55 protein-coding genes and 3 tRNA genes (2 of these 58 cut by a window edge) are annotated in these 57,671 nt (G+C 32.5%); 30 read left to right on the top strand and 28 right to left on the bottom strand.

Annotation, left to right across the window (positions count from 1 at the left end):
• Positions 1-556, top strand: partial view of a YqgE/AlgH family protein gene (locus tag BUB82_RS02090; protein WP_073191353.1) — the 3' portion only. Its footprint begins 8 nt before the window's first position; 556 of the gene's 564 nt are visible here — the last part of the coding sequence; the start codon falls outside the window, past its left edge; the stop codon is at positions 554-556.
• Between the two features lie 3 nt (positions 557-559).
• On the opposite strand, the gene BUB82_RS02095 is transcribed toward BUB82_RS02090, so the two are convergent.
• Positions 560-1,402: an aminotransferase class IV gene (locus BUB82_RS02095; protein WP_073191356.1), complete on the bottom strand. Its 843-nt coding sequence runs from the start codon at positions 1,400-1,402 to the stop codon at positions 560-562.
• A 9-nt stretch (positions 1,403-1,411) separates the two neighbouring features.
• The gene (locus tag BUB82_RS02100) at positions 1,412-1,804 is read right to left on the bottom strand and encodes an START-like domain-containing protein (RefSeq protein WP_073191359.1); all 393 of its coding nucleotides are present in this window, start codon (positions 1,802-1,804) and stop codon (positions 1,412-1,414) included.
• A 176-nt stretch (positions 1,805-1,980) separates the two neighbouring features.
• On the opposite strand from BUB82_RS02100, the gene BUB82_RS02105 reads away from it, so the two are divergent.
• Together BUB82_RS02105 and BUB82_RS02110 are read left to right on the top strand one after the other, a co-directional pair.
• Positions 1,981-2,054, top strand: a tRNA-Met gene (locus tag BUB82_RS02105).
• Between the two features lie 219 nt (positions 2,055-2,273).
• Entirely contained in the window at positions 2,274-4,127 is a 1,854-nt protein-coding gene (locus BUB82_RS02110; protein WP_073191362.1) for a PLP-dependent aminotransferase family protein, read from the top strand.
• Positions 4,128-4,219: 92 nt separating this feature from the next.
• On the opposite strand, the gene BUB82_RS11825 is transcribed toward BUB82_RS02110, so the two are convergent.
• The 8 genes from BUB82_RS11825 to BUB82_RS02145 all read right to left on the bottom strand — a co-directional run bounded on the left by BUB82_RS11825 (position 4,220) and on the right by BUB82_RS02145 (position 9,411).
• Positions 4,220-4,366 carry a hypothetical protein gene (locus BUB82_RS11825; RefSeq protein ID WP_200796285.1) on the bottom strand — a complete coding sequence of 49 codons (147 nt, stop codon included), beginning with the start codon at positions 4,364-4,366 and terminating at the stop codon, positions 4,220-4,222.
• 77 nt (positions 4,367-4,443) lie between these two features.
• Positions 4,444-5,169: a T9SS type A sorting domain-containing protein gene (locus BUB82_RS02115; protein WP_073191365.1), complete on the bottom strand. Its 726-nt coding sequence runs from the start codon at positions 5,167-5,169 to the stop codon at positions 4,444-4,446.
• Positions 5,170-5,171: 2 nt separating this feature from the next.
• Positions 5,172-6,545 carry a histidine--tRNA ligase gene (gene hisS / locus BUB82_RS02120; RefSeq protein WP_073191368.1) on the bottom strand — a complete coding sequence of 458 codons (1,374 nt, stop codon included), beginning with the start codon at positions 6,543-6,545 and terminating at the stop codon, positions 5,172-5,174.
• 3 nt (positions 6,546-6,548) lie between these two features.
• On the bottom strand, positions 6,549-7,025 hold the full coding sequence (locus BUB82_RS02125; RefSeq protein ID WP_073191371.1) for a DUF6495 family protein: 477 nt from the start codon (positions 7,023-7,025) through the stop codon (positions 6,549-6,551).
• 65 nt (positions 7,026-7,090) lie between these two features.
• Positions 7,091-7,540, bottom strand: a complete 450-nt coding sequence (gene rplI, locus BUB82_RS02130) for a 50S ribosomal protein L9 (RefSeq protein WP_073191374.1) — start codon at positions 7,538-7,540, stop codon at positions 7,091-7,093.
• 12 nt (positions 7,541-7,552) lie between these two features.
• Positions 7,553-7,849 carry a 30S ribosomal protein S18 gene (gene rpsR / locus BUB82_RS02135; protein ID WP_073191376.1) on the bottom strand — a complete coding sequence of 99 codons (297 nt, stop codon included), beginning with the start codon at positions 7,847-7,849 and terminating at the stop codon, positions 7,553-7,555.
• 4 nt (positions 7,850-7,853) lie between these two features.
• Positions 7,854-8,192, bottom strand: coding sequence for a 30S ribosomal protein S6 (rpsF, locus tag BUB82_RS02140; protein WP_073191379.1), 339 nt, complete (start codon positions 8,190-8,192; stop codon positions 7,854-7,856).
• Between the two features lie 49 nt (positions 8,193-8,241).
• Positions 8,242-9,411 (bottom strand): hypothetical protein, encoded by a 1,170-nt coding sequence (locus tag BUB82_RS02145; RefSeq protein ID WP_073191383.1) that lies wholly within the window; start codon positions 9,409-9,411, stop codon positions 8,242-8,244.
• Positions 9,412-9,550: 139 nt separating this feature from the next.
• On the opposite strand from BUB82_RS02145, the gene BUB82_RS02150 reads away from it, so the two are divergent.
• Positions 9,551-11,782, top strand: a complete 2,232-nt coding sequence (locus BUB82_RS02150) for a TonB-dependent receptor family protein (protein ID WP_073191386.1) — start codon at positions 9,551-9,553, stop codon at positions 11,780-11,782.
• Between the two features lie 76 nt (positions 11,783-11,858).
• Here the strand turns inward: BUB82_RS02150 and pyrF are convergent, their stop codons facing one another.
• From pyrF to BUB82_RS02175, 5 genes are all read right to left on the bottom strand, one after another.
• Positions 11,859-12,671 carry an orotidine-5'-phosphate decarboxylase gene (gene pyrF, locus BUB82_RS02155; protein WP_073191389.1) on the bottom strand — a complete coding sequence of 271 codons (813 nt, stop codon included), beginning with the start codon at positions 12,669-12,671 and terminating at the stop codon, positions 11,859-11,861.
• A 13-nt stretch (positions 12,672-12,684) separates the two neighbouring features.
• Positions 12,685-13,761: a peptide chain release factor 1 gene (gene prfA, locus BUB82_RS02160; RefSeq protein WP_073191392.1), complete on the bottom strand. Its 1,077-nt coding sequence runs from the start codon at positions 13,759-13,761 to the stop codon at positions 12,685-12,687.
• Positions 13,762-13,831: 70 nt separating this feature from the next.
• Complete coding sequence (locus BUB82_RS02165; protein ID WP_073191395.1) at positions 13,832-14,884, bottom strand: DUF3078 domain-containing protein; 1,053 nt, start codon at positions 14,882-14,884, stop codon at positions 13,832-13,834.
• A gap of 2 nt (positions 14,885-14,886) precedes the next feature.
• Complete coding sequence (locus tag BUB82_RS02170) at positions 14,887-16,062, bottom strand: AIR synthase related protein (RefSeq protein WP_073191398.1); 1,176 nt, start codon at positions 16,060-16,062, stop codon at positions 14,887-14,889.
• A gap of 93 nt (positions 16,063-16,155) precedes the next feature.
• A complete protein-coding gene (locus tag BUB82_RS02175; RefSeq protein WP_073191401.1) occupies positions 16,156-18,342 on the bottom strand; it encodes a glutamine synthetase III family protein in 2,187 nt (728 codons plus the stop codon).
• A gap of 585 nt (positions 18,343-18,927) precedes the next feature.
• Here BUB82_RS02175 and BUB82_RS02180 point away from each other — a divergent pair.
• Positions 18,928-19,665 (top strand): hypothetical protein, encoded by a 738-nt coding sequence (locus BUB82_RS02180; protein WP_073191404.1) that lies wholly within the window; start codon positions 18,928-18,930, stop codon positions 19,663-19,665.
• Between the two features lie 133 nt (positions 19,666-19,798).
• On the top strand, positions 19,799-20,026 hold the full coding sequence (locus BUB82_RS11935) for a PLDc N-terminal domain-containing protein (protein WP_073191407.1): 228 nt from the start codon (positions 19,799-19,801) through the stop codon (positions 20,024-20,026).
• 35 nt (positions 20,027-20,061) lie between these two features.
• Here the strand turns inward: BUB82_RS11935 and BUB82_RS02190 are convergent, their stop codons facing one another.
• Positions 20,062-20,349, bottom strand: a complete 288-nt coding sequence (locus BUB82_RS02190) for a putative sulfate exporter family transporter (RefSeq protein ID WP_083574446.1) — start codon at positions 20,347-20,349, stop codon at positions 20,062-20,064.
• A 308-nt stretch (positions 20,350-20,657) separates the two neighbouring features.
• Between BUB82_RS02190 and BUB82_RS02195 the strand changes: the two genes are divergently transcribed.
• The 4 genes from BUB82_RS02195 to BUB82_RS02210 all read left to right on the top strand — a co-directional run bounded on the left by BUB82_RS02195 (position 20,658) and on the right by BUB82_RS02210 (position 25,247).
• Positions 20,658-20,873 carry a hypothetical protein gene (locus BUB82_RS02195; RefSeq protein WP_073191413.1) on the top strand — a complete coding sequence of 72 codons (216 nt, stop codon included), beginning with the start codon at positions 20,658-20,660 and terminating at the stop codon, positions 20,871-20,873.
• A gap of 58 nt (positions 20,874-20,931) precedes the next feature.
• Positions 20,932-21,639, top strand: coding sequence for a GLPGLI family protein (locus tag BUB82_RS02200; RefSeq protein ID WP_073191416.1), 708 nt, complete (start codon positions 20,932-20,934; stop codon positions 21,637-21,639).
• Between the two features lie 91 nt (positions 21,640-21,730).
• Complete coding sequence (locus BUB82_RS02205; RefSeq protein WP_073191420.1) at positions 21,731-22,477, top strand: GLPGLI family protein; 747 nt, start codon at positions 21,731-21,733, stop codon at positions 22,475-22,477.
• A gap of 91 nt (positions 22,478-22,568) precedes the next feature.
• Positions 22,569-25,247, top strand: a complete 2,679-nt coding sequence (locus tag BUB82_RS02210) for a TonB-dependent receptor (protein WP_073191423.1) — start codon at positions 22,569-22,571, stop codon at positions 25,245-25,247.
• Between the two features lie 8 nt (positions 25,248-25,255).
• Here BUB82_RS02210 and BUB82_RS02215 read toward each other — a convergent pair whose 3' ends face one another.
• Positions 25,256-26,203: a calcium/sodium antiporter gene (locus BUB82_RS02215; protein ID WP_073191426.1), complete on the bottom strand. Its 948-nt coding sequence runs from the start codon at positions 26,201-26,203 to the stop codon at positions 25,256-25,258.
• 284 nt (positions 26,204-26,487) lie between these two features.
• Between BUB82_RS02215 and BUB82_RS02220 the strand changes: the two genes are divergently transcribed.
• Complete coding sequence (locus BUB82_RS02220; protein WP_073191428.1) at positions 26,488-26,850, top strand: BlaI/MecI/CopY family transcriptional regulator; 363 nt, start codon at positions 26,488-26,490, stop codon at positions 26,848-26,850.
• 1 nt (position 26,851) lies between these two features.
• Positions 26,852-28,963, top strand: a complete 2,112-nt coding sequence (locus tag BUB82_RS02225; protein WP_073191431.1) for a M56 family metallopeptidase — start codon at positions 26,852-26,854, stop codon at positions 28,961-28,963.
• Between the two features lie 76 nt (positions 28,964-29,039).
• On the opposite strand, the gene BUB82_RS02230 is transcribed toward BUB82_RS02225, so the two are convergent.
• From BUB82_RS02230 to BUB82_RS02240, 3 genes are all read right to left on the bottom strand, one after another.
• The gene (locus BUB82_RS02230) at positions 29,040-29,990 is read right to left on the bottom strand and encodes an aldo/keto reductase (RefSeq protein ID WP_073191433.1); all 951 of its coding nucleotides are present in this window, start codon (positions 29,988-29,990) and stop codon (positions 29,040-29,042) included.
• 74 nt (positions 29,991-30,064) lie between these two features.
• Complete coding sequence (locus BUB82_RS02235; protein WP_073191435.1) at positions 30,065-31,561, bottom strand: OmpP1/FadL family transporter; 1,497 nt, start codon at positions 31,559-31,561, stop codon at positions 30,065-30,067.
• A gap of 18 nt (positions 31,562-31,579) precedes the next feature.
• Positions 31,580-32,746 carry a hypothetical protein gene (locus tag BUB82_RS02240; RefSeq protein WP_073191438.1) on the bottom strand — a complete coding sequence of 389 codons (1,167 nt, stop codon included), beginning with the start codon at positions 32,744-32,746 and terminating at the stop codon, positions 31,580-31,582.
• A gap of 100 nt (positions 32,747-32,846) precedes the next feature.
• Here BUB82_RS02240 and proS point away from each other — a divergent pair, with 100 nt between their 5' ends.
• The 4 genes from proS to rpsT all read left to right on the top strand — a co-directional run bounded on the left by proS (position 32,847) and on the right by rpsT (position 34,826).
• Positions 32,847-34,325: a proline--tRNA ligase gene (gene proS, locus BUB82_RS02245; RefSeq protein ID WP_073191440.1), complete on the top strand. Its 1,479-nt coding sequence runs from the start codon at positions 32,847-32,849 to the stop codon at positions 34,323-34,325.
• Between the two features lie 65 nt (positions 34,326-34,390).
• Positions 34,391-34,462: transfer RNA gene (locus BUB82_RS02250), tRNA-Glu, on the top strand.
• Between the two features lie 26 nt (positions 34,463-34,488).
• Positions 34,489-34,560 (top strand) — tRNA-Glu (locus BUB82_RS02255).
• Between the two features lie 14 nt (positions 34,561-34,574).
• The gene (gene rpsT, locus BUB82_RS02260) at positions 34,575-34,826 is read left to right on the top strand and encodes a 30S ribosomal protein S20 (RefSeq protein ID WP_073191443.1); all 252 of its coding nucleotides are present in this window, start codon (positions 34,575-34,577) and stop codon (positions 34,824-34,826) included.
• 71 nt (positions 34,827-34,897) lie between these two features.
• Here rpsT and ettA read toward each other — a convergent pair whose 3' ends face one another.
• Positions 34,898-36,586 carry an energy-dependent translational throttle protein EttA gene (gene ettA / locus BUB82_RS02265; protein ID WP_073191446.1) on the bottom strand — a complete coding sequence of 563 codons (1,689 nt, stop codon included), beginning with the start codon at positions 36,584-36,586 and terminating at the stop codon, positions 34,898-34,900.
• A gap of 12 nt (positions 36,587-36,598) precedes the next feature.
• Complete coding sequence (locus tag BUB82_RS11830; protein ID WP_200796286.1) at positions 36,599-36,775, bottom strand: CAL67264 family membrane protein; 177 nt, start codon at positions 36,773-36,775, stop codon at positions 36,599-36,601.
• Between the two features lie 148 nt (positions 36,776-36,923).
• Between BUB82_RS11830 and BUB82_RS02270 the strand changes: the two genes are divergently transcribed.
• The 4 genes from BUB82_RS02270 to coaD all read left to right on the top strand — a co-directional run bounded on the left by BUB82_RS02270 (position 36,924) and on the right by coaD (position 40,880).
• Complete coding sequence (locus BUB82_RS02270; protein ID WP_073191448.1) at positions 36,924-38,567, top strand: acyl-CoA carboxylase subunit beta; 1,644 nt, start codon at positions 36,924-36,926, stop codon at positions 38,565-38,567.
• Positions 38,568-38,625: 58 nt separating this feature from the next.
• Positions 38,626-39,312 (top strand): RluA family pseudouridine synthase, encoded by a 687-nt coding sequence (locus tag BUB82_RS02275; protein WP_073191451.1) that lies wholly within the window; start codon positions 38,626-38,628, stop codon positions 39,310-39,312.
• A gap of 37 nt (positions 39,313-39,349) precedes the next feature.
• Positions 39,350-40,327: a D-alanine--D-alanine ligase gene (locus tag BUB82_RS02280; protein WP_073191454.1), complete on the top strand. Its 978-nt coding sequence runs from the start codon at positions 39,350-39,352 to the stop codon at positions 40,325-40,327.
• Between the two features lie 91 nt (positions 40,328-40,418).
• Positions 40,419-40,880 carry a pantetheine-phosphate adenylyltransferase gene (gene coaD / locus BUB82_RS02285; RefSeq protein WP_073191457.1) on the top strand — a complete coding sequence of 154 codons (462 nt, stop codon included), beginning with the start codon at positions 40,419-40,421 and terminating at the stop codon, positions 40,878-40,880.
• Here coaD and BUB82_RS02290 read toward each other — a convergent pair.
• Entirely contained in the window at positions 40,877-42,919 is a 2,043-nt protein-coding gene (locus BUB82_RS02290; RefSeq protein ID WP_159432017.1) for a TonB-dependent receptor domain-containing protein, read from the bottom strand. The genes coaD and BUB82_RS02290 overlap by 4 nt on opposite strands.
• A gap of 59 nt (positions 42,920-42,978) precedes the next feature.
• On the opposite strand from BUB82_RS02290, the gene BUB82_RS02295 reads away from it, so the two are divergent.
• On the top strand, positions 42,979-44,712 hold the full coding sequence (locus BUB82_RS02295) for a M14 family metallopeptidase (protein ID WP_073191460.1): 1,734 nt from the start codon (positions 42,979-42,981) through the stop codon (positions 44,710-44,712).
• On the opposite strand, the gene BUB82_RS02300 is transcribed toward BUB82_RS02295, so the two are convergent.
• Positions 44,690-45,304 carry an NUDIX hydrolase gene (locus BUB82_RS02300; RefSeq protein WP_073191462.1) on the bottom strand — a complete coding sequence of 205 codons (615 nt, stop codon included), beginning with the start codon at positions 45,302-45,304 and terminating at the stop codon, positions 44,690-44,692. The two genes, BUB82_RS02295 and BUB82_RS02300, sit on opposite strands and share 23 nt — an antisense overlap.
• 7 nt (positions 45,305-45,311) lie before the next feature.
• On the opposite strand from BUB82_RS02300, the gene pyrE reads away from it, so the two are divergent.
• On the top strand, positions 45,312-45,956 hold the full coding sequence (gene pyrE, locus BUB82_RS02305) for an orotate phosphoribosyltransferase (RefSeq protein WP_073191464.1): 645 nt from the start codon (positions 45,312-45,314) through the stop codon (positions 45,954-45,956).
• A gap of 3 nt (positions 45,957-45,959) precedes the next feature.
• Positions 45,960-46,352 carry an orotate phosphoribosyltransferase gene (locus tag BUB82_RS02310; RefSeq protein ID WP_073191467.1) on the top strand — a complete coding sequence of 131 codons (393 nt, stop codon included), beginning with the start codon at positions 45,960-45,962 and terminating at the stop codon, positions 46,350-46,352.
• A 22-nt stretch (positions 46,353-46,374) separates the two neighbouring features.
• On the opposite strand, the gene BUB82_RS02315 is transcribed toward BUB82_RS02310, so the two are convergent.
• From BUB82_RS02315 to BUB82_RS02325, 3 genes are all read right to left on the bottom strand, one after another.
• Positions 46,375-47,667 (bottom strand): anthranilate synthase component I family protein, encoded by a 1,293-nt coding sequence (locus BUB82_RS02315; RefSeq protein ID WP_073191469.1) that lies wholly within the window; start codon positions 47,665-47,667, stop codon positions 46,375-46,377.
• A gap of 54 nt (positions 47,668-47,721) precedes the next feature.
• Entirely contained in the window at positions 47,722-47,916 is a 195-nt protein-coding gene (locus tag BUB82_RS02320; RefSeq protein WP_073191472.1) for a hypothetical protein, read from the bottom strand.
• Between the two features lie 100 nt (positions 47,917-48,016).
• A complete protein-coding gene (locus BUB82_RS02325; RefSeq protein WP_073191475.1) occupies positions 48,017-48,472 on the bottom strand; it encodes a DUF4442 domain-containing protein in 456 nt (151 codons plus the stop codon).
• 169 nt (positions 48,473-48,641) lie between these two features.
• Between BUB82_RS02325 and BUB82_RS02330 the strand changes: the two genes are divergently transcribed.
• From BUB82_RS02330 to BUB82_RS02355, 6 genes are all read left to right on the top strand, one after another.
• Positions 48,642-48,989: a PadR family transcriptional regulator gene (locus BUB82_RS02330; RefSeq protein WP_073191478.1), complete on the top strand. Its 348-nt coding sequence runs from the start codon at positions 48,642-48,644 to the stop codon at positions 48,987-48,989.
• The gene (locus tag BUB82_RS02335) at positions 48,982-50,562 is read left to right on the top strand and encodes a PspC domain-containing protein (RefSeq protein WP_073191481.1); all 1,581 of its coding nucleotides are present in this window, start codon (positions 48,982-48,984) and stop codon (positions 50,560-50,562) included. Before BUB82_RS02330 ends, BUB82_RS02335 begins: the two co-directional genes overlap by 8 nt.
• A gap of 24 nt (positions 50,563-50,586) precedes the next feature.
• Positions 50,587-51,429: a head GIN domain-containing protein gene (locus BUB82_RS02340; protein ID WP_083574448.1), complete on the top strand. Its 843-nt coding sequence runs from the start codon at positions 50,587-50,589 to the stop codon at positions 51,427-51,429.
• 150 nt (positions 51,430-51,579) lie between these two features.
• The gene (locus tag BUB82_RS02345) at positions 51,580-52,611 is read left to right on the top strand and encodes a sensor histidine kinase (protein ID WP_073191484.1); all 1,032 of its coding nucleotides are present in this window, start codon (positions 51,580-51,582) and stop codon (positions 52,609-52,611) included.
• A 4-nt stretch (positions 52,612-52,615) separates the two neighbouring features.
• Positions 52,616-53,368 (top strand): LytR/AlgR family response regulator transcription factor, encoded by a 753-nt coding sequence (locus BUB82_RS02350; RefSeq protein WP_317041044.1) that lies wholly within the window; start codon positions 52,616-52,618, stop codon positions 53,366-53,368.
• 107 nt (positions 53,369-53,475) lie between these two features.
• Entirely contained in the window at positions 53,476-54,756 is a 1,281-nt protein-coding gene (locus BUB82_RS02355) for an aspartyl protease family protein (protein WP_143185626.1), read from the top strand.
• A gap of 3 nt (positions 54,757-54,759) precedes the next feature.
• Here the strand turns inward: BUB82_RS02355 and BUB82_RS02360 are convergent, their stop codons facing one another.
• On the bottom strand, positions 54,760-55,137 hold the full coding sequence (locus BUB82_RS02360) for a DUF1573 domain-containing protein (RefSeq protein ID WP_073191490.1): 378 nt from the start codon (positions 55,135-55,137) through the stop codon (positions 54,760-54,762).
• A 130-nt stretch (positions 55,138-55,267) separates the two neighbouring features.
• On the opposite strand from BUB82_RS02360, the gene BUB82_RS02365 reads away from it, so the two are divergent.
• Positions 55,268-57,671, top strand: partial view of a valine--tRNA ligase gene (locus BUB82_RS02365; RefSeq protein WP_073191493.1) — the 5' portion only. Its footprint extends 215 nt past the window's final position; 2,404 of the gene's 2,619 nt are visible here — the first part of the coding sequence; its start codon is at positions 55,268-55,270; its stop codon lies off the right edge, out of view.

Consider the following 57,671-nt stretch of genomic DNA (forward strand, 5'->3'; position numbering starts at 1 on the left):
TGATTTTCCAAAACAAGGTGAAATCTTGATTTCAGACCCATCATTGTTAGGTGATGATATATTCACACGATCAGTCATTTTAATCAATTATATTGACGAAGTTGATGTTGTTGGCTTTATTTTAAATAAAGCAGCCGATATGAAACTTAAAGAAATTTTGCCGTCTATTAAAAATGATTATGACATTTACATAGGTGGCCCAGTAGAACAAGATAGTTTATATTTCATACATACTGTTCCAGAGTTAATTCCTAATAGTGTAGAAGTAAATCATGGCATTTATTGGGGCGGTCAGTTTGAAGCAATAGAAGATTTACTTAACAATAATACAATTACGCCTCAACAGATTAAGTTTTTTGTAGGCTATACCGGTTGGAAAAAAAACCAACTTAAACAAGAACTAAGTGTAAAAAGTTGGATCATTAACAGGCCATTAAATTTAGGAGAAATCTTTTCAACTGATAAATTGCGTGAATTCTGGAAAGAAAAAATGCGATTAATTGGTGGTGAATATTTAATTTGGTCTAATGCACCTGATAACCCAAATTACAATTAGCTTCTACTCTGCTAATCTCGCCTGAGCATTTAACTTACCTATAAATTGCTTCGCTAGAGTTGTACTATATGTTTTTTTCCGGTATTGATTAATACTCTTAATACCAACAATTGAATTGGTCAAAAACAACTCATCTGCTTTTTGAAGTTCAAACGGAGAAATTGAAGTTTCTTCTAATGTATAATCGTCTAGTTTTTTAAGCATCTTTATCAATTCACCACGAATAATTCCTTTTAAACAACCATCACTTAATGGTGGCGTTTTAATAATATTTCCTTTAACTAAGAATAGATTTCCATTAGTAAATTCAACGACTGACTTTTTTTCATTTAAAAGAATGCAATTATCAAAGCTATTTTCTTCAGCAAAGATTGATGCTAAAACTTGAGTAACCTTATTTGTTGTCTTTAATGTTGATAACATTCCAGCTAAGACAAAATGATCCTTAAATAAATCTACCACGTAGTTCTCTGTGTTGTGAACGAAAAAGGCATTTTCAATAGCTTCAACGCTTATTACGACATCAACCTCACGAGATTTTGGTAGATATAGACCACCATCTTTTCTATAAACTAACAGCTTCACTTTTACAGGACTACTAGTTAAATTATTTGCTTTTATGGTATCCTTTATTTGATTTTCTAATTTTTCAGGAGAAAAACTCATCGGGATTTCCATGCGAAGCATTCTCATAGAAGACATTAATCTGAAGTAATGTGCTTCCCAAAACATAATAGAATTATTGATTACCCGAATGGTTTCAAATAAAGCATCACCATAATTAAGACCTCTATTTTTGGTTGTAATCGGGACATTTTCAACCAGATTCCCATTAAAATTTATCATAAAAAAAACTTATGCAGACCCTAGAACATGTTTTAATTCAGCTACCATATTATCCCAAAGCATTTTGCTTTCATCAAGTTCATCTTCTTCAGCAAAATCTGTAATCATTAAAGAAACATCTTTTGTGATTTCATCAACTTGAATTCTTAATTCAAAATAGTAACTCTCATCTTCATCTTCATCTGCTAACCAGCGTAGTTTAATTTTATCATCAGATTTTTTGGTAAGAAGTCTCGCTTGCTCTTCACTACCTTCCCAAATAAAGGTAAAAATCTCACCTCTAGAATTCACATTATCTGCATACCATTCGCTTAAACCTGAAGGTGTAGAAATATATTGATATAGCAAATTAGGAGAAACTTGAATTGGAAATTCTAACTCGTATTTTATTTTTTCACTCATGTTGAATGTTTCAAATTAAAAAAAGCAATATATGTAATTATAACTTAAGAATGAAAAAAACTTCTAGAAATTCAATGAAAAGTTATTTGTTTCAGAACAATTATATTTTATCTTTGCAAACTCAAAAATGACGAGGTAGCTTCCCAAAACATCGGGACAAGCAACTTCCCAATTCTGGCGAGGTAGCTCAGTTGGTTAGAGCGTCGGATTCATAACCCGGAGGTCGGCAGTTCGATTCTGCTCCTCGCTACAAATTTCTAAGAAACCTCAAACTATATAGCTTGAGGTTTTTTTATTCCTGACAGCATCAAGTTTCATTTAGCATAACATCACTTGTTATCTTCATCTAAGCATGTAAATAAACATCTTGTTTTATTCACTTCAGTTTAAAAAAGAAGATTTAAGATAAGATAAACACCTAAAAAGAACTTTAATAATTAGTTTTGAACCAAATTTGAAATTAAAATTTATGGCCTTTAAAAAGCTTAAACTTACCATAGAACAAGTATTAGCAAAGCTACCAAATGATTGGTTAAATTTAACCACACATCGGTTAGATATTTATAATGAAGCCCTAGCTAAAACTGAATTTTTAGAGCATTTTGAAGAATTGTATAAAAACAATTCGATCACTAAAGACACCTTAGCTCAATTACCGACGGCCTACGACTATATTAGATTAGGGCATCCATTATCGAGCATTTTAGAATGGGCTTTAGCTAAAAATTACGATTTACCACAAGAACATGTCATTGCATTTTCGTCTAAAACGATGGGCATTTTTGCTATTCTTAGAGAAAATTCTATTAGAGGTAAATCAACTCAAATTATCTATCAAAATGAAGAACTACCTAATAAGCTTAATCCTCAATTAATAAAAAAAGTGTACAATTACGATGTGAATTTCACATCTGTAGATGATCGAGAGGCTATCTTAAATTTTGAGGGCTCAACTATTTATTTATCACAAAATGAAGATTTAAAAGAAATTGAATTACAACCTAATATTGATTTTTACATTTCAACATTAGATGATTTGGGCAGCCTTGTTTTTGTAAATCAATCACATAGTGATTATGTGCCTGCAATTCAACATGTTCGCCGTCGGGAAAGCATTGCGATGACACCTCAAAATAGTTATAAGGCTTTACAAACTTTGATAGACCAAAAGCCAGAAGCTGTTGATCATCGTCAAAAACAGAAAGATCTCACTAATGTTAGAAGCTTAATCAATTCTATTACTGATACTAAAACTAAACCTCTTTTAGGTTCATGTGGATTATCAGTTCAGTATGCTATTATGATGGGATTAATTCACGAATCACGAGAACGATATCCAGAAAAGTCTATCAAAATTATTGTACCTCCTAATTGTTATGGCGGTACTAACGATCAAGCTAGACGTGTTGCTGCTAGTCAAGAAGGCGTTGATATTGAAGATTTACCTGTTGATGGTGACAATGATATGGTTAAAAGCACTGATACTGTGCTTAACAAAGTGGCAAAACTTGATGCTGTGCCGATTATCATTGCTGAAATTCCCACCAATCCACGCGTTGAAGTTCCAAATTTAAATAACTTAAAAGAAGCTTTGTCTAAAAACAGGTTAACATCTTCAGGAAATAAAGCTGTAGCACCAATATTTATTTTAGACCAAACTTTTTGTCCAGATTATAATTTTTTAGGTGAACAACAACTTTTAGCTGATGTAAAAACAATTTCTTATGTAAGCGGCTCAAAATTTCCTAGTGGCGGAAAATGCACTGCTGGTTATTTAGTAAGCAATGCTAAAGCAAGTTATCTTATAGACTATATTGAAACAAATTTAAATTTATGTGATAATACTGCAACTGCTTTACAGTTACATTACTTAGCAGAACAATTGCCATCTATGAAAACTCGCATTAAGAATGCGTATAAAAACACGCGACAATTTGTAAACTTTATTAATAAAGTTCTACCTGAGGCAGGTATAAATTTTGTTTCGGAAGAAGTCTCAAATCAAGGGTTTACACCTTCTGTATTTTCGCTAGACTTACCTACTAAAGGAGCAACTCCTGAAGAACGTGAGGCCTACAAACGTGAATTAAACTTAAAGCTGATTAACAAAATGATAACCGAAATACCTTCTGAAAGTAAGTATTGCGTAAGTTACGGTCAATTAAAAGGTTGTTATTGGACTATTCCAGCCACCTCAACGCAAGGCACGACTAAAGAAGAAGATAAAGATTATATTGCTAGGGTCTCAGTATCGCCAGAACTTGACTTAGAAAAACATCAATTAGTCTTCAAAGAATTTGTAAATCAAGAAATTAAAGCTTAATAAGTTTCAACTTTAATACTTAAAATTTATAAATTAAATAGAATTAATATTGTAAATAGAATTTAACTATAGCCTGAAATAAACAAATCATTTTACTTGGCTTTAGATTTTCTTTCTAATTGTTGATTTATACGTCTAAGTTGTGCTTCTTTGCGCTTTTTTTTAGCTAACAAGCTATTACTAAATCTAACACCATCATCATGCATGTCGGCTAATTGTATTTCTCTTTCTCTTTTCATTTTTTATTTAAATTTAGAATTTTAAAAAAAGAAATTATTACCAAAAGCAATATTTTTAAATAAATTTTAAACCCTTTTTATTCTTTTACTAATTTTTTAACTGAATCATTAACTTTAATAAAATAAATACCTGAAATTAAATGAGAGGTATTGATGGTTAACTCAGGTAAGCTTGAAGTTTCACTATGAAGAATTTGGCCATATGAATTATAGATTTTTACATCATATGCCGATGAAGTTATCATTTTAATATGAAGTTGATTTTTAATAGGATTAGGATAGAATGAAAATATAAGGTTTGAAGTTGAAGTTATGCTTAAACTTTCACAATTTTCACTAAATTGAGTTTGAGAGTCTATGAACAGTAAATTAGCATTCGCATACGAAACATCATCTACATCTATACAAGTTAAATTAGGGTTTAATTGCGCATTAAATGACAATATGTTGTATAAATTTCCATTCTTGATATTGAGCGTGTTTAAATTATTGTTATAAACATCTATACGCTCTAAATTAATGTTTTGACTCAAATCTAAATCTTCTATAAAATTTCCAGTTAAATCAATCAAATTTAGTCCAACAAAATCCTCAATACCTGTCATATCAACAATAGACTTATTTTCAAGAAAAAGTGATGTAATAGACTCGATAGAACTCGTTAGCACATAATCATCAAGCGGCGGGCTATCATAACCTAAATCAATTAAACCTTGCTCAAAATTATCATCAGGAACATAGGTTTGTTGAGCCGTAACTTGTAGACTAAAAAAGACAATAATTAAACAAAATATAATTCTCATTATTAAGATGTGAAAATTTGAACAAGTTGATCTAAAGTATAATTGGTTTGTTCTCCAGTCACCAGGTTTTTAAGCGAAAATTTATCTTCAGCCATTTCAGATTCACCGGCAATAAGTACGTGATTAATCTGTCTCTTTTCTGCATATTGCATTTGCTTTTTAAACTTAGCTTGATCAGGATACAGCTCAACATTTACACCTGCAGACCTTAACTTGTTTATGGCAAGCATCATATATTTAGACTCCTCGTAACCAAAATTTAAACACAGTAAATCTGTGGTATTTTTTAATGTTTCTGGAAATAGATCGAGTTCTTCAAGGACCAAATAAATACGGTCAAGACCAAAAGAAATCCCAACGCCGCTCATATTTTTGAGTCCAAAAATACCAGTTAAATCGTCGTAACGACCGCCACCGCCAATAGAGCCGAGCTTTACTTGACTTGGAGCTGCTATTTCAAAAATTGCACCTGTGTAATAATTAAGTCCGCGAGCTAATGTAACATCTAAATCTAATTGAGAAGATTGAAATTGATAATTACTTAAGGCATCATTTAAAAACTCAAGTTCTTCAATACCTTTCAGACCAATTTCAGAAGATGATAAGATTGATTTGAGTTGTTTTATTTTTTCATTGAAACTACCTGAGAAACTAAAGATAGGTTGTATTTTCTGAAGTGCTTCAGCTGAAATACCTTTTTCAAGCATTTCATCTTTTACACCTTGCTCACCAATTTTATCTAACTTATCTAGGGCAACAGTAAAATCGATTAATTTATCTTGTTCTCCAATCACTTCAGCAAAACCCGATAATATTTTTCTATTATTCAATTTGATCGTAACACCTTCAAGTTTTAAACCGTTAAAAACTTGGTCGTAAAGTTGAATAAAGTCGACTTCTTGCCATAAACTATCACTTCCAATCACATCAGCGTCGCACTGTACAAACTCCCTAAAACGACCTTTTTGTGGCCGGTCAGCTCTCCAGACAGGCTGAACTTGGTATCGCTTAAACGGAAAAACCAATTCGTGCTGGTGTTGAACCACATAACGCGCAAAAGGAACGGTTAAGTCGTATTTTAAGGCTTTTTCGGCAATTGAAGCGGAAATTTTAGCGGAATTCTTATTAGATAAGTCTTCATCATTAGCTTTTTTTAAAAAGTCTCCAGAATTTAAAATCTTAAAAATAAGCCGATCACCTTCTTCACCATATTTACCTAATAAAGTTGATGATTTCTCAAAACTTGGTGTTTCTATAGGTTGAAAACCAAAACGTTTAAAATTAGATTTGATTGAGTTTATAATATAATCACGTTTAGCTACTTCAGCTGAAGAAAAATCACGTGTACCTTTTGGAATCGAAGGTTTTTGGGCCATAAATTAGTTATTATCTACAAGTTCTTCAAAATAAGTGTATAATTCGCCTTTTGTAATGTTAGCGCCTTTTCTAATAAGTGCAAAAATATCTGTATTGCGCTCCTCACCGATTGGTTTAGTTGACGTAAAAATATCGACATCATCGTTCATTAGATTTTTACGCAGCCACTGATAACCTTCAGTAGTTGTAATATCTACAGCTTGGTTATCTATTTTAATAGCAATTAAATTGATATCGGTTTCGGTAAACTGAAATAAAAACAACTGCTGTGGTGAAAAATGTTCTAAATACTTTACATTATTTAAAACACCTTCCCAGACTAAGTCACTAAAAACATCTAATTCTTGCTCTGCAACTTGAGGTTTAGTAGTTTTAATTTCTTCCCATTCACTTGCTGTAATTGATTGGGTAGCCAAGAAATTAATAAATTCTTGGTGCATTTCTTCAAACTGTTCTTTAGTTAGTCTTTCGTACTTCATAAGTGCAAAAATAAAAAAAGATCGGCAGTAAACTACCGATCTTAAATTTTAAAACTTTAGCTAAATTAAGCTTCGCCAATAACGTCAAAAGTAATCTCTTCAATTACTTCACGATGAAAACGCAACTTAGCGGTATATTGTCCTAATCGCTTGATGTTACCACCAAAAATGCTAATAAATTTTTTATCAAGTTCAATACCTTCTTTAGCCAAAACATCTGCTAAATCTGCAGCTGTTATGCTTCCAAAAAGTTTATCTCCAGCTCCAGATTTAGAAGTAATGGAAATCGATAAGCCTTTAACTTTTTCAGCTAATTGCTTCGCTTCTGCGATTACTTTTTCTTCTTTATGAGCACGTTGTCTTAAATTTTCTGCTAATACTTTTTTTGCTGAAGGTGTTGCTATAACAGCATAACCTTGTGGAATTAAAAAGTTTCTACCGTAACCATTTTTAACAGTTACAAGATCATCAGCAAAACCTAAGTTATCTACATCTTTTTTTAATATAATTTCCATGGTTTTTGCTTTTTATTTTAATAAATCACCAACATAAGGCATTAAAGCCAGGTGTCTTGAGCGTTTAATTGCTTGAGAAACTTTTCGCTGGTACTTTAATGATGTTCCTGTTAAACGTCTTGGTAAAATTTTACCCTGAGGATTTACAAATTCCATCAAAAAATCTGGATTTTTATAATCGATGTATTTAATACCAGCTCTTTTAAAACGGCAATAACGTTTTTTAGAAGCTGTCTCAATATCTAATGGCGTTAAATATCTAATTTCGCCGTCATTCTTTCCTTTCGATTGTTCTTCGATACTTGCCATATCCTTAAGATTTAGATTTTGTACGTTTAACTCTTTCTTTAGCCCATTCTACAGCATGCTTATCTAGTTTTACAGTTAGATAACGCATCATGCGCTCGTCTCTTCTAAACATCACCTCTAAAGGCTCAATCGCTGTACCGTTGACTTGGTACTCAAATAAGTGATAAAATCCACTTTTTTTGTGCTGAATTGGGTAAGCTAATTTTTTTAAGCCCCAATTTTCTTTGTTAATCATCTTAGCGCCCTTAGAAGTCAAAAATTCTTCGTACTTCTGAACTGTCTCCTTTATCTGATCTTCAGATAAAACGGGATTCAAGATGAAAACAGTTTCATAATGGTTCATAATTCGATTTTTAAATTAATGTTTGCAAAAGTAATGCTTTTATTTTGAACTACATATTATTTTTCAAAATAGATTTTAGCTTCAATTTAATATCATTTGCGGCATCTATTAACATCATTTCATTAGTAGGATAATCTACAAATTGACCTTGTAAAAGCTGACGGTCTGCTTTGGTTAATGCTCTTATATCTCCTTGATAAGTAGCAAATTTATTTTCAAAAACAAAAAGGCTTCGCATAGGTTTTGATAAAACTTGCTGCTGATTTAAAGCATCTATAAATTTCACATTTGCTAAAACTTCAACTTCTTTAGATTGTATAGTTTCAAAAAGGAGCGCTTTAACTACAACCACTCGATCTTCCTTAACTCTATTTCCATCTTCATCTAAAACATAATCACCTTTACGATTTAACTTATATTGCCAACCATCAACGACTTCACGCTCAAGGTTAATTTCACGTTCTAGCAATCGTTCAGGAGAATAATTAAATTGCTGAAAATCAACAATAATTTCACGATCATATGAAATGTTTGGTAATTTTGAGTTATGATAAACTGTCCAAAAATCGTTTAAATTATAGGTGTTTAAAGATAAAAGTGACTCCTGAAATGCTTTTGGAAGAACCATCTGAGTTGAATTTTTTAGATTCATATATACAAATGAAAGTCCGTTGTTATAAGCTATTTCTATAGTTTCTTCTAATTTAGGGTAACTCGGCTCTAAGTTTTTAACTTTTTGTAGTTGATTATAAGCCGTGCGGCTCTCTGAAATTTGTTGGGTTTCAAGTAAGTTAATTGCTGAGTTAAAAAGTGCATCAGCGTAAGTAGACTTTGCTTTTATTAATTTAGAATTAACCTCAACAAAATTAAAATCTAAGCTGCCATTAGTCCCTTCAAGCGGTAATAAAGGTTTAATTTTTTGCTGATTTCCTTTAAGTGTTTTATAAGCTGAGAAAATTCTTTCAGCGTTATTAAAAGCATCATCTTGTTTTAAATAATTAACTTGATCAAGTAGTTGAGATTGATACTTATGATAAGCTTCAAATAACAAATCTGCGTAAGCCTTTGCCTTTTTTGAATATTTATCTTTAGCTATTTTATTGACAGAATTATGAATAGCTGACGAATAATCACCACTATTTATTTCTTGTTGAGTGCCTTTTATGGTGGTACAACCTATTAATAAGACAACCAAGCATACAGATATTATAGACTTCATTCCTACTATATTTTTAAAGCAAATTAACAAAAATAAATTTTAACAATTGTTGTTTGAAATTAATCTAAATAAAGCATTGTCGAATTTAAAATCAGACCTATATTTGCACTCAATTTTTAATAAATCTAAATAAGTTATAATGTCAAAATTAAAGTTTAGTTTACTTTTAATCATGTTATCCCTCATTGGTTTTGGACAAACTCAAAATCAGAAAAAATCAAAAAAAGATAGCATTAACAACTTAAGCGAAGTAACCATTGTTGCTAATAAACTTCTTGGTAGTAAGTTTGAAGCAAAAAACCGAACAGGTTCAGCCTTTTTTATTTCAAAAAAAGATATTCAAAAGTTTAATTATTTTGATGTCAACAATCTTTTAGGTCAGGTTCCTGGCGTTAATATTTATCAAGAAGATGGTTTTGGTTTACGACCAAACATCAGCTTACGCGGAACTTCTCCAGAGCGTTCTAGTAAAATTACTTTAATGGAAGACGGCGTTTTAATAGCTCCAGCACCTTACAGTGCTCCAGCAGCCTACTACTTTCCTACAATTTCAAGAATGCAAAATGTTGAAGTTTTAAAAGGAAGTAGCCAAATACAATACGGACCGTTTACCACAGGTGGCGCTATTAATTTTGTGTCGACTGAAATCCCAAATGATTTTGAACTTAATCTAAGAGCTAACTATGGCTCATATGATACAGGCAATTTTTATGCTAATATTGGCGATTCTAAGAAAAATTTCGGGTATTTATTAGAATATAACAATATTCAATCTGACGGATTTAAAAATCTTGATAACAATGGTAATACAGGATTTAATATTAACGACTTTGTTGGTAAATTCCGAGTTAACACCAATCCAGATGCCAAGGTTTACCAATCACTTGAATTCAAATTCCAATATTCAGATGAATTATCTAACGAGACCTATTTAGGCTTAACACAAAATGATTTTAACGAAACGCCTTTTAGACGTTATGCGGGTTCACAGGTTGATAATATGGACACTGAACACACGCAGTTTATGCTAACTCATACCGCTAAATTTAGCGACTTTTTACGCCTAACAACAACCGCCTACCGCAACAACTTTAAACGTAATTGGTACAAACTTGATAAAGTTAACTTTAACAATGTTCAAGTTGGTATTAGCGATTTGCTTGAAAACCCTAATCAATTTCCAAATCACTTCAACTTAGTTAATGGTAATGATTCTACCAACGACGGCGCTTTAGCTGTAAAGAATAATAACCGTGAATACTATAGCCAAGGTATCCAAACTAAATTTGATTATCATTTCTACACAGGAGATTTTTCTCATGATCTAGAAGTTGGCCTTCGTTATCACCAAGATGAAATTGATCGTTTTCAATGGGTCGATGACTACAATATGTTAAGCGGAAATATGAATTTAGTTAACCAAGGAATTCCAGGGACAGAATCAAACCGTGTTCAAGATGCTGAAGCTTTAGCAACCTACATATTGTACAAGTTGAAGTTTAACAAACTAACTTTAACGCCAGGTCTTCGTTACGAATCTATCAAACTTACACGCTCTAATTACGGCACTAATGATGTTAACAGAACTGGAAGCGATTTAAGTTATAGAGAAAATACATATAATGAATTAATTCCTGGATTAGGCGCCAACTACAAAATCAATAGAGAAATTGCTATTTTCGGAGGTATTCATAAAGGTTTTGCGCCTGGCGGTACGCGCCCAGAAGAAGAAGCCGAACAAAGTATTAATTATGAACTGGGAACCCGTTTTAACTTTAATGGTTTTAGCGGTGAAATTGTTGGTTTCTTTAATGATTATAGCAATTTACTGGGTAGCGACCTTAATGCAACAGGCGGTACTGGAAGTCTCGAACAATTTAATGCTGGTGAAGTAAATGTGGCCGGATTTGAATTGTTACTAAACTACAACTTACTCCAAAATAATTCAAAATTCGATTTACCGCTTAATTTTGCCTATACTTATACCGATACCGAATTTCAAAACAATTTTGAAAGCGGTGTTGGGATTTGGGGCGAGGTTTCTGCTGGTGACGAAATGCCTTACATCTCTAAACACCAATTTAACTTTGGCGCCAGTTTTATAACTGATAAATTTCAAATTAATGCTAATGCGCGTTATAGAGGCGAGTTTAGAACCCAAGCTGGCACAGGTTCAATACCACAAAACCAAAAAGTTGGCAGCAACTTTGTAATTGATCTTTCAGGAGAATATCAACTTACAAACAACTTTAGCTTAACCGCTAATATGATTAATTTGCTAGACAACTCCTATGAAGTTGCTCGAGTTCCTGCAGGATTAAGACCTGGTCATCCTTTTGGGATTTATGGTGGATTTAAATTCAGTTTATAAGTTATTAAACCTTATTTAAGATAAAAAGGAACTTCAAGTATGGGGTTCCTTTTTTTTAGTTGAAATACTTCCGATTTTACAAATACTTTTTCATGACCAATTGAAGTCGTTGAGCTTCATCTGCAGCAGCTTCAGCAAAATCTAAAGAATTAGACTTATAAATAATTCCTCTTGAAGAATTAATTAAAAGTCCAAAATTGGTATTCATTCCGTATTCACAAACCTCTTCTAAACTACCGCCTTGAGCACCTATTCCAGGAACTAATAAAAAAGCCTCAGGAACTAATTGCCTTATCATTTTAAAATACTCAGGTTTTGTTGCGCCAACAACATACATTAGTTGGTGCGAATTTTGCCAAGATTTAGAGCGTTCTAAAACTTTTTCAAAGAGATAATTCCCATCGCTTAACTTTTCAAGTTGAAAATCTTTTGCGCCAGGATTAGAAGTTAAACCTAACATTATGGTTTGTTTATTTTTAAATGCTAAAAAGGGCTCAACAGAATCTTTACCCATGTAAGGTGCCACAGTAACCGCATCAAATCCAAGATCATCAAAAAAAGCCTTGGCATAACGTGAAGCAGTATTACCAATATCACCACGCTTTGCATCAGCGATTGTAAAAACTTCTGGGTAATTCTTATTTAGATATTCAATGGTTTTTTCAAGTGCCAACCAACCTTTTAAACCATAAGCCTCATAAAAAGCTAAATTAGGTTTGTAAGCTACTGAAAACTTAATGGTGGCATCTATAATAGCTTTGTTAAACTCAAATATTGGATCTTCAAAATCAAGTAGATGTTTGGGGATTTTTTCTAAATCGACATCTAAACCAACGCACAGCATTGACTTTTTTAATTCAATTTGCTGCTTTAAAATATTGGTATTCATACTTGTAATGAAGTTAAAGTGAGTCTGAAATATTTTTAAGCTTTTCAGTATTATCAACTAGCTTCAACTCATCAATCACTTTATCAAGATCACCATTAATAATGTTATCTAAATCGTAAAGTGATAAATTGATTCTGTGATCGGTGACACGACCTTGAGGCCAGTTATAAGTTCTAATTTTGGCACTTCTATCGCCACTTGTTACCATATTACCTCGCTTTTCGGCATCTTCGGCTTGCTTTTTAGCTAATTCCATTTCATATAATCTGGAGCGCAATACTTTAAAAGCTTTCTCTTTATTTTTATGTTGCGATTTCTGGTCTTGGCATTGTGCAACTATTCCGGTAGGTTCGTGTGTTAATCTAACGGCTGAATAGGTTGTGTTGACAGATTGACCACCTGGCCCAGACGAACAAAAATAATCGATGCGAACATCTTTTGGGTTAATTTCAACATCAAATTCTTCAGCTTCAGGAAATACCATAACTGTTGCAGCACTTGTGTGAACGCGACCTTGTGTTTCAGTTTGTGGTACACGTTGCACACGATGCACACCAGCTTCATATTTTAAAGTGCCATAGACATTTTCCCCAGAAACTTCAAATTGAATTTCTTTAAAGCCACCATTAGTTCCTTCACTGTAATCTACAGTGCTTACTTTCCAACCTTTATTTTCAGAATAACGTGTGAGCATCTTGTAAATGTCACCAGCAAAAATACTAGCTTCATCACCGCCTGTGCCAGCACGAACTTCAACTACTGCATTTTTAGCATCTTCAGGATCTTTAGGAATCATCATGTACCTAATTTTTTCTTCAAGTGCTTCAAGCGCTTCTTTAGATTCTTCTAATTGAAGCTTTGCCATTTCAAGCATTTCATCATCACTGCTATCATTTATAATAGCTTCGGCTTCTTGAATATTATTATTGAGAGCGATATATTTTTCGCGCTCATCCATGATATCTTTTAAGTCTTTATATTCTTTTGAAAGTGTAGCATAACGTTTTTGGTCTGAAATAATATCAGGTTGAATGATAAGATCATTCACTTCATCAAAACGTTGTTTTATGATATTTAACTTATCTAACATAGTGGAATTTAAAATGTGTTCAAATTTACAACTATTTCACTGAACTATGAAGTTATCAGTTAAGTTGCTTTTATAATTCTACAATAACACCAATACCGAGTTGCTGTTTCCATTGAACTTTTGGTCCACCTTCAACGACCTCGCCATTTTCATTTTCGTTACTGATTCTCACATCATCATCATAGCGCAAATGAGAGCCAAATGAAGCTTTAATAAAGCCATTAACTTTAAAGTCGAAGTTAAGTTCCCAATCGATATCAACATTACCAAATTTGTTAAGGTAATCTGTATATAAACGCAGATGGCTATTCATATTAACATTTTGAAAAACTTCGCGCTTGTACTCATTTGTGACCAGTATACCAATTTCCATTCGAGTACGTTTACCATTTTTAATGATATTACCATCATCGTCCAAAATGGCTTTTTCAACTCCAAAAGCACCTTGATTAGCTAGGCGCTGATTAAGCACAAAGGTGGATTTCATGGTTACTGGCGAAAGGTAAATCTGATTGTTTTTGTCTTCGGTAGTATATTCTGAACCAACCCCAAGAAATAAATACCCTGGTGCCATAAAGTCTGAGATTGAAACATCGCGATTGGGATAGTTATAACCCCTTGAAAATTGTGAACTAAAACTGAATTTCCCAGAATAATACCAATTTGAGTTTTCAGAAACCCGATATCCAAAGGTTGAAATAAATTCTAAATCATCATCGGTTTTGCGTAAATCTTGACTTTCTTGTTGATTAACGCCGTAACGCATTCTAAGTTCATTATTCCATTTTAAAGCATTTCTAACAAATAAGCGTTTAAAATGCGCACCAAATAAGCCTGAAACAGAATTAGAACCACCAGCATTCCAATTTACAAAAGCAACCTCACTTAAGTCAAATGTAAATTTATTGCTTTTGTCCCAATAGCTTGTTGGCCCAACAACTCTAATTAAATCTTTGGTATTAAAATCATGTACATAATCAGTATCGATGGTTGTTGTAATCAGTTTTTTTGGTCCTCGTGAAAAAAAATATTCAGCCACAGAAATTTGCTTTTGAATTTCTCCAAAAGATTGTGCTAAACTTGCCAGCGGCAAGCAAATAATCAGAAGTTTAAATAATTTCATGATCAGTAAGTGAATTGTCCAAACTCAGACTTTATATGTAAAGATTTCTCTTTGGCAGCTTCAACATGACCGATAATTTGAGCAGGAATATTAAAGCTTTCAGAAATTTTTATAATTTCATCTGCAATGGCTTCATCTACATAAAATTCAAGTCGGTGACCCATGTTAAAAACTTGATACATTTCTTGCCAAGACGTCCCACTTTCATCTTTAATAAGTTTAAATAACGGCGGTAAATCAAACATATTGTTTTTAATAATTTTTAATTGATCTACGAAGTGTAAAATTTTAGTCTGCGCGCCTCCACTACAGTGCACCATACCATTAATGCGATTTGCACCCGTATTTTCTAAAACTTTTTTTACGACAGGTGCATAAGTTCTTGTTGGGGACAAAATCAGTTTTCCAGCGTCTAAAGGTGATCCTTCAACTTGACTGGTTAATTGTTTAGAACCTGAATAAATCAAGTCTTGAGGAACTTTAGGATCAAAACTTTCAGGATATTTTTCAGCTAAATATTTACTCAAAACATCGTGACGGGCTGATGTTAAACCGTTACTTCCCATTCCGCCGTTATATTGAGATTCATAAGTTGCCTGACCTGATGAGGCTAAGCCTACAATTACATTTCCTGATTTAATATTAGCGTTATCAATCACTTCATTGCGTTTCATACGACAAGTCACCGTTGAGTCAACTATAATGGTACGAACTAAATCGCCAACATCAGCTGTTTCGCCACCAGTTGTATGAACTTGAACGCCATGTTTTGAAAGTTCTTCACAAAGTTCTTCAGTACCATTAATAATTTCTGAAATTACTTCGCCAGGGATAAGATTTTTGTTGCGGCCGATTGTTGACGAAAGGAGAATATTTTTGGTAGCACCTACACAAAGCAAATCGTCTAGATTCATGATTAAAGCATCTTGAGCAATACCTTTCCAAACCGACAAATCGCCTGTTTCTTTCCAATACATATAGGCTAGAGATGACTTAGTCCCGGCACCATCAGCATGCATAACTACACAATGTTGATCGCTACCAGTTAAGTGGTCTGGGATAATTTTACAGAATGCCTTTGGAAACAATCCTTTATTTACTTTAGAAATAGCCTTATGAACATCTTCCTTTTGAGCTGAAACACCACGTTGACTGTATCGATTTGTTGAAGTAGACATGAAAAAAATTTTAGCAAAAGTAATGAAAATATATGGGTAAAATAAAAGCCCAAGTTGGGATACTCGGGCTTTTATTTTTAGATGTATATCAATTTATTTAGTAAATAATAATTCTCTGTATTTGGTGAGTGGCCAAATTTCATCATCGACTAACAATTCTAGCTTATCACAGTGGTACCTGATGTCTTCGAAGTAAGGTTTTACTTCATCACAATATAAATGTGCTCTTTTGGTAACATCATCTGTATGATTAGCTTTTTTACGTGCTTCTATCATATTATTAATTCCGGCATTAATTTTCTCAATATGCGTTGAAATTCGCTCGATGATCGCTAATTGTTCAGTTGCCATCGATTTAAACTGATCGCCATAAATATCTTTTAAACCTTTTACGTTTTTAATTAATACATTTTGATATTTAATGGCTGTTGGAATGACGTGATTTCGAGCAATATCACCTAATAAGCGACCTTCAATTTGAATATGTTTTGAGTAATCTTCAATCTCGATATCAAACCTGGCTTTAACTTCAACTTCATTCATGATGTTAAGCTCAGTAAATAAATCAATCGCTTTTTTAGAAATTTTTGCTTGTAAAGCTTCAGGTGTTGTTCTGTAATTACTTAAGCCACGTCTTTTAGCTTCTTTCTCCCAAGCTTCACCATAACCATCACCTTCAAATCTGACACTTTTAGATGCCTTAATATATTCACGCAATACATTAAAAATAGCATCATCTTTTTTCATTTTTTTATCTTTCACAAGTGCATCGACTTCAACTTTAAATTCTTTAAGTTGTTTAGCTACAATGGCATTTAAAACCGTCATTGGGTCTGCACAATTAGCGGTTGAACCTACCGCTCTTAATTCAAATTTATTGCCTGTAAATGCAAAAGGTGACGTTCTATTTCTATCGGTATTATCTAGTAGAATTTCTGGAATTTTACCCACTACATTTAATTTAAGGTCTGTTTTTTCTTGAGGCGATAACTTACCATCGGTTACCTTTTCTAATTCATCAAGAACTTTGGTGAGTTGCGATCCTATAAATACAGATATAATAGCCGGCGGAGCTTCATTAGCGCCCAAGCGATGATCATTTGAAGCTGAAGCTATCGTCGCTCTTAATAATTCTTCATTTTCATAAACCGCCTTAATAGTATTGACAAAAAACGTTAAAAAGCGTAGATTACGCATAGGTGTTTTTCCTGGACTTAATAAGTTAGAACCTGAGCTTGTAGCTAAAGACCAGTTGTTATGTTTACCACTACCATTAACATCTTTAAATGGCTTTTCGTGAAATAAAACTTTAAAGTAATGGCGTTCGGCTACCTTATCCATTACATCCATAATTAATGAATTGTGATCTACCGCTAAATTAGCCTCTTCAAAAATTGGCGCTAACTCAAATTGGTTTGGTGCTACTTCGTTATGTCTTGTTTTAACTGGAATACCCAATAACATACATTCTTTTTCAAGCTCTCTCATAAAGTCTAAAACCCGTTTTGGGATAGAGCCAAAATAGTGATCGTCTAATTGTTGACCTTTTGCAGGTGCGTGACCTAGTAGAGTTCTACCAGACATCATTAAGTCAGGACGAGAAGCTGCTAAAGCTGTATCGACAAGAAAATACTCTTGTTCCCAACCTAAAGTGGCAATGACTTTAGATTCTTTTTTATCGAAGTACTTAACCACATCGGTGGCTGCCTTATCTAAAGCTGAAATTGATTTAAGTAAAGGTGTTTTATAGTCTAAAGCTTCACCTGTGTAAGCCACAAAAATAGTAGGAATGCAAAGTGTCGTTCCCCAGACAAAAGCTGGTGAAGTAGGATCCCAAGCAGTGTAACCACGCGCTTCGAACGTATTTCTGATACCGCCATTAGGCAAACTTGAAGCATCAGGCTCTTGTTGCACTAATTGTCCACCGCCAAATTTTTCGATTGAGCGGCCATCACTAGTCGTTTCAAAAAAAGCATCGTGCTTTTCGGCTGTCGAACCTGTTAAAGGTTGAAACCAATGCGTGTAATGAGTCGCACCTTTAGAAATTGCCCATTCTTTCATCCCAGTTGAAATATGGTCGGCTAAATCTCGGTCGATTTTAGAGCCATTTTCTATAGCATCCATAATACTATCAAACGAGTCGCTTGTTAAATATTGACGCATCGCTTCTTTGTTAAATACGTTTTTTCCAAAAAGTTCAGACCTTCTGATACTTTCGTCTACAGGAACTGGTTTTCGGTTAAGGGATTCTTTAATTGCATTAAATCTTAGGATAGCCATAATAATTGAAATTTTACACAAACATAGAGTTATTTTTAATTTACCCCTATATTTTTAGTGTTAAATTTAGATTATTTATATGAAAAACATTTTTACCCCTAAAAATTATGACCCAAGCGCCAAAACAACACATATTAAATAAGGAATTAAAATTAAAGCGCCTTCATAATGATCGATGGAATGCTGTTTTGGTAATAGCACCTAACCTCTCATAAAACAAGTCAATTAAATTAACAAAAAAATGACTTTTTCGCACTTATAAGCGGTTTTGAAAAGAATATTTTAAAAATAGACAGCACATTATTATGAAAAAACAATTTTAACATTATAGTTAAGGCTGTTTGTATTTTTTTTTTTTAGGTTCGTATCATAATCAATTAAAACCGCTATGTTTTCTTAGTTAATCATTAAAAAGAGAAAGCTCCTACAAGGTAGAAGCTTCTCCCGAAAGATGCATGAAAAACTTACATCTCACTCAACAATGCAAATGTAAGGTTTTCATGAGACCTGAACAGCCTCTTGAGCTGAAAAACACCATCCGTTAAGATGATAAACTGACAATCTAATTTTTTTAATTTTAATATCATGAAAATAATAAAAAAGTTTTATTTTGCTTTGTTGATAAGTTTTATTTCTTGTTCAACAAGTGATGATGAATTTTCTACATTCAATCATAGTAATGAAAATACGCAGTCTTTAGAATTAACAAAAAAAAATAACATTCATAAAACAACTAATGTAATTAGTATATTACTATTTAAATTGGGTGTTGAAAAAATAATAGTTGATAAAACAAATAATGACCTTATAAGATACAACTTTAAAACTTTTAAAAGTTTTATAACTAAAGGGGAATTTATAGACCTCTCTAATTATACAATTATATTGGAATCGGGAACTCTTTATTTAGAATCTGAACCAAATTATAAAATTAGCCTAAATAACGGCGAAATCTATTTAAGAACTAGCCCTGATAGTGAACTAATTAAACAAAATAACATAAGCGACAACATTAGTATTAGAATCCTTAAATCTTTCCTTATAGAAATGACAGCTTCTAATGAAGTAAAGATGAACTTTCAAAATCATATTGATAATATTGTTACTGAAAAACGCGTTGGTTGTTCATTTTGGGACACTTATGTTGTTTTTAGTGGCGTTATGCCTTCTAGTAGTCATAGTTTAGCCGAAGCTAACCTACAAGACGAAATAGCAGCTTACGCATCTGAATTATCAGGTTGTAGGAAAGTTGGTGGTGTTGATACATCTTGTGTTTCGGGAAATCACGCTTGTTGGTCTACTCAAAACTATTGTTGTGATTAGTATAATCAAAGTTATAAACAACTTCTCAAAGCTAGTATTTTGGGAAGTTGTTTAAAATAATCAAATTAATAACTAAAATTAGTTAAATTCCGTATTATTATTTAATAAATTTAAGTCAAAAAAATATACAGTTATGAATTTAGTTTATGGGTTGATAACCCCTACAGTAAGTCTTTTAATTGGAGTGATATATGCGATAGTACTAATTTATTCAATTTTTATTATTGTTAAAAACGAAAAAAGTATTAATGCGCTATTGTGGTTAATTTTTGCGCTTTTTATTCCTTTTTTTGGAAGTTTAATTTACATAGCTAGACATTTCTTGTACAACAAGAAGAATAATTTTGAATTAAACAATTAAGTGATAAGTTAATTTTACAAGCTATAACTTAGCATTTAAAATCTCAGCGCTAAAAAAACAAATATTAAATAAGGAATTAAAATTAAAGCCCCTTTATAACGACCGATGGTGTGCCGTTTTGGTAATAAGGCTAAAATCAAGATCAATACGGCAAAGCCAATCATCCAAAATATATCAACACTTAAAACAGATTTAGTTTGCAACGCAATAGGCTTAATCATAGCCGTTATACCTAACACAGAGGCGATATTAAAAATGTTAGAGCCAATTAAATTACCTAAAGAAATGGCTTTTTCGTACTTAAAAGCGTTTTTAAAAAGAATATTTTAAAAATAGACAGCACATTATTATGAAAAAACAATTTTAACATTATAGTTAAGGCTGTTTGTATTTTTTTTTTTTTTAGGTTCGCATCATAACCAATTTAAATCGACATGTTTTCTTAGTTAATCATTAAAAAGAGAAAGCTCCTACAAGGTAGAAGCTTCTCCCGAAAGATGCATGAAAAACTTACATCTCACTCAACAATGCAAATGTAAGGTTTTCATGAGACCTGAACAGCCTTTTGAGCTGAAAACACCATCCATTAAGATGATAAACTGACAACTTAATTTTTTTAAATTTTAATATCATGAAAAAAGTATTTTCAATTATTGCAATCGGTGCAATGACCCTAAGTTTAAGTAGTTATAGCTTACCTGAAACGCCATCAGATTGCGTTAGAGAATCATTAGCTATTGTAGAATCAGTTGCTGATGAATTTGGAGATGATTTAAATGGCGAATTTAAAAACTTTTATATGGCAGAATATTTAGATATGTATGAAAGTTGTGTAAATTCTCTGTAAATCAAATTTATTAACCGCTTGAAATTATTTTAAGCGGTTTTTACTTAAATATTTTAAAATGAAGAATTTGATTTTATATACTTGTTTAGTTTTTAGTTACTTTTTTTATGCTCAAACTAACAATATTTATGAGGTAGATTACGTCTTACAACTGGATCATGAGGTTTTAAATAAATCTCTAAAAACGATGAAAAACCAAAAAGTAAAACATTTTATAGCCAAACATGCTGATACCTTTGAAGAAGTCCAAGCCAAGTTAATTTTTAATGCTAAGGCTGCTAAATATGCTGTTCGAAAACAACTGCAAAATGATTTTAATCAAAAGTCTAATTTTTTTGAAAAGCATGCAGGAGGAAAGTCAACCTACTATTATGATAATGAAAAAAAAATAGCCTATTACACTTCTACTTTGATAAATAAAACAAATGTAGTGTATGAAAGAGAATGGAAAATCTTAAAAGAAAGTGAAGAGATTTTAGGTTTTAGATGCTACAAAGCTGAATTAATTCTTGATCAAGAAGGAAAAATGTTTGTGTGGTTTACCAATGAAATACCTTATCCTTATGGACCATTGCGATTTAATAATTTACCGGGTTTAATTTTAAAAGCAGAGGTAAAAAACGGTTTAATCACTTATTTAGCGACTAATATAAAGACAAAAAGAAAAAACAAACCGATCATTGAAGAAACCGATCATCGGTTTATGAGTGAGGAAGAATACATGAAGGAATTGAAGAAAAACAACCCACTATTTGAGGGTTTTTAAAAATAAAGTTTAAACCTTTTTCTATCTCGAAATTTGTGAAGATTCAGACGGAATACCAGAAGATGTAGCTATTATCGACTAAACAACAATTATGAATTACAAACGACTTTACATTTTAGTATTATTATTAAATTTTACTTTAGCCCACGCACAATCTGATTTTAAAGTAACTTACAAAAAAAGAGTGCTACCAGAATATTTTCAAATTTCGGACTCTGTGAGTGACGTTAAAAAATCAAGATATTTGAAAGTAAGAAATAGCGTAAAACGAAATATTGGTAAATTTAAATATACTTTACAAATAGATACGGAGTCTAATATTTCTGAGTTTAAGGTGATTGAAACCATGAGTGTTGATGGCAACGAAAGGTTTAACAACAATTTGAAAGGTATGTTAGGCGGTCGTTTTCCGATATATAATCATTTAAAAAAAGATAGTGTTTTTGAAAATGCTGATTTCAGAGGAAAGATATATTTTACAAGTTACAAAAGCCCGCGATACAAATGGCGTTTAACAAAGAAAACGAAAGACATTCTTGGTTTTAAGTGTTATTTGGCTGTTACTGAAGAGAGCACAGACAAAACGGTTATTTTTAATTTTCAAAAAGATAAAAAGGAAGCTTTTCATGCTTGGTACGCACCGAGTTTACCCGCTAAATATGGACCATCATTTTTTACAGGTTTACCAGGATTAGTATTGCAAGCTGGAAATAAGAAAATGGAAATTTATGCCCTAGATATAAAAAATGTTAGCAATGTAGAGGTTGAATTTCCTGACAAAAAATCAATTACAGAAGAACAAAAAAATAAACAACTTAAAGCCTTGATTGGCAGGTAAAATAAATGTAAAATCGTTTGTTTTATTTAACCCTCATTTTTGAGGGTTAAATTTTTATGATAATTGATACAAAAAAAATTTAAATTTATATATGAATCAACTATTCAAAATATTTCTATTAATCCTCATCCCACTGACCAGTTTTCCCCAAACCCACGAACTTGAAGGCAAAATTCAAGATAGTCTTCAGAACGGCATTCCCAACACCAATATCATAGCCACACCTTTAGACACAGATGATGAAATCACCTTTTCCATCAGCGACCAAAAGGGCAGATACCGCTTAATACTGAGTGAGCATTCAAGATATCTGGTAGAAATCACACACTTGGGCTTTAAAAAAATTTCAGATACCATTCAGATTTCAGAAGATCAAACACAGAATTTCACCTTACAAGAAAGTACAGAAAGCTTAGAAGAAGTCTTAATTCGTCAGGAAATGGCAGTTATTGTGAAAGAAGACACCATCACTTACCGCACCGACCAATTCAAAACAGGAGAAGAACGCAAACTGCGCGATGTGCTCAAAAAACTTCCCGGCGTCGAAGTCGATCGGGAAGGCAACGTGAAAGTCAATGGAAAATCAGTCACTAAACTCATGGTTGATGGCAAAACCTTTTTTACCGGCGACGAAAAATTGGGTGTCAACAATATTCCTGCCGATGCGGTCGATGAAGTCGAAGCCCTGGACAATTACAATGATGTGGCTTTTCTGAAAGGTTTGGAAGACAGCGACAAAATGGCGCTGAACATCAAGCTGAAAGACGGCAAAAAGAAATTTGCCTTTGGCGATGTAGAAGCCGGCGCAGGCATTGAAAACCGGTATTTGCTGCATCCTAAACTCTTTTATTACAGCCCAAAAACCGCCGTCAATCTTATAGGCGATTTCAATAATGTAGGTCAGAAATCCTTTACCGTGCAAGACTATTTAGATTTTGAAGGCGGATTTGGTTTGGCGCTAGAAGACCCGTCAACCTATTTCAATTTATATTCAGACGAGTTTGCCCAATTTCTTCGAGAAGATGAATTTACCTACAGTAAAAACGATTTTGCAGCCGCCAGTTTGTATCAAGATTTAGGCAGGAATTTTAGTTTAGATGCGTACAGTATTTTCAACAAAGGCAAACTGCGCACCAAAACCGTTCAAGATATTTCCTACCAATCGAGCAGTCAGGCAGACGAATTTCGGAATAATACCGGTCAAAACGATCTGTTGTTTAGCATCAACAAAATAAAACTGCGCTACGACAATATGGACAATGTCGATTTGCGTGCCAACACCACCATAAAATACAACGATGGCGAATCGCAAAGCAATTTGAGTTCGTTGGTTCAAAACAATGAGGAATTTGTAAACACCAACAACCAACCGAGACAGCTGGAATTTACACAAACCTTGAATTTAAACACACAATTTTCTTATAAACATACCACAAAAGCAGAAATCACGTTCAAACATAGTGAAAGCAACAACAATCGCCTATGGGATTTCAACGAAGCTTTGTTTACCGATATAATGCCTTTGGTCGTTGAAGACGATAGTTTTCAGTTGGAGCAAGACCATACAACCAAACTGAATAACATCAAACTCAATGCGAAACATTATTGGGTGTTGGCAGATTTCCATCACATTTATCCTGTTGCTGGATTCAATTATTTCAACACGGAATTCAACACTCTAGACCGTCAAATATTGAACGATGGAAGCATCAACAGTTTTGAAGATGCGGGTTTCAACAACCGTTTGGATTTCAGTTTATTGGATGCGTATGTCGGTTTTCAGTACAAAACGCAAATCGACGATTTGGTGCTGCGTCCAGGTCTTGTTGTTCATAATTACAATTGGAATGTGGCGCAATTCAGCAATGAAATTGCCAACGAGAATAAGATGATGCTTTTACCAGAGTTTTTTGCTGAATATGAATTCAATTCTTCAAAAAAAATAAAACTAGAATACAATCGCTATTCGAATTTCAGCAAAATTTCGCAGTTTGCCAACCGCTTACGTTTGCAAAGTTTCAACCAGTTGTATCGTGGAAACAGCGAGTTAGAAAATCAAATTTATAATCGCATTCGTTTAAATTATCGGAATTTCAATATGTTCAGAGGCCTGATTTACTTTATCAACTTAAGTTACAGCCATCGCGAACAGAGCATCAGAAACCTCACGGAAATAGACGGCATCGACCAAATCAGCACAAGTATTTATACCGATTTACCAGAAAATACGTACAGCATTTCAGGAAATATCAACAAGCGCATTTCAGATTATAGGCTCAGTTTTGGGACTAATTTTAGTTTTTCAGATTATTCCAGAATTATCAATAATGAAACCTTAGATTACCAAAATAACAACTATGGCTATAATCTAAAAGTGCAGACTAGATACGACGAATGGCCAAATTTGGAAGTCGGTTTTCGGCATTCATTTTCAGAATTGAGTTCAGAAAATTCCACGAATGAATTTATGCGAATTACGCCATTTGCCATTTTAGAATATGATTTTTTCGAGGATTTCATTTTCAAATTCAATTATGATTATAATTATTTTGAAAACCAAAGCACCAACAATATCAACCGATTTGAAATTGCAGAATCCAGTCTGTTTTACAGCAAAGAAGACTCCGCGTGGGGTTTTGAAATTCAAGCCACCAACTTATTTGATGTCAGTTTCAAAAGAGAAAACTCCGTCAATGAATTTATCGTCGCCGATCGGCGCATTTTTCTTCAACCCAGAACCATTTTATTCAAATTGATTTACAAGCTATAACTTAGCATTTAAGATCTCAGCGCTAAAACAACAAATATTAAATAAGGAATTAAAATTAAAGCCCCTTTATAACGACCGATGGTGTGCCGTTTTGGTAATAAGGCTAAAATCAAGATCAATACGGCAAAGCCAATCATCCAAAATATATCAACACTTAAAACAGATTTAGTTTGCAACGCAATAGGCTTAACTAAAGCCGTTATGCCTAACACAGCCGCAATATTAAAAATGTTAGAGCCAATTAAATTACCTAAAGAAATGGCTTTTTCACCTTTAAAAGCGGCAATTAATGAAGCTGCTAACTCTGGAACGCTGGTTCCAAAAGCAATCATAGTTACTGATATTACTAATTCACTAACACCAAGTGTCTTAGCAATTTCTACAGAACCTTGTACAAGCCAATCAGAACCAAAATACAAACCAAGACCACCAATAATTAACCAGACTACTATTTTAAAGGTTGAGACTTCTTTTAATTGCTCATCGACTTCTTCACTTGTAAAAGATTTTTTACCACGCACCTTTCTAACCAAAATAAATAAGTAAACAAACAAGCAACTTAACAAAACCAAGCCTTCTAAGGCTGAAATTACTTCACCAGACTTTAGCATAAAATACAATAAGCCTGAAAACAACATCATCACTGGCCAATTTAAACGGTAAAAGTCTTTATCGATCCCAATACTCGAAATTAAGCTTGTTACTCCTAAAACTAAGCCGATGTTGGCAATATTAGAGCCGACTACATTACCCAATGAAATATCAGAAAAACCTTCTAAAGCCGCCTGTAAACTCACAATCAATTCTGGAGCCGAAGTCGAAAAAGACACAACGGTTAATGCAATGATCATTTTAGAAATCTTTAATTTAAATGATAAAGCAACAGATGAACGTACTAAAAATTCACCGCCAATAACTAAAGCTGCTAAGCCTATTAAAACTAAAATTACATTCATTAGCTCATAATTTTCTGCGAAAATAGAACTTATACCAAATATCCCATAAAATAAGACAGATAAATAGTTTCTAATTGTCTTTCTCTTCGTTAAAAAAAAATGAAACGTAGCTTTGGCTATGCTTAATTTTTTTGCCTTGATTAAGACAATTATAATTCAATTTCATTTATCTTATCCTATAGAATATTTGGTATTAATTTCTGGTTTGTGAAAATGTTAAAAACTATTTTTATAGTTGTATAACTATATTTATAGTTTACATTTGATCATTGAAATATATAGTTATGAATAAAAATTTACCACATTTAACAGCCAAAGAAGAAGAAATCATGACTTGTTTATGGTCGCTCGAAAAAGCTTTTGTTAAAGAAATTGCAGCCCATTTAGATCAAAACTTGCATTACAACACCGTTTCTACAATTGTGAGGAATTTAGAAGAAAAAGGCTTTGTTGAACATCAAGCTTTTGGTAAAACCCATCAATATTACCCAAAAATTTCTAAAGAAGTATATAGCGAGCAAGTGCTAAACCTAAATTCTCAACGCTTTTTTAACGGCTCTTATAAAGATATGGTTTCATTTTTTGCTAAAAAAGAGCAAATTTCTAAAGAAGACCTTGAGGATATTTTAAAACTAATCAATAAATAATATGGAACTTTTAATTTATTTCGTAAAAGCCTCGCTCCTACTCAGTCTATTTTGGGTTTTTTATAAAATATTTCTTGAAGGCGAAACTTATAATCAACTTAAGCGGTATTACTTATTAATTGGCTATATCGCTAGTTTAAGCTTACCATTAATTCAGTTTACCAGAACAAACATCATTGAACCCACAACTTCAGCATTAATAGCAAATTCAACTCTAGCAAATAGTGATATTTCAACGGAATTAACCACTGCAGAATTGATGCATCAAGTCATACAAGATTATTATTTAATTGAACTGTTACTTTTAGGTGTGGCGGTGTTCTTTCAGTTGAAGTTTCTACGCCAATTAGTTCGATTAGTTTCCCAGTTGAAGTCAGCCCAAAAACACACCAAAAACGGGATTCATTATATCTCCTCAAGAAGTGAAGATACAGCCTTTTCATTTTTAAACTATGTGGTTTATAATCCTGAAAAATTAACGCCTACTGAACTTGAACTTATTTTAAAACATGAAGAAGCGCACGTTAATCTAAAACATAGTTTAGACAATTTGGTGGCGCATATTTACACAAGTTTATTCTGGTTTAATCCTATAGCGTGGTTTTACAAAAATTCTATTACAGAAAATTTAGAATTTCAAGCCGATGCTTACGCCACTTCAACTGATTCTTTAAAATCATATCAGCAAACTTTATTTAAAGTAGTTGAACAACGCTACAATCATCAACTTCAACAGGCTTTCAATCAAAATTCAATCAAAAAACGAATAATTATGTTACAAAAATCAAATTTCAAACCCTCTAAAAATTACTTCAAATTGGTTTTAATTACACCTTTTTTAGTGGCTTATCTGCTTTTATTTCAAATTGAAACTATTGCACAAGTTCAATCAAACCAAGTTAAAGAAACAACTGCTCAAATTACAAAAGTAGAACTTACTTATGGTGCAAAAACTAGCTTTGAAAATCTAAGAAAAGACATTGAATTTTTGAAAGAAGAGTTTGATGTTGACATGTCATACCGCAACGACACTCGAACAAAAGACGGCTTTATTAAAGGTATAACTTTAGACATCAACACAAATACAGGCTTTTCAGGTTCTGTAACTTCGCCTGACTTAGCCCAAACACCTGTTTATGTTTACTACCATCCAAACGAAGATGTAGAAAGTCCGTTTGGTGTTGGCACAGGCACAAACCCAGACAACAAAACATCTACATATGATGAAATAAAAAATACAGAAAAAATAAGAATTGACGGTAAGACTTACAAAAATGAAGAGCTAAAAGGAAAATATATCGCTTTTGAAACAGTGAGTTACAATCCAGAAACCAAAACAGTATCAATTAAACGACCAGCTCAATTTACAAATGAAGAATTTGATGACATAAAATCCTTCTTTTCAAAATTAAAAGAAGAAAAAGCTAAAAACTTAACCTACGAATTTATCAGTATTTCAGATGAGGCAAAAATAATTCTAGGCAAATACGAGAAAGGCGAAAAAACTGAACTAAAGGCAGTTTCAAAAACATCATCATTTTCTTTTGATGCCTCTACGACTGAAAATCCGAAGGAAATTTCAACCAAAGACTTGAAAGATGCTGAAGTTTTGATCATCAACGGAAAGAAATTTTCTAAAAAAGAATTAGTCAACAAAAATATAATCGTTGAGCAAGCCGCTTATGATAGCTCAACTAAAACTTTAAATATAAAAACGCCTGAAGCGTTTGGCGAAGGTATTTTTGATGGGTTTAAACAATTATTGAAGGAAACGAAAGCAATTTACGGCAATGAATTAAAAGAAGAATTTCGTTTTATCAACATCTCAAAAAAACTTGATGCGCTTTTAATTACTGTTAATAATATGAATATAAACAATAATCCTGAAAATGCCTCTCAAAATAAAATTGTTAAAAATTCCTTGATTAAAAACCAAAATGTTTTATGTTTAGTTGATGGTGAAAAAATGAGTCAAGATGAACTTAAAAAGATTAATCCTAACAGAATAATTTCTGTAGATGTGATTAAGAATCCTAAAGAAGTTAAAAAACACACCTCTAATGAAGAAGAATATGAAGGTGTTATTTTAATTACTACTTCAAATAAAAAATAAAAACTCGGTACATATATTAATAAAGCCTTTATAAGTTGACTTACAAAGGCTTTATTTTAATAGCTATGAACAACTATTATTCATCATAAATGTTATGGTATTTTCCATCGGAGGTTTCAAAAAACTTTCCATTTACATAGCGATAATGTTTATCAAGCTCTTTAAGCTGATTTAAATCGCTCTGCTCAAGTTGAAATTCTAATGAACTTAAATTTTGCTCAATTCTACTCGGCGTAACTGATTTTGGAATAGTAATACAGCCTCGAGATACATGAAAGTTAATAAGCACTTGTGCTGCTGTTACCTTATGTTTTTCGGCAATTGTATTGACCATTTGATTATCTAATAGAGTAGGCTCATCATTAGCTTTCATTTCAGGTGTTCGGTCTTGACTACCTAAAGGTGAATAAGCTGTAATTAAAATTTGGTGTTTATTGCAAAAATTCAACATTTCCTCTTGTTGTAAGTAAGGATGCAGTTCAATTTGATTCATTTCTGGTGCTGTATCCGACTTATTCATTAAATCTTCTAGTTTTTTAATACTAAAATTTGATACACCAATATGTTTGACTAAACCTTGATTTTTAGCCTCAACCATTGCTTCCCAAGTTTCAATAAGTGGCACTTCATCAAGAGATAAAAAGTCATCATTACTTTCAGGAAAACCATATAAACCAGACTTAAAAGCAACTGGCCAGTGCATTAAATATAAATCTAAATAATCTAATTGTAAATCACTTAAAGTTTGTTTTAATGCAGGTATAACATCTTCTTTTCTATGTGCATTATTCCATAGTTTTGAAGTTATAAAAATATCATCTCTTTTAATATCTGAATTTTTAAATATATCGGTTAAAGCTTCTCCTATTTCGGCTTCATTACCATAAATAGCAGCACAATCTATGTGGGTATAACCTGTTTTTAAGGCATGTTTTACAGCTTCTCCAACTTTATTTTCTTCAGATTTCCATGTCCCTAATCCGACTTGAGAAATTCGATCTCCATTATTAAATTTTAAATACGACATAATTTTTATAATAAAAATAAGCCTTAAAGAAGGCTTATTAAAATATCTGCAGATGTTTAAACTAATTTTAACCCTTAAAAAGCAAAACTAACGCCTGCTGTAATATTATGTTGATTAGCATTTATATTAACTGGACTTTGAAGCCCTGATCTAATAATTTGTTCACGACGATCTTGTTGGGTATTAACATAAGAGATGTCAAATCGTGTATTTCCTAATACGTAACCTAATCCAAAAGTAAATCTTTCAATATCAGTTGCATTGACTTCATCTGAAAACGGACTCTCATGATAATTATAACCGGCGCGAAGACTAATGTTTTTGATACGATATTCGCCACCAAAATTTAATTCAGTTGCGGTTTGCATAAGTGTTGAAATCTCTTCATTAGCTTGTTGAAAACCATTTGAATTAAATTTCATATTAGTATAGTTTCTGCTTGTGAAATCTGCGCTTAACAATAAATTTTTATTCAATATTAAAGCTAAACTTCCCGTAAGAGTTGAAGGTGTTCTAAACTTATAATCAGGAAAAATATTAAAAATTTCAGGATTTGCATTAACAAAACCATTATCTTGACTATTAGTGCTTATTTCATGAAACAACTCTTCTTGAATATTCATCCATGTTGGTGTTTTATAACTTAAACCTATTCTGACTTCATTTATAGGTTTGTAAATCGCACCAAAATCAAATGAAATCCCACTACCTCTAACATTTAATAGATTATCAAATACAATTCTATTAACGCCATTGGTTTCGCCACTTTGTTCGTCAAAACTAGTTGCACGAGAATAGTCAACAAAATAACCATTAATATTAATACCTAACATCAACTTATTGGCAACATCTATCGCTGAGTTAAAACTAACCTTACCACTATTCCCATCTAAACCATAAGCATATTGCTGGGTTAAGTTATTTGCAAAAACATTAGATTCGTATGTGGTACTGCCTAAATCATTTGGGTTTGTAGAATTAATCACAAAGCTTTCGTAAGCTAAGTAAGCTTCTTGACCAGATAAGCCGTATTCATTTCCAATACCATCATAGCGCTCAAAAAAAGATTCATTGGTAAAAGGGGTTAAATTGTCAAGTGGAATACCATTGGCTTGATTCACAAAGTAATTAGCAATTGAATTACTGTTTTGTCCAAATGCAAAAAACTCGTCATTTAAATTACTAGCTCGGTTGTAATTTATGCCAAATGTAATTTTCTTGACTGGAACATTTTCATTATTAGCCTTAAAAACAAACATTACACCAGCTTGTGAAATATCTAAGTCGCTAGAATTAGTTTGCGTATTATTTTGCCTAAATAAATTATTATTGTGATTATGTTTAAAATCAAGTGTAAAAGTAGCTTGATTAGTTGCAAAAATAGCACTACCAGCAGGATTGATTTTTAGGGCTGATAAATCGCCACCAACAGCTCCAAAAGCACCGCCCATTCCCATAAATCGGGCGGTTCCTTGTAAGTCTTCTCTGCTAAAGAGCAGTGCATCGTTAAAATCTTGGGCATTAGAACTCATGCCCAAGATAAATATGATAAGAAATAAACTTTTTTTCATAATTAAAATTTAAAATAATTATCTTCCTCCACGTCTACCTCCAGAACTTCGGCCACCAGAGCTTCTGCCACTTGATCTTGAACTGCCAGAACTTCGAACGCTTGAACTACTTGAACTTGATCGTCTTGTTGTAGTAGATGATGACCTTCTAACTGAAGAAGATCTCACGCCTGAAGATGTACCTCTTCTAGAAGATGAACTACCTCTAATTGAACGCCTGTTATTAGATGAAATCACAGAAGAACGTGTTGATCTTGCGCTTATATTTCTGGGATTTCTTACGCGAACTGAATTATTAGAACCTACTGAAGACCTTGAACGAGATGAAATATTAGAACTCCTTAATGCATTGACACGTCTAAGATTTAATGCTCTATTTCTTGAAAGGTTAGAACGGTTAGAACGGTTAGACCTAGTATATGAAGATCTTTGACCTCTGGTTGCATATGAAGATCTCAAATTTCGATTATAATTACGATAAGCATAACCATAATTATTTCTACCTCTAAACCAAGGATTATAATAACCTCTGTAACCGTAGAAGCCACCATAACCATAGGCAAATCCAGGTCCATAATACCCGTTAAAATAAGGATTAAAGCCCCAGCCAAAATTATTCCATCCAGCGTAACCCCAGCCAGCATTAAAACCCCAGCCGAAATTTCTCCAAGAATTAAAACCAAACGGACTATAAAATCCTGTTCTCCAACCCCAATTATTCCAACCAGCATTATAAAACCAAGGATTATTATTATAAATATTTACAGAAACACTAGTTGGGTTAGAACCCCAAGCTGGATTAGAATTTTCATAATTTTGAGTCTCATCTTGATAAACGATTTGGTCTTTAGAACCTTGCGTATTTGTAGATGAATACTCATCAATATTAGTAAAAACATTATTTTTACTTCTAGCTTCTTCAATTAACTCTCCTTGACTTTTAAAGTAATCTGTATATTCAGCATTATCCTCGTTAACGGATTGTTTCACGTACTTCTCATTCTGCTTTTCGACTTGTTGAACTTGTTGACGCTTTTGAGTTTGAGTTTGTGCAACATCTTCGTTGTAAATTCCATCTGTATATGAAGACACGTTCGAATAAGAACCGCATGAAGTCATAAAAACCACAGACAAAACAGCCGAAGCTTTCATTAGTAAATTTGAATTATTTTTGATCTGTAACATAACTTGTGGTTTTAAATTAAACTTATAACAAATTTAATTAGTTTTGTGCCAATTAAATAGTCATTAACAATAAAACAATATTTGTGCCAAAAGATATATTATGGGTAAAAGCTTAACAAAACGCAGCGAAGATTATTCAAAATGGTATAACGAACTCGTTGTTAAGGCAGACTTAGCTGAAAATTCTTCGGTGCGAGGCTGTATGGTAATAAAACCTTATGGTTACGCAATTTGGGAAAAAATTCAAGCTGAACTTGACCGACGCTTTAAAGAAACAGGTCACCAAAACGCTTATTTTCCACTGCTAGTACCTAAAAGTATGTTTGAAGCTGAAGAAAAAAACGCCGAAGGCTTTGCTAAAGAGTGTGCTATAGTTACACATTATAGATTAAAAACCGATGAAGATCAGGCTGGAAAGCTCAAAGTTGATGAAAATGCAAAACTAGAAGAAGAGCTTATTATTAGACCAACTTCTGAAGCTATTATTTGGAATACGTTTAAAAACTGGATACAGTCCTACCGTGATTTACCATTAAAAATTAATCAATGGGCAAATGTTATGCGTTGGGAAATGCGTACTAGACTATTTTTAAGAACAGCTGAATTTTTATGGCAAGAAGGCCACACAGCTCATGAAACTAAAGAAGAAGCGCTAGAAGAAGCCAAATTAATGAATAGTATTTACGCCAATTTTGTAGAAAATTACATGGCTATACCTGTTATTAAAGGTGTAAAAACTGAATCTGAACGCTTTGCAGGTGCCGATGAAACCTACTGCATAGAAGCGCTAATGCAAGATGGTAAAGCATTACAAGCAGGTACATCTCATTTTTTAGGTCAAAATTTCGCAAAAGCCTTTGATGTAAAATACACCTCTAAAGAAGGTAAACAAGATTTTGTATGGGCAACGAGTTGGGGCGTCTCTACAAGACTTATGGGTGCATTGATTATGACGCATAGTGATGATCATGGTTTAGTTTTACCTCCAAAATTAGCCCCTTTTCAAGTTGTAATTGTTCCTATTTTCAAAAATGAAGAACAATTTAAGCAAGTAAGTAAAAAAGCGACTGAAATTAAAACAGAGCTTCAAAATAAAGGTATATCAGTTAAATTTGATAATCGTGATACACATAAACCTGGTTGGAAGTTTGCTCAATATGAATTACAAGGTGTTCCACTTCGAATTGCTATTGGACCTAAAGACCTTGAAAAGGGTACAGTTGAGTTAGCGAGAAGAGACACATTAACTAAAGAATTTATTCAAGAATCTGAATTAAGCCAAACAATTATTCAAAGCTTAGAAAATATCCAAGACAATCTTTTTAATAAAGCGCTTAGCTTCAGAGATTCTCATATTACTGAAGTCGATAGTTATGATGAATTTAAAGAAATTTTAGAAACAAAAGGCGGTTTTGTTTCAGCCCACTGGGATGGCACTGCCGAAACTGAGGAAAAGATTAAATCTGAAACAAAAGCAACCATAAGATGTATACCTGATAATGCATGTAAGAATGATGGTAATTGTATTGTTACAGGTGAACCATCTCAACAAAGAGTTTTATTTGCTAAAGCATATTAATTTTTATCAATAAAAATTTGCAGAAATGTAATTATTATCTATTTTTGCAACCGCAAATGAAACAAGGTCCGTTCGTCTAGGGGTTAGGACGCTAGGTTTTCATCCTAGTAACAGGGGTTCGAATCCCCTACGGACTACTAAACTATAATTGAAATATTAAATTGGTCCGTTCGTCTAGGGGTTAGGACGCTAGGTTTTCATCCTAGTAACAGGGGTTCGAATCCCCTACGGACTACAAAACATTTTATAATGGCAAATCACAAATCAGCATTAAAAAGAATTCGTAATAGCGAAACTAAACGATTAAGAAATCGTTACCAGCACAAAACTGCTCGTACTATTATCAAGAATTTAAAGTCGACTACAGATAAAGCAGAAGCTGAAAAAAAATTAGCTGAAGTTTATTCAGTTGTTGACAAATTAGCGAAGAAGAATATTATTCACAGTAATAAAGCTGCTAATTTAAAATCTAGCTTAACTAAGCACGTTGCATCTTTATAAATTTGCAATTTAATTAGGTAAAATATAAGGCGGTTTTTATAACCGCCTTTTTAAGTTAAAGTTGGTAAGAATTATCTTACCAACTTTTTGTATTTAATTCGCTTTGGCATTAAATCTCCACCTAAACGCTGACGTTTATTTTCTTCATAATCACTAAAACTTCCTTCAAAAAAGTAAACTTGCGAGTCTCCTTCAAAGGCTAAGATATGTGTGCAAATACGATCTAAAAACCATCGATCGTGAGATATCACAACTGCACAACCTGCAAAATTCTCAAGCCCTTCTTCTAATGCTCTTAAGGTATTCACATCAAGATCATTAGTTGGCTCGTCTAACAACAATACATTTCCCTCTTCCCTTAATGTCATTGCTAAATGCAAACGATTACGTTCACCTCCTGAGAGCGTACTTACTTTTTTATTTTGCTCACTACCTGAAAAATTAAATCGGCTTAAGTAAGCACGTGAATTAACTTTTCGGCCACCCATCATAATAAGTTCTTGACCATCACAGAAATTTTCCCAAATACTTTTATCTGGATCAATATTGCTGTGAGCCTGATCTACGTAAGCAATCTTAGCAGTTTCACCAACTTCAAACTCACCTTTATCAGGTGTCTCTTCACCCATAATCATTTTAAAAATGGTTGTTTTACCAGCACCATTAGGACCTATAACACCAACAATACCTGCTTGCGGTAGTTTAAAGTTTAAATCTTCATAAAGTAATTTACTATCAAAAGCTTTACTAACGCCTTTTGCTTCAATTACGTTTGTACCAAGCCTTGGACCGTTAGGTATGTATATTTCAAGTTTTTCATCAAGTTTTTCTTGATCTTGACTCATGAGTTTATCATAATTTTTTAAACGTGCCTTTTGCTTTGATTGTCTTCCTTTAGGTGCCATTTTAACCCATTCTAATTCACGCTCAAGTGTTTTTTGACGTTTAGAAGCTTGTTTCTGCTCTTGTGACATTCGTTTTGACTTTTGATCAAGCCATGATGAGTAATTACCTTTCCATGGAATACCTTCTCCACGATCTAATTCTAAAATCCATCCTGCAACATTATCTAAAAAGTAACGGTCGTGTGTCACGGCAATAACTGTACCTTTATATTGTTGCAAGTGATGTTCTAACCAATGTACAGATTCTGCATCTAAATGGTTAGTTGGCTCATCAAGAAGTAAAACATCAGGTTCTTGTAGTAGTAATCTACATAATGCAACACGTCGCTTTTCACCTCCAGATAATACTGAAATTTTCTTATCGGCATCAGGTGTTCTTAAAGCATCCATCGCAACTTCAAGCTTATTATCAAGTTCCCAAGCATTAGTAGCATCAATCTTATCTTGCAAGTTGGCTTGCTTATCCATTAACTTTTGCATTTTATCTGGGTTTTCATAAACCTCAGGCAAAGCAAAATCATCGTTAATTTTATTATATTCATCTAAAATAGCAACCACATCGGCAACACCTTCTTTAACTACTTCAAGTACAGTTTTATCAGGATCTAGTTCAGGTTCTTGTTCTAAATAGCCAACAGAGTAATCCTGAGAAAAAACCACGTCACCTTGATAGTTTTTTTCTTGACCTGCTATAATTTTCATTAAGGTAGACTTACCCGAACCATTAAGACCAAGTATCCCTATTTTAGCACCATAGAAAAAGCTGAGGTAAATATTTTTTAGTACAGGTTTATTTGCACCTGGATAAGTTTTACTCACCCCAGACATTGAAAAAATTACTTTTTTATCTTCCATATTGTATATTTTTTAAACGCGGCCTTTTAAAGCATTAAACACCCATGCGATGGCAAAAAAGCCAATACCAACAGCGGCAAAGCCCCAACCAGCAACTTCATTGTATCTAAATGCACCTAAAGCAATCAAGCCAAGCCCAACAATGATCATTATAAATGTTGCCCAAGCTAAAACTGTGTTTTTATTCATATTTCTTTTTTAAATTTCGACTAGCAAATATAGTGATTTCTGGTTTCTTATAATTTCAGCTATTACAGCTAATTTATAATTAAATTGTCGTCGCAATCGATTTAGTAAATCATACTAATTTGTATTTTAGCACAAAACTTTTCAGCCGATGGATATTAAATTCAATAAAAACGAAGATCACAATAAACTTTTAGTTTCAGACCTTAAACATAAGCTTAAAAAAGTTCATCTAGGTGGTGGCCAAAAGAAAATTGACAAACACCATGATAAGGGAAAAATGACCGCTCGAGAACGTATTGATTACCTTTTAGATCAACCTAAAAAAGCAATTGAAATAGGCGCCTTTGCAGGTGATGAAATGTATCAAGAATATGGTGGTTGCCCTAGTGGTGGCGTTGTTGTTAAGATTGGTGAAGTATCCGGTAAAAAAGTTATTGTAGTTGCGAATGATGCAACGGTTAAAGCAGGTGCATGGTTTCCTATAACAGGAAAAAAGAACCTCAGGGCTCAAGAAATTTCTATTGAGAATAATTTACCGATTATTTACCTTGTTGATAGTGCTGGTGTATTTTTACCAATGCAAGACGAAATTTTTCCTGATAAAGAGCACTTTGGTAGAATTTTCAGAAATAATGCTATAATGAGTAGTAAGGGTATTACCCAAATTGCAGCTGTTATGGGAAGTTGCGTTGCTGGAGGTGCTTATCTACCTATTATGAGTGATGAAGCTTTAATTGTAGAGAAAACAGGTAGTATTTTCTTGGCTGGAAGTTACCTTGTTAAAGCTGCTATTGGCGAAAGCATCGACAATGAAACGCTTGGCGGTGCTACAACGCATTGCGAGGTTAGTGGCGTAACTGATTATAAGGCTAAAGACGATAAAGATGCGCTTGACCGAATTAAGTCTGTATTTGATAAAATTGGCGATTATGAAAAAGCTGGATTTAATCGTTCAACAGCTAAAAATCCTAAAAAAGATCAAAATGAAATTTACGGATTGCTTCCTGAAAAACGAAGTGACCAATATGATATGGTGCCAATCATAGAGCGTCTAGTCGATAATTCTGAATTTGATGAATATAAATCTGGATATGGACAAACAATTATTACAGGCTATGCCCGTATTGATGGCTGGGCTGTTGGTATTGTCGCAAATCAACGTAAAATTGTTAAAACAACAAAATCTAAAAGTAAACCAAGTGAGATGCAATTTGGCGGTGTGATTTATAGTGATTCTGCTGATAAAGCAACAAGGTTTATTGCAAATTGCAATCAGAAAAAAATACCATTAGTTTTTTTACAAGATGTTACTGGATTTATGGTAGGCAGCAAAAGTGAACATGGTGGTATTATTAAAGATGGCGCTAAAATGGTAAATGCAGTTAGCAATTCAGTAGTTCCAAAATTTACAATCGTTATTGGTAATTCTTATGGTGCTGGTAATTATGCTATGTGCGGTAAAGCTTACGACCCAAGACTAATTGCTGCTTGGCCTAGCGCAGAATTAGCCGTAATGAGTGGTAATTCCGCAGCTAAAGTTTTACTTCAAATTGAAACTTCTAGACTAAAAGCTAAAGGCGAAAAAATTACTGAAGTGAAAGAAAAAGAACTTTATGACAAAATAAAGTCTAATTACGATCAACAAACTAGTCCTTACTATGCTGCGGCTAGACTTTGGACAGATGCTGTAATAGACCCTTTAGAAACAAGACACTGGATTTCTTCAGGTATTGAAGTTGCTAACCATGCTCCAATCACCAAAGATTTTAATATGGGAATTATTCAAACCTAATTAAACCTATTTTTAATTAAAATTAAATTTCAACTACTATACTTAGCATTTACGCTTCATGAAGACAAACTCCAAAAATTTAAATATTATTTATGAAGACAATCATTTGATTGTAGTAAACAAACGTGCTGGAGATATTGTTCAAGGTGATAAAACAGGTAATATTCCTTTAAGCGAAATTGTTAAGCTATACATCAAAACTAAATACAATAAGCCAGGCAAAGTATATTTAGGTGTTGTTCACAGACTTGATAGGCCAACAAGCGGTCTTGTTGTTTTTGCCAAAACCTCTAAAGCTTTAAGTCGGCTGAACAAAGCTTTTGCAGCACATCAACCCGTTAAAACTTATTGGGCAATTGTAAGGAAGCCTCCAGAAGACAAAGCTTCAACTTTGGTACATTATTTAAAACGTAATCACAAACAAAACAAATCTTATGCTAACATTAAACCCGTAAATGATAGTAAAAAGGCTGTTTTAAATTACAAAATATTAAAACATCTTGATAACTTCCATCTGTTAGAAATTCAATTAGAGACAGGACGCCACCATCAAATTAGAAGTCAACTATCAGCAATTGGCTCACCAATAAAAGGTGATTTAAAATACGGTGCTAAACGCAGTAATCCAGATGCTAGCATTTGTCTTCACGCCCGATTTTTAGAACTAGAGCATCCTGTCAAAAAAGAACTTATTAATTTTGAAGCAGATGTCCCTAAGGATAAACTCTGGCAGGCCTGCCTTTAAAAATTACTTTAATTTATATTTGATTAAAATTTAAAACATGAATAAAAATATAGCCATTTTAATGGGCGGTTATTCTAGTGAATTTGAAATTTCTCTAAAAAGTGGCGAAGTGGTCTACAAGTATTTACCTAAAGAGAAATACCGAATATTTAGAGCACATATTTTAAAAAATGAATGGTATGCTGTAACACCTGAAGAAGAAAAAATCCCTATTAATAAAGCTGATTTTTCTATTGAAGTTAATGGTGAAACTGTGAGATTTGACTGTGCATTTAACACAATTCACGGCACACCTGGTGAAGACGGACTTATTCAAGCTTATCTTCAAAATTTAGGTATACCACAAACAGCAAGCGACTATTACCAAGCTGCCTTAACCTTCAATAAACGCGACTGTATTTCAGTCTTAAAGGCTTATGGCATAAAAACAGCTCAAAACTTTTTTGTTGATCGTGGCGACACTATTAACGAAGATGAAATTATTAATAAAGTTGGCTTACCCTGTTTTGTTAAAGCTAATCGCGCTGGTAGCAGCTTTGGTATTACTAAAGTAAAGTCTAAAACTGAAATAATTTCAGCTATTGAGCACGCATTAAAAGAAGACAATGAAGTCATTATCGAATCATTTTTAGATGGCACAGAAGTAAGTGTCGGTGTAATTAATTGGTACGATAAAATTACAGCTTTGCCAGTAACTGAAATTATTTCAGAAAACGAATTTTTTGATTTTGATGCCAAATATAATGGGAAGTCTCAAGAAATAACACCCGCAAATATTTCAACTGAAGACACTAAAAAAGTTCAAAAAGAAGCCGAAAAAATCTTCAAGGTTTTAAAACTAAAAGGTTTAACACGATCTGAATTTATTTTTCATAACGGAGAACCTTATTTTATAGAATGTAATGCATGTCCAGGACTTACTGAAGCTAGCATTTTACCTCAACAAGCTAAAGCGATGAATATTAGTTTAACTGAATTATTTGATCAAGCTATCATTACAGCTATGCAAGACTAAATTTTAAACAAGGCATAATTTGATGAATAAATCTTGCACTAAACTGATTCGTTTTAGTAAATTAGAACATTGTTTAATTTAAAAATAGAACATGAAAAGAACAGTTTTTCCAGGTTCGTTTGATCCATTAACGCTTGGACACTACGATATTATAATGCGAGGCTTAACTTTATTTGATGAAATTATTTTGGCCATTGGGATTAATGCCGATAAAAAATATATGTTTAGTCTCGAAGAACGCCAAGAATTTCTCGAAAAAACTTTTAAAGATGAGCCAAAAATAAAAGTCGATACCTATAAAGGTTTAACTGTAGACTATTGCAACTTTAAAAAAGCTGACTTTATATTACGTGGTTTACGGAATCCGGCTGATTTTGAATTTGAAAAGGCAATTGCCCACACCAACAGGAAGCTTGAACAAATAGAGACTGTATTTTTACTAACATCAAGTGGTAAAAGTTACATCTCTTCCTCAATTGTTAGAGATGTTATAAGAAATAATGGTGATTACACAAGCCTAGTGCCTGACACCGTTCGTCTAAAACCTCGTTAAAATTGATAATTTAGTCCTACTCCACCAAAAAATTGACGTGGTTCACCAGGATAAAAATATCTTGGCTGTGTACCACCAAAGCCCACAGCATTAGTTACAACACTTGCGGTGTAAGCTTTGTCAAAAATATTTTGAATTCCACCTCTGACTAAAAAATCAATTTGTGGAGTTAATCTAATTTTATAGTTTAAATTCAAATGACTCACTACATAAGATTCTGTATAAACTGAATTAGCATCATTAACTGGCAGTTTTGATACGGCGTTAGTTAACAGGTTAAAGCTCAATTTTTCATAACTTGCATTTATTCCAAAATTCAATAAATGTTGAGGCACACCTGTTAAATCGTTGCCATTGTAGTTGTCTTCACCGTCTACAAAATCATCAAATTCATAAAAGTTGAAGCTTGAATTGCTAAATAGTTCAAGCCTAATTTTTTCAGCGATTGTAAAGTTTGATAATAAAGAAACTTCTAGACCTGGGTGATTTGTTGAACCTGCATTAACACCAACAAAACGATCTTCTGCAACACGTCTAGCAACAATTAAATTTTGAACATCAATATAATAAGCTGTTAAACTAGCTTCTAGCCATTTCAGTGGTTTTGTTGAGTAAATTATTTCATATTGCCAAGCTTCTTCTGGTTTAAGATTTGTATTGAAACTACCTGTCTCAGTCAAACTCTCTTGCAAAGTTGGTACCGAAAAGCCTTTGCTTAAAGATGCTTCAATAGCATGAGTAGAATCTATAGCATATCTTGCTATCATTTTTGGTAAAACACTTAAATCATAATTAAAATTCGATTTTCTATTTTGAAGCACATCGGTTTGTTTGAAACCAGTTTGATTAATTGCTAAACCTAAATCAAGACTTAATTGATCACTAAACACTACATTGAAGTTAGAAAAAACATCAACATAATATCTGTTTTGGTCAAATTGATTAATACGCTCACCTTCTACACTACCCCGATTAAATTCTTCATATAAATTTTCAAAATTAGAAACTGAAACATGTTCTGACTGAAATTCAGCACCTATTTGAAATCGTGACACTAAACCAAAACTTGTAAAACTATATTCGCTTAAATGTCTTGCACCAAAACCTGCTAATTCAGTACTTAAAATATCAAAAGGTCGTGGTTCATAAGCATCAGTGTAATTGTAAAAAATAGCTGTTTCTTGATTAAAGCTCGGTTGCCAATTTGAGGCTAAAGTTAGTCCAAACACCGACTTTGTGTAATGCTCATAACCACGTGACTGCCGCCATGTAAATGCAGCAGACTCTGGACTATTGTCTAAGTCAGTTTGGTTAAGAGAGCTTGGGATAAAAGCTTTTAAGCTAACGCCGTGAGCTAAAAACTTCAACTGATGCTCCTCACTTAATTTATGGTTAGTTGTTAATAAAAAACTTTCTCTCTGGTAATTAGAGTTTTCTCTAAAACCACCATAACTCAAATTATTATAAGCCAACTTATATTGGTTACTCTTATTTGTGAGATTAGCTTCATAATGCTGTTTAAAATAATTATTACTACCAAAGTTTTGCTCAGTACGTGCATAATTTAGAGGTTTAGGCTCTGCATTTAAAACCACAACACCACCAAGTCTAGCACCATATTTAGTTGATTTTGGCCCCTTAAATAGTTGTAAACCGTTGAGCATTAAAACATCAAAATCGTCTATGCTTGAGGTACCATTTGCGGTTGAAATTGGAATAGAATTTAAGTACATCTTTAAGCGATTAGTTTGGTACTGAGATCTTGCACCGATTCCTCGAACATTAATTTTAGTAGTATTTAAAGCACCTTGCTGTAAATGAATTCCAGGAAGCTTTTGTAAGACAGATGTAAAATTTTGCTGAGGACTTTCAACTAAATCTTGAGCCTTTAAACGACTAAAAACTTGAGTTAACTCATTAGCGGTCGTGTATTTTGTTTTTAAAAAAACTTCATTTAGTTGAGTTGTATCTTCTTGACCGTAAATTGAATAATTTACCGACAATATAATCACAAATAAAAAGCGTAATATTCTCTTCACAATTATTGTATTTTTGGACAATGTACTTTATTTATTAACTTAGACTTAAAAAGCCGCTAATGTTTAAACCATATTTAATACTTATTTTAATTGTTAGCCTCTTCAGTTGCCAAAATAATCATGAAAAAAGCATTGAAAAAAACTCACTCAGTATTGCTTTTGAACGCTCAAATGGAGATTCGACTTCGACTTATTTTGAAGTTATTGATTTTTATAAGAATATAGCAAACAAAAATGCAAAAGTCAGTATTTCTGAGCACTATGAAACTGACAGCGGCCAACCTTTACACTTGGTAAAGTTTAGCTCAAATCCTTCTGCTGAAACTCCGCTAAAAATTTTAATTAATAATGGAATTCATCCTGGCGAACCTGATGGTATTGATGCTTCTATGTTATTATTTAAAGCTTTAACAAATGGCGAGATAAAAACTGAAGTACCAGTTGAAGTTTACAGTATACCTATTTATAATATTGGTGGTGCATTGCAACGCAACTCAACTTCAAGAGTAAATCAAAATGGTCCAGCTGAATATGGCTTTCGTGGTAACGCAAAAAACTATGATTTGAATCGTGATTTTATAAAATCTGACTCAAAAAACAGTAAGGCTTTTTTTGAAATTTTTCATATTGTTAAACCGCACGTTTTTGTAGATACGCATGTAAGTAACGGCGCTGATTATCAATATACCTTAACACATTTATTTACACAGCACAATAAAATAGGACAACCTTTAGGCCAATTTTTAAATAAAGAATTTAGACCAGAAATCGAAAATAATTTAAAGAAAAAAAATTTGGAAATCACGCCTTATGTAAATGTATTTAATAGACCTCCAAATAATGGATTTACACAATTTAACGATTCGCCAAGGTACTCAACTGGCTATACAAGTTTGTACAATACACTTGGGTTAATGATTGAAACACATATGCTTAAACCTTATAAAACACGTGTAAATGGCACTTTAGAAATGCTAAAAAGTATTGTAAATATAAGTCAAAATCATGCTGAAAAAATAAAATCCTTAAAGCAGCAACAAGCTGAAAAATTTCAAAATGCCTCAACTTATGCGTTTAATTATGCTGTTGATAGTTCTAAAACTTCAAGCTTAAAATTTTTAGGCTATGAGGCCGATACCATTATAAGTCAAGTAACTGATTTACCAAGACTGAAGTATAACCGGGAAAAACCAATAACAACTAATATTAAACATTACAATTATTTTAAAGCTAAGGATTCTATTAAAATCCCTGAAGCTTATATTATACCTCAACAATACACCGAAATTATAGACTTATTGAAATGGAATAATATTAATATTGAACGTTTTGTAACAGATACTTTAATAAAAGTTGAACGCTACACAATCGCTGACTATCATACTCGAAAATCGGCTTATGAAGGTCATTATTTACATTTTAATACTTCAATTTCTACCGAAGTTGTAGAAGTTGAAATGACACCTGGCGATGTTTTTGTCAGCACCAAACAACCTGGCATTCGTTATCTGATTGAAACTCTTGAACCAGCAGCTGTTGATTCATTTTTCAACTGGAACTTTTTTGATGCTATCTTACAGCAAAAAGAAGGCTTTTCGCCTTACGTTTTTGAAGATTTAGCCATAAAAATATTAGAAGAAAATCCTACACTAAAAAAAGAGTTTGAGCAAATGAAAAAGACCGATAAAAGTTTTAAAAATAATTGGTATGCTCAATTAGATTGGCTGCATAAACATTCGCCATATTATGAAGACGCACATTTAAAATACCCTATTTATCGACTGATGGAGTAAAATAATCTTCAGTAAATAGAAGTTTAATATTAGCATAAGACTTCTGAAGCGCCTTAATCGCTTTTTTCTTGTTTTTCCATTTCACCTTAGTTATGCCTTCTTGACGTTGTGGAATAAGTTTGCCATCATATTCAGTGTACATTTCAAACCAATGCGTGATTTTTAAACGATACTTACCTTTACGCTTCATAACATGGTAAGTTAGGTCAAGCGGTTTAACAATTTGTAAACCTTCAACTAAAGTTTCTTCTTCAACTTCTCTAATTGCCGTATCTTCAATAGTTTCACCTTTTTCAATTTTTCCTTTAGGTAAATCCCATTTTTTATTTCGGTAGATAAATAAAATTTCGCCATGTTGGTTAAACACTTTTCCACCACCGGCAACAATAGGCTTTAGTTTCCGTTTAAGATGTTTAAGAAGTTTGTGCTCTTTTTTGTGATATAAATGCAAATGGCTTAATTCGCCTTTTTCAATTTGTTTAATTAATTGTTTAATTTTAACCCCTTTAATAGGTAATGATAAATAGCGATGGTCTATTACCTTATCAGTCGACAAAATAATTGGTACATCATTAACGAAAACTTTATACATTTGCACTATGATTTTAACCGAGCAAACCGCCAATAAAACTGCAGAACTCTTATTGCAAATTAACGCAATAAAATTAAATCCACAAACGCCATTTACTTGGGCTAGTGGTTGGAAATCGCCAATTTACTGCGATAACCGCATTATACTTTCATACCCAAGCATTCGAAACTATATTGTTGCGGAAATGGCTAAATCGGTTGAACAAATTTATGGTCAACCAGATGTTATTGCTGGTGTAGCTACAGGTGCAATTGGGGTTGGCGCTTTAGTAGCCAATTATTTAGGTTTGCCCTTTGTTTATGTTAGACCTGAACCCAAAAAGCATGGTCGTAAAAATCAAATTGAAGGTTTTTTAGAGCAACACCAAAATGTTGTTGTAATTGAAGATTTAATCAGTACCGGAAAAAGTAGTCTAAATGCTGTTGAAGCCTTAAAAACAGAAGCAAATGCTAATATAAAAGGCATGATGGCTATTTTTACTTATGGGTTTGAAATCGCTAAAGAAAATTTTGAAAACGCCAAAGTTGATTTACGAACCTTAGGCGATTACGACAGTTTATTAAACCAAGCATACAAAACCAATTATTTAAACGCAAAAGAACTCGAATTATTAAAAACTTGGCGCACAAATCCTGCCCAATGGAAACCATAACACATGCATTTAGAAAGTCCAAAAGTTACCGTAAAAAAATCACAAGTTGAAGTCTTTAATTTTTTAAAATCTGTTGAAAATTTTGAAAAATTAATGCCAGAGTCAATTGAAAAGTTTGAAACCCTTGAGGATGATGCCTTTTTATTTCAACTAAAAGGTATGCCAGTCATTAAATTAAAATTGAATGAAGCAAACACTCCTAAAGAAGTCATTTTAGGTGCCACAAGCGATAAATTACCGTTTACACTTAAAGGCAATATTGAAGCTTTAGATGATTCAAGCAGTGAAGTTCAACTTATTTTTGAAGGCGAATTTAACAGTATGATGGCGATGATGATAAAAAGTCCTATCAAAAAATTCATCACCACTTTAAGTGAAAATATTAGTCAACTCTAATTAAAGCTGACTCAAATTTAAACTAAGCCTTGCAAAATATTTCTTGCAGGGCTTTTCCTTTTAATAAGCATTCTTGGTATTCATTTTCAGGAATAGATTGGTCTGTTATCGCACTACCAACCATGTAAGATAAGTAAGCTGTTTTTGCGTTGTAAAGTAAACTTCTAATTACAACATTAAAATCAAAATCGCCATTAGGTGTTATATAACCAATACTACCGCTATATAAACCGCGTTTAGTGGTTTCATAGGCTTCGGCTAGTTTCATCGCTTCGATTTTTGGTGCGCCTGTCATGCTTCCCATTGGGAATGTTGCTTCTAAAATTGAAGTGAAATCAACATTGGGTTTCAACTCACATGAAATTGTAGAAATCATTTGATGCACTTGCTCAAAAGTATAAATTCTACAAAGTTCATCGACTTTAACACTAGCTTTAGATGCTAATTTAGATAAATCGTTTCGTACCAAATCTACTATCATAATATTTTCTGCAAGTTCTTTAGGGTCTGTTGCAAGTTCTTTAATTAAATTTTGATCTTCAACTAAAGACTGACCACGTTTAGCAGTTCCTTTAATAGGCTGTGAGATTAATCGAAAGTTCTTTTTGGTTAAAAATCGCTCTGGACTCGCTGAAACAACTTGAAACTCATCAAATTTTACATAAGCTGAAAATGGCGCTTTTGATTGCAGATTTAACTGTTTAAAGGCATCAAATCCACAAAATTGAGGCGTATGTGCATAAAATTCTTGACAGAAATTGATTTCATAAATATCGCCACGCTTGATGTGCGACTTTAATTGATGAACAATTGATAAGTAGGCTTCTTTTGTGAGACGTGAATCAAAAGCTAAAAACTGCTGTTTTAACTTTAAATCAATGTTAAGTTCTTGAATTTCAATGAAATCAGTTTCTATTTCAGTTGAAGTATCTTCAGTATAAAAACATTCAAGTTTGTTGTCTATTATGGTAAAAACTTTTTCTGGCTGAACGGCAAGGATTTGAGGAAAATTAATCCCATCAAAATTATTAGAGGTAAGATTTTCTATTGTATTTTTTAAATCATAACTCAAACAACACATTAACCAATCATTAGATTGATTAATAAAAGTCTGCAATTTTTCTAAAGCATTATAATCAAAGGATTTTACAAGCGACCTCTTTCCTACTGCAATAACAGCATCAAAATTTTTAAATTTAGAAGCCATTTGTTGCCCATCAAAAACCCAACAACTGTTGTGAGACGAAGCCCACTGCATTAATTGATGTTTAAATTTATCGGGATGTTTAAGCCTAAAACTTTGATTAATTCTCACAAAAAATACTTCAAAAACGGCTCAAATATACAATTAGTAAATGAGTTGTAATGTTTAATTAATATAAATCAAACATCGGTTTAATTCTGGATTTTTTTGTAGTAAAGGCCTTATAAATATTCGAATTTCTTCAATTTCATGTGGTTGTAAAGACCGCGTTACTTTTGCTAATTCTTTACAGAACAATTTAGCATCAAAACTGACTTTAGCTAAGATTTGCTTAGAATACTCTAACATAGCTCGTGACATAATGTAATTTTTTTGATAGGTAGTTGTGTTTTATAGGCTAAATTTTGACATAAAAATAAGACTTTAAATCATTAAACTTTGTTAAAGGTCTATTAACAAATTACGACTTTAACTTTAAAGTCCATTTAAATTTAAATTCAGAAATACAGTTTTGTTCCTCATCAAAAGCCTTTGAATTTAGCCAAACCGTTTGTCCATTTTTACTCACAACAGCATCATTAACAATAGCTTTAACTAAAGCAGCATCATTACATGTAAAAGTAATTTTACCTCTAGCCTTTTTATGAAAAACAGCAGAATTTTCAGCAACTAACATGGAAATAGGTTGACGGCTTTCTTTTATTTCTCGCATTACTAAAACACCAGTTGTTAACTCAGCTGCCATAGCTTGAACGGCAAAATACATGCTATTAAATGGATTTTGACTTAACCATTTTAACCTCGCTTTTGCCTCAGCTGCTTCAGGCGTTAGTTTGGTTAAACGAACACCAGCAATCCAAGCAATTGGTAATTTCAAAAACAAAAAACGATTGATATTTTGTACGGTAAACTTCATCTATAAATTTTACACAAAATACTTAATTATAGTGACTTTTAGCTCAGTTTTAAACGAAAAGTTAAATCTTTAAATTGTTAATTATAAGTTAAATTACACTACCTTGCATTACATAGTAACTTCTTTTAAACATATCTTTGTATAGAATTAAGCTTAGAAATCTACTTTTATGAAAATAGAAAACACAAAAGCACAAATGCGGAAAGGTATTTTAGAATACTGCATTTTGTCAGTCTTAGCTAAAAATGACGCCTACGTGGCTGAAATTTTAGAAACACTAAAAGAGGCTAAACTTCTTGTTGTTGAAGGCACGATTTACCCTTTATTAACACGTCTAAAAAATGGAAAATTACTTGAATATCGTTGGGAAGAATCAACAGGCGGACCGCCTAGAAAATACTATAAACTAACAAACAAAGGTCAAGAATTTTTAAATGAACTTGGCGACACATGGCAAGATTTACAATTTGCTGTAAATACAATAACAACACCGAATAAAACCGACAATAATGAATAAAACAATAAGTATTAATTTAGGAAGCATCTTTTTTCACATCGATGAAATTGCTTTTAATAAGCTTAAGTCTTATTTAGACGACATAAAGCTTTATCTACATAACGAAGAAAGTAAAGACGAAATTATTAATGACATTGAAGTTCGGATTGCTGAAATTTTTATGGAAGAACGGCAAGATGAACAACAAGTCATTTCAGTTGAAGTTGTAGAAAAAGTTATTAAAATAATGGGTAATCCAGAAGATTATCGTGTTGATGATACAACAGATTATCAGGACTACTCAAAAGAAAATTACAAAAGTTACCGCAAATTATATCGTGATAAAGATACTAGCATTTTAGGTGGTGTTTCTGCTGGATTTGGACATTATTTTAGAATTGACGCTATTTGGATTCGTGTGATCTTTATTTTAATGGGCATTTTTAGTGCTGGTACAGGTGTAATCATTTACATCGCTTGTTGGCTTTTAATTCCGCCAGCTTTAACTACTTCTGAAAAATTAGCTATGCGTGGTAAACCCATTAATTTTTCAAATATTGAACGAAAAGTAAAAGAGAATTATGAGAAATTTACCCAGAAGATGGATGATATTGATTATGAAAAATATAAAGCTCAAACCAAGTCAGGCGCACAAAAACTAGGTAACAGTCTTTATAATATCTTTGAAGCTATCGGTAATTTTATTAAAAAATTTCTTGGTGTTATTCTTATTTTCATTGCTGGTATAGTCTTGCTTTCGCTCGTATTTTCACTTTTTGGCTTAGGCTCTTTCAGTTTTTTTGAAGATACCAACTACTATGATTTTGGTTTATCTGAACTTGATTTGCCCATTTGGGCTTATGCCGTAATGGTTTTCTTTAGCATTGGCATACCCTTTTTTTACCTACTTATTCTAGGACTAAAATTACTTATTAATAACCTCAGAAAAATTGGTAAACCTATCAACATCAGTTTGTTTACTTTATGGATTATAGCGGTATTTAGTTTAATCTTCTTCAGTATTAAACAAAATTTAAAAGACAGTCAAAAAGTTGAATTAGTTAATGTTATAGAGACAAATTACAACAATCAAGATACCTTAAACATCAGTATGAATGAAAATTTAAGATTCAACCTAAATTCTCATAAAAACTCTAAGAATAAAATCGTCTTTGACGAAAGCAATCAAGAGCTCACAATTGGCAACATGATTAACCTTAATTTTATTCCTTCAAACGACAGTCTTGTTAAAATACGTGTCGAAAAATCTGCTTATTCGACTTCAAAAGCAAAAGCTAAAGCATTAGCAAAACAGATTGACTATGGCATTTCAACCGAAACCAAAAACATTAAATTAAACAATTACTTTTCAACACTTCCGCAATTTGTAAATCATAGAATTAGCATTGATGTAAGTATTCTTCTACCAGAGGGAATTCATCTTAACTTTGATGAATCGGTTAAAACCTATAAAAGTAATTACCAAAATTTCAATGAATTTAATCGTGTAAAATACAACCAATTACTTCATGCTGAAGGTAAAACACTACAATGTTTAACTTGTCAAGAAATTGAAAACGATAGTATAAATTAAAAATAATCTCTTAAAACCAAACCTATGTTAAGCTTAATGAAATATGTTATTTATGTGATAATCACAATGAGTGTCGTGAGTTGCAATGTTGTCTCAAACCTTTCAAAAGTAAATGGCCAAGGCAAAGTTGAAACCAAAACAATGACAACAAACACCTTTACTGAATTAAAAATTTCTAATAACTGGCAAGTTGTCTTGATACCATCAAACGAAAATAAATTGGTAGTTGAAGCGAATGAGAATTTAATTGAATTACTAACCGTAAAAAACAATGGCAATTTGTTAGAAATATCGGCAAAAGAAGCCATTGGTCAAGCTGATGCCAAACTTATTGAAGTTTATTATACAGAATCACTAACCAAAATAAGTTTTAGCGCTGGCGTAGATGTTACGGCAAACGAAAAACTAAATTTTGAAGACTTAAATTTCAATATCTCAAGCGGCGCTGAAGTCAGTTTAAACTTAGCATTTAATCAACTTGATTTAAAAGTTTCTAGCGGTGCCGAAGCAAAACTTCAGTTAAAAGGTAACGAAGTTTGGGCTTCTAGTTCAAGCGGTGCCGAAATAGAACTCAATGCAGATGTTATTAGTATGGAAACTTCGGCTTCAAGTGGTGCAGAAATTGATATTAAAGGAATAGCAGACCATTTTAAAGCTAAAACCTCTAGCGGCTCAGAAATTGAAGCTGCTAAATTAAAAGCCAATAATATCGAAGCTTCAGCAAGTAGTGGCTCATCAATCAAAATATTTCCCATTGTAAATCTTGAGGCTACGGCTTCAAGTGGTGGCGATATTGATTATTACAATAAACCAAACGGTCAATTAAACATTAATAAATCATCTGGCGGAAATGTTTCATTACACTAAGTCTATTGGTGTTTGTTTTAGTTGTTAAAATCCCTTTTAAAAGAGGGATTTTTTCATTTCATCTCAAAAAAATAACAACTCATCATTTTTAGCTTTACTTTTAGGTCTATCTCTTAGCATCTTTGTTTTCAAATTAAAACAAACAGTATTATGAACGCAAAATTTAAACAAGCTATAATAAAATTCGCAATCGCATCCGCTGCCGTTTCGGTATTTATAAGATTAACCGATTTTATCGCGCAAGATTTTAATGTACAAGTATTACTAGATTTAAAAGCTTACACTATAAACTTTATGTACGCATTTATTATTGGTCTAGTTAATATGCTAAGTTTTGCCATTATTTATAAAAAATACAATTGGTATCGAGATGTTAAAAAGATAATTTTAATTGGCGTAATAGGCTCTGTAATTTGGTCTACAGCTGCATTTTTTTTAGCGCGATATGTCCATTTTGTCGTCATTGAAGGCCTTAGTCATAATCGATTTTTAGAAAGTCAGTTTGCTGCGACCTATATTTTTGCCATGTTGATTGCGTTTTTGGTAACTTTAATCTTTCATGCCATTTATTTTTATAAAGCTTTACAAGAATCTAAACTTCGTGAGCAAGCTTATGAAAATGCGCAAACTACTGCTCAGTATGACGCATTGAAAACTCAATTAGATCCGCATTTTTTATTCAATAGTTTAAATGTTTTAAGTGCATTGATTGATGAAAACCCAGAAAAAGCGCAAGAATTCACCACTCACCTTTCGCGAATTTACCGTTATGTGTTAGACCATAAAAGTAAAGAATTGGTAAGTTTAAATGAAGAGTTAGAATTTGCCAAACGCTACATGAAACTCATTGAAATGCGATTTGAAAACAGCGTAAAATTTGAAATTAATTCAACTGAAAATGAAGGATATAAAATTATACCTTTATCACTTCAACTGTTAATTGAAAATGCCATTAAACACAATAAAATTTCAGAAGAAAATGCCTTGATCATTTGTATTGAAATAAATAATGAAACGCTTACAGTTTCAAATAATATCAATAAAAAACAACAGCATCAATCTAAAAGAAATGGAATTGGCCTCGAAAATATTAAACATCGCGTTTCTAAATTTACAGCTCGTCAAGTTGAAGTTATTGAAACAAAAACACAATTTTCAGTTGAAATTCCGCTAATAAAATAAAGTTATGATTTCTGCAATTATTATTGAAGATGAAAAGCCAGCTGCACGACGCCTAAATAAACTGGTTTCACAGCTAGACATTAAGGTGTTAAAAACTTTACACTCAGTTTCTGAAGCCATAAATTGGTTTGAGGATAATAAGCAACCAGAATTATTGTTTTTAGATATTCAATTAAGTGACGGATTATCATTCGAGATTTTTGAACACATACAGCTTAAAAGTGCTATAATTTTTACAACGGCTTATGATGAATATGCTCTAAAAGCTTTTAAACTTAACAGTGTTGATTATTTACTAAAGCCCATAGACCAATCTGAGTTAGAGACTGCGGTTCAAAAATTTAAAATGCAAACCAAACCGCATACTTACGATCTTGAAATGATTAAAAACCTGTTTCTCGATAATATGAATCAACAAGATTATAAAGAACGTTTTACTGTAAAAGTTGGTGATCATATTAAATTGTTTCAAACCAGCAGTATTCAGTGTTTTTATAGTCATGAAAAAGCAACTTACTTGGTTAACGAGCTTGGAAAAACTTATGTGATTGACCAAAGTCTAGATGAACTAAATACCCAGTTAAATCCTAAAAAATTTTTCAAAATCAGTCGAAAATTTATTGTTAATATCAGTTTTATTAAAGAACTTGTATCATATTCTAATAGCAGACTAAGAGTGGTTTTAAAGGCAAAGCTTGATGAAATCCCTATTGTGAGCCGAGAAAAAGTAAAAGACTTCAAAAATTGGATTAACTAAACGTCTACAAATGTATAAATTAGGTTAATTGTCTTGTTGTTATACTTAGAAATAGCCTATTTTGTAATGTGAATTATACCTATTCTAAATATTATTTTTGGTTTTTTTTGTTATTACTTACGCTCAAGACAAATGCGCAGTTTCAAATTTTAAATCAAAAACGTTCTGTTAAGTTAAAGTTTGAAGTTTTTAATAATCTTATTATTATAAACGGGGAAATCAACAATCAGCCTAAGTCTTTTTTACTTGACACAGGCGTTAATAAAACCGTTATTTTTAATAGCCTTTCACCACAAATTGACACGACAAATATTAAGGAAATCAGGGTTATGAGTTTAGGTAATGAAAAATCAGTTAAGGCGTATTTAATAAATGCTACTGTAAACTTCAAAAGCTTTGTAAACCCCAAGGCAAATTTATATTACATCACTGATAAAGACTGGCAACTCAGCAATAAATTGGGCATCGACATCGACGGCATTATTGGCTACGATTTTTTTAAAAATCATATGGTGAAAATAGATTATACTAGAAAAATCATTAAACTCTACAACCCTAAAAAGTTTAGACGCCAACTCAGGCGTTACCATAAAACTTCATTTCAAATCAATGCAGGAAAGCCTTATTTAAAAGCTCAACTAACAACTGATCAAAATACAAACAAAAACTTAGACTTGTTAATAGATTTAGGTGCAAGTGGCAGCTTTTGGCTTATTGAAACAGATTCAATTCAAAAACCTATCATTAATTATTTCGATATTTTGGGCTATGGTTTAAATCAGCCCATTTTTGGCTATCGCTCTAAAGCAAACTCAGCAAAAATATTTGGCACTAAGTTTAAGAAACCATACTATGCTTTTGTTCCTAAATCTCAGATAAATCCAGCGAGCTTTAAAGATGGTTTAGTTGGCGCAGAGATTTTAAGACGTTTCAAACTTTTTATTAACTATCCTGAAAACAAACTATACACAAAACCCAATAAATTTATTAAAGATAACTTCAATTATGATAAAAGTGGGCTTATTTTAAATTATGCTGGAAAAACTTACACAACAGTTTATCGGCAAAAACCTTACAGAAATACCCAAAACTTAAACAAAACACCTTATGATGATTTATCAAGTGAGAAAGACACAAGCTCATCATTTATAAGTGTAGATAATATCATCATTATTGCTAACATTAGGCCAAATTCACCAGCTTCAAATACAGATTTAAAAATAGGAGATCGAATACTTAGCATCAATAATAAAGCTATTAGTAAGTATAATTCGCAAGAAATTAATCAATTATTTAGCCAAGATGGAAATCCTGAAATCAAGCTCAAAATTCAAAGAAAAAATAAGCGTTTAAAAGTAAAATTTCGTTTAAAATCTATATTTGAGTAAAAACTACTGCTTTGGTAAAACTTCACCAATTATTTTAAGGGTAATCATAGCGTTTACAGCGTCAGAATAAACCGTAAGCGTTTTTCTGATTGGGCCAACTCTAGTTGAATCATATAACACAATAATTTCAGAAGTTTCACCAGGATTAATAGTACTTTTAGGTTCTTTTGGAACTGTACAGCCACAAGTTGAAGAAACACGCTTAATATTTACAGGAAACTGACTGACATTTTTAAAATTAAAAACAGCCTTAGCTTCACTTTTGTAGGCAATTTGTCCAAAATCAAAACTAGTGTTTTCAAATTTAAGCTCACCTTTATTTTGTGCTGAAATAAAATTGAAACCTACTAGTATAAAAAAAATAAATAATCGAATTGCCATAACTAATTTTTTATAAAAGTATAAAATAACTTGAAACCAACAAAAAAGTAAAATTATATAAACAGATATGTTTCTGAATAGACAGCGATTCTTTACTTTTGGCCTATTAATTCTATTTTAAAAATCAAGTATGAGTACAGCATATAACCCCAAAGAAGCAGAAAAAAAATGGTATAACTATTGGCTAGAAAACGGTTATTTTAAATCCGTACCAGATGAGCGGGAAGCTTACACCATCGTTATTCCACCGCCAAATGTAACAGGCATTTTGCACATGGGCCATATGCTAAACAATACCATACAAGATGTACTTATTAGAAAAGCCCGACTAAATGGTTATAATGCTTGTTGGGTTCCTGGTACAGATCATGCCTCAATTGCTACAGAAGCTAAAGTTGTTGCTAAACTAAAAGCAGAAGGTAAGTCTAAATATGATTTATCAAGAGAAGAATTTTTAGACAAAGCTTGGGAATGGACGCACGAATACGGTGGTAAAATATTAACACAACTGCAAAGTTTAGGAGCGTCTTGCGATTGGGATCGTACAAAATTTACACTTGATGAAGATATGTACGAATCTGTTATTAAAACATTTATAGACTTACACAATAAAGGCTTAATTTATCGTGGATATAGGATGGTCAATTGGGATCCAGAAGCTAAAACAACACTTTCTGATGAAGAAGTCATTTACCAAGAAAAACAGGCCAAACTATATTATATCAATTACAAAATTGAAGGTTTAGACGAGCAAATTTGCATTGCCACTACTCGACCAGAAACTATTTTTGGTGATACCGCAATTTGCATTAACCCTAACGACGAACGTTTTACGCATTTAAAAGGTAAAAAAGCCATAGTTCCTATTATTGGCCGAAGTATACCTGTTATTGAAGATGATTATGTTGATATTGAATTTGGTACAGGTTGCCTAAAAATTACACCTGCGCATGATGAAAATGATAAGATGATTGGTGACAAACATCACTTAGAAGTCATTGATATCTTTAATGATGATGCAACACTCAATAAACACGGTTTACATTATGAAGGTCAAGATCGCTTTAAAGTTAGAACTGCATTTACAAATGAATTAAAAGAAGCTGGACACCTTCAAAAAGTTGAAGCTTACACAAATAAAGTTGGACTTTCAGAACGTACAAAAGCTGTAATTGAACCAAAGCTCTCAGATCAGTGGTTTTTAAAAATGAAAGATTTGGCAAAACCTGCACTTGATGCTGTTTTAAAATCTAGAGACATCAAGTTATTTCCTAGTAAATTTGAAAACACCTATAAACATTGGCTTGAAAACGTTAGAGACTGGAATATCTCTCGCCAATTATGGTGGGGACATCAAATCCCAGCCTTTTACTACAATGATAAGAAAGACTATGTTGTAGCAAAAACAAAAGCTGAAGCCTTAAAACTAGCAAAACAAAAGTCAGGTCTTGACTTAACCGAAAAAGATTTGGTACAAGATGAAGATGTTTTAGACACATGGTTTTCATCATGGTTATGGCCTATTTCAGTCTTTAACGGTATTAATGAGCCAAATAATAAAGAATTCAATTACTACTACCCAACCAAAGACTTGGTTACGGGTCCAGATATTTTGTTTTTCTGGGTCGCTAGAATGATTATGGCTGGCTATGAATACACCGACAAAAAACCTTTTGAAAATATTTATCTAACTGGTTTAGTGCGTGATAAAAAAGGCCAAAAGATGTCTAAATCTTTAGGAAACTCTCCTGATGCTTTAAAACTTATTGACCAATACAGCGCCGATGGTGTGCGTGTAGGCTTATTATTAAGTAGCGCTGCAGGTAACGATTTATTATTTGATGAAGCACTTTGCCAACAAGGAAAAGGATTTGGGAATAAAATTTATAATGCCTTTAAACTCATCAATTCCTGGGAAATAAATTCAGACATCCAGCAACCTGAACACTCTAAACTTGCATTGAATTGGTACACTTCAAAATTTGCTGAGAGCCTTCAACTTATAGAAGATCACTTTAGTAAATATAGAATTTCTGATGCTTTAATGGCAAGTTATAAATTAGTATGGGATGATTTCTGTTCATGGCTATTAGAAATTATTAAACCAGCCTATCAGCAACCTATCGATGCTAAAACCTATCATCGAATTATTGAACTATTTGAAAATAATTTAAAAATTCTTCACCCATTTATGCCATTTATTACAGAAGAATTGTGGCATCAAATAAAGAAAAGAAACAAAAACGAAGCATTGATTGTTAGCGACTGGCCTTCAGCTGAAACTATAGACCAAGACCTTTTAAAAGGCTTTTCATTTTCATCTGAAGTAATTTCGAATATTCGGAACATTCGTAAACAAAAGAATATTGCATTTAAAAATCCTATCAACTTATCAGTAATCAATTCTGAACAAACTGATCAACGCTTTGATAGCATCATCAGTAAAATGGGAAATATTGAACAACTAACTTATGTTGACTCGAAAATTGAGAATACCATCAGTTTTAGAGTAAAAACAAACGAATATTTTATTC

It is taken from the genome of Psychroflexus salarius (genome assembly GCF_900129035.1).
GTDB classification, from domain to species: Bacteria; Bacteroidota; Bacteroidia; order Flavobacteriales; family Flavobacteriaceae; genus Psychroflexus; species Psychroflexus salarius.

Coding starts and splice junctions, on each gene's coding strand:
- coaD (WP_073191457.1), top strand. CDS start 40,419: ATGAAAAGAACAGTTTTTCCAGGTTCGTTTGATCCATTAACGCTTGGA.
- BUB82_RS02240 (WP_073191438.1), bottom strand. CDS start 32,746: ATGTTACAGATCAAAAATAATTCAAATTTACTAATGAAAGCTTCGGCT.
- BUB82_RS11935 (WP_073191407.1), top strand. CDS start 19,799: ATGAATTTAGTTTATGGGTTGATAACCCCTACAGTAAGTCTTTTAATT.
- BUB82_RS02195 (WP_073191413.1), top strand. CDS start 20,658: ATGAAAAAAGTATTTTCAATTATTGCAATCGGTGCAATGACCCTAAGT.
- BUB82_RS02095 (WP_073191356.1), bottom strand. CDS start 1,402: ATGATAAATTTTAATGGGAATCTGGTTGAAAATGTCCCGATTACAACC.
- BUB82_RS11830 (WP_200796286.1), bottom strand. CDS start 36,775: ATGAATAAAAACACAGTTTTAGCTTGGGCAACATTTATAATGATCATT.
- rplI (WP_073191374.1), bottom strand. CDS start 7,540: ATGGAAATTATATTAAAAAAAGATGTAGATAACTTAGGTTTTGCTGAT.
- BUB82_RS02335 (WP_073191481.1), top strand. CDS start 48,982: ATGAATAAAACAATAAGTATTAATTTAGGAAGCATCTTTTTTCACATC.
- BUB82_RS02145 (WP_073191383.1), bottom strand. CDS start 9,411: ATGAAGTCTATAATATCTGTATGCTTGGTTGTCTTATTAATAGGTTGT.
- BUB82_RS02170 (WP_073191398.1), bottom strand. CDS start 16,062: ATGTCTACTTCAACAAATCGATACAGTCAACGTGGTGTTTCAGCTCAA.
- BUB82_RS02340 (WP_083574448.1), top strand. CDS start 50,587: ATGTTAAGCTTAATGAAATATGTTATTTATGTGATAATCACAATGAGT.
- BUB82_RS02220 (WP_073191428.1), top strand. CDS start 26,488: ATGAATAAAAATTTACCACATTTAACAGCCAAAGAAGAAGAAATCATG.
- BUB82_RS02235 (WP_073191435.1), bottom strand. CDS start 31,561: ATGAAAAAAAGTTTATTTCTTATCATATTTATCTTGGGCATGAGTTCT.
- BUB82_RS02100 (WP_073191359.1), bottom strand. CDS start 1,804: ATGAGTGAAAAAATAAAATACGAGTTAGAATTTCCAATTCAAGTTTCT.
- BUB82_RS11825 (WP_200796285.1), bottom strand. CDS start 4,366: ATGAAAAGAGAAAGAGAAATACAATTAGCCGACATGCATGATGATGGT.
- BUB82_RS02115 (WP_073191365.1), bottom strand. CDS start 5,169: ATGAGAATTATATTTTGTTTAATTATTGTCTTTTTTAGTCTACAAGTT.
- BUB82_RS02205 (WP_073191420.1), top strand. CDS start 21,731: ATGAATTACAAACGACTTTACATTTTAGTATTATTATTAAATTTTACT.
- BUB82_RS02295 (WP_073191460.1), top strand. CDS start 42,979: ATGTTTAAACCATATTTAATACTTATTTTAATTGTTAGCCTCTTCAGT.
- BUB82_RS02150 (WP_073191386.1), top strand. CDS start 9,551: ATGTCAAAATTAAAGTTTAGTTTACTTTTAATCATGTTATCCCTCATT.
- rpsT (WP_073191443.1), top strand. CDS start 34,575: ATGGCAAATCACAAATCAGCATTAAAAAGAATTCGTAATAGCGAAACT.
- BUB82_RS02180 (WP_073191404.1), top strand. CDS start 18,928: ATGAAAATAATAAAAAAGTTTTATTTTGCTTTGTTGATAAGTTTTATT.
- BUB82_RS02110 (WP_073191362.1), top strand. CDS start 2,274: ATGGCCTTTAAAAAGCTTAAACTTACCATAGAACAAGTATTAGCAAAG.
- BUB82_RS02325 (WP_073191475.1), bottom strand. CDS start 48,472: ATGAAGTTTACCGTACAAAATATCAATCGTTTTTTGTTTTTGAAATTA.
- BUB82_RS02320 (WP_073191472.1), bottom strand. CDS start 47,916: ATGTCACGAGCTATGTTAGAGTATTCTAAGCAAATCTTAGCTAAAGTC.
- BUB82_RS02330 (WP_073191478.1), top strand. CDS start 48,642: ATGAAAATAGAAAACACAAAAGCACAAATGCGGAAAGGTATTTTAGAA.
- ettA (WP_073191446.1), bottom strand. CDS start 36,586: ATGGAAGATAAAAAAGTAATTTTTTCAATGTCTGGGGTGAGTAAAACT.
- pyrF (WP_073191389.1), bottom strand. CDS start 12,671: ATGAATACCAATATTTTAAAGCAGCAAATTGAATTAAAAAAGTCAATG.
- BUB82_RS02280 (WP_073191454.1), top strand. CDS start 39,350: ATGAATAAAAATATAGCCATTTTAATGGGCGGTTATTCTAGTGAATTT.
- rpsR (WP_073191376.1), bottom strand. CDS start 7,849: ATGGCAAGTATCGAAGAACAATCGAAAGGAAAGAATGACGGCGAAATT.
- BUB82_RS02275 (WP_073191451.1), top strand. CDS start 38,626: ATGAAGACAAACTCCAAAAATTTAAATATTATTTATGAAGACAATCAT.
- prfA (WP_073191392.1), bottom strand. CDS start 13,761: ATGTTAGATAAGTTAAATATCATAAAACAACGTTTTGATGAAGTGAAT.
- pyrE (WP_073191464.1), top strand. CDS start 45,312: ATGATTTTAACCGAGCAAACCGCCAATAAAACTGCAGAACTCTTATTG.
- BUB82_RS02360 (WP_073191490.1), bottom strand. CDS start 55,137: ATGGCAATTCGATTATTTATTTTTTTTATACTAGTAGGTTTCAATTTT.
- hisS (WP_073191368.1), bottom strand. CDS start 6,545: ATGGCCCAAAAACCTTCGATTCCAAAAGGTACACGTGATTTTTCTTCA.
- BUB82_RS02125 (WP_073191371.1), bottom strand. CDS start 7,025: ATGAAGTACGAAAGACTAACTAAAGAACAGTTTGAAGAAATGCACCAA.
- BUB82_RS02175 (WP_073191401.1), bottom strand. CDS start 18,342: ATGGCTATCCTAAGATTTAATGCAATTAAAGAATCCCTTAACCGAAAA.
- BUB82_RS02270 (WP_073191448.1), top strand. CDS start 36,924: ATGGATATTAAATTCAATAAAAACGAAGATCACAATAAACTTTTAGTT.
- BUB82_RS02210 (WP_073191423.1), top strand. CDS start 22,569: ATGAATCAACTATTCAAAATATTTCTATTAATCCTCATCCCACTGACC.
- rpsF (WP_073191379.1), bottom strand. CDS start 8,192: ATGAACCATTATGAAACTGTTTTCATCTTGAATCCCGTTTTATCTGAA.
- BUB82_RS02345 (WP_073191484.1), top strand. CDS start 51,580: ATGAACGCAAAATTTAAACAAGCTATAATAAAATTCGCAATCGCATCC.
- BUB82_RS02200 (WP_073191416.1), top strand. CDS start 20,932: ATGAAGAATTTGATTTTATATACTTGTTTAGTTTTTAGTTACTTTTTT.
- proS (WP_073191440.1), top strand. CDS start 32,847: ATGGGTAAAAGCTTAACAAAACGCAGCGAAGATTATTCAAAATGGTAT.
- BUB82_RS02225 (WP_073191431.1), top strand. CDS start 26,852: ATGGAACTTTTAATTTATTTCGTAAAAGCCTCGCTCCTACTCAGTCTA.
- BUB82_RS02215 (WP_073191426.1), bottom strand. CDS start 26,203: ATGAATGTAATTTTAGTTTTAATAGGCTTAGCAGCTTTAGTTATTGGC.
- BUB82_RS02310 (WP_073191467.1), top strand. CDS start 45,960: ATGCATTTAGAAAGTCCAAAAGTTACCGTAAAAAAATCACAAGTTGAA.
- BUB82_RS02350 (WP_317041044.1), top strand. CDS start 52,616: ATGATTTCTGCAATTATTATTGAAGATGAAAAGCCAGCTGCACGACGC.
- BUB82_RS02165 (WP_073191395.1), bottom strand. CDS start 14,884: ATGAAATTATTTAAACTTCTGATTATTTGCTTGCCGCTGGCAAGTTTA.
- BUB82_RS02300 (WP_073191462.1), bottom strand. CDS start 45,304: ATGTATAAAGTTTTCGTTAATGATGTACCAATTATTTTGTCGACTGAT.
- BUB82_RS02230 (WP_073191433.1), bottom strand. CDS start 29,990: ATGTCGTATTTAAAATTTAATAATGGAGATCGAATTTCTCAAGTCGGA.